Raw genomic sequence first — 57,671 nt, 5'->3', positions numbered from 1 at the left:
CCGGCGCCGCCGAGCGCCTCGGGCACCCAGCTGAACGAGCCGGGGGCCCGGTCGGGGAAGACCTCCGGGATCGTCGCGTCGTAGGCGTCGGGCATCTCCCGGTCGGGGAAGGCGGTGTAGAAGCCGGCGTACGCGGGGTCGCCGGCCAGCCAGCCCTGCGCCCAGGGGTGCTCGCGGGCGGTGTGGTTGAGCACGAGGTCGATGCACAGCGCCATCTCCCGCTCGTGCAGCGCGGCCGCGACCGCCTCGAGGTCGGCCATGGTGCCCAGCCGCGGGTCGACCGCGCGGTAGTCGGCCACCGCGTAGCCACCGTCGTTCTCGCCCTCGCGCGGGCGCAGCAGCGGCATCAGGTGCAGGTAGGTGGTGCCCAGCTCGGCGAGGTGGCCGAGCCGGCCGGGCAGCTCGGCGAGGGTGCCGCAGAACCGGTCGACGTAGCAGACGTAGCCCTGCACCCGGGCCCGCTGGAACCACGCCGGGTCGATCTCCCGCCGCCGGTCGATCCGCCGCAGCGGCTCCGGGCGCTCGGCCGCCGCGGCCAGCGCGGCGCGCAGCCCGCGGGCGAACAGGTCGTCGGCGGCGTCCCCGTACAGGACGGCCAGCGGCTCGTGGACGTCGTGCAGCGCCAGGTCGGCCCGGGCCAGGAAGGCGTCCGCCTCCGCCTCGCCCAGGACGGCGACCGCCTCGTCGGCGAGCTGCGGCCGCAGCGCCGCCCACGCCCGCCGGGCCCCGGCCCGCAGCTGTTCGGCTCCCGGCTGCTCGGCTCCTGGCTGCCCGGCCCCCGCGCTCATGGACCCTGCGTAGCGTGTCCGGGCCGCACGTGCACCCGGGCGACCCGGGTGGAGGGGGGGCGGGTCGACCGTGCGCCGCCGGCGACGCCAGACTGGCGCCCGTGATCCCCTCCCTCCCCCCGCTCCGTGACTGCCCGACGGACGGCCGTCGGCGCCGGCGTCCCGGAGTCCTGAGGTGAGCCGCGCACTGGTCCTCGGCGGCGGTGGCATCGCCGGGATCGCCTGGGAGATCGGGCTGCTGTCCGGGCTGGCCGAGGCCGGGGTCGACGTCCGGGACGCCGACCTGGTGGTGGGCACCTCGGCCGGCTCGATCGTCGGCACGCTGCTGCGCACCGGCCACGACCTCGAGCAGCTCCACGCCGCGCAGCTCGGCCCGGTGCCGGCGACCGAGCGGGCGGTGCAGTTCGACGGGGCGGCCTTCTTCGCCTCGTTCGCCGCCGCGCTGGCCGGTGCGACCGGCGAGCAGGACGCGCGCGCCCGGATCGGCGCACTCGCGCTGCGCGCGCAGACCGTGCCCGAGTCCGAGCGGCGCGCGGTCATCGGCGCGCGGATCGGCGCACCGGAGTGGCCCGCGCAGCGGCTCGTGGTGACCGCCGTCGACACCGCGGACGGGGAGTTCCTCGCCGTCGACCGCGACACCGGGTTCCCGCTGCTCGACGCCGTCGCCGCGTCCTGCGCGGTTCCGGGCGTCTACCCGCCGATCACGATCGGGGAGCGGCGGTTCATGGACGGCGGGATGCGCTCGGCGACCAACGCCGACCTCGCGGCCGGCTGCGACACGGTGCTCGTGGTCGCGCCGATGGCGGGGATCGCGGGCAGCCCGCTGGGTCCGTCGCTGGACGACGAGCTGGCGACGCTGCGGCGGGAGGGGAAGGCGCACCTGGTGCTCGCCGACGAGGCCGCGGTGCGCGCCTTCGGCACCAACCCGCTCGACCCCGCCACCCGCGAGCCCTGCGCCCGCGCCGGCCGCGCCCAGGCCGCGCGCGTCGCCGACGAGGTCCGCGCCTTCTGGGGCTGACGCCGTCCCGCGTCGGGTGGTCACCTGCCGGGGTCACCGCAGGCCGGTGACCCCGGCAGGTGACCACCCGGTGGGCGGTGAGCGGCCTCAGCCGGGCAGGACGCGGACGGCGAGCACGGCGACGTCGTCGTCGGTGCGGCCGGGCAGGGCGCGGGTGAGCAGCCGGTCGCACAGGGCGTCCGCGGCCAGCCCGGACAGCCCGGACAGCGCCTCGGCGGCGGCCGCGAGACCCTCGTCGATGCCCTGCCGGCCGACCTCGACCAGCCCGTCGGTGACCAGCACCAGCGTCTCGCCGGGTGCGATCGCCGCCTCGTGGTCGCGGCGCAGGCCGGGCTCGTCGGTGCCGAGCAGCCGCTCGGGCGGGGTCTCGAGCAGCCGCACCGCGTCGTCGGCACCGAGCACCAGCGGCGGCAGGTGACCGGCCGACGACCAGCGCAGCAGCCGGCCGGAACCACCGGGCGCGGGCGCCAGGTGGGCGACCAGCGCGGTGGCCAGCGTGCCGACGTGCAGGCCGGCCAGCACCCGGTCGACGCGGTCGAGGGTCCGCGCCGGCCCGTCGGGGGAGTCGTAGGCGAGCGTGCGCACCGCGCTGCGCAGCTGCGCCATCGCCGCGGCGGCCTCGACGCCGTGCCCGGCGACGTCGCCGATGACCAGCACCGTGGTCCCGTCGGGACGGGGGAACGCGTCGTACCAGTCACCGCCGACCAGGTGCTGCGACACCGCGGGCCGGTAGCGGACGGCGACCTCGAGGCCGGGCGGCTGCGGCGGCGGGGTGAGCAGGCTGTGCTGCAGCGTCTCGGCCGCCCGCAGCTGGCGGCCGTAGAGCCGGGCGTTGTCCAGCGCCAGCGCCCCGCGGCGGGCGACCTCGACGGCGAGCGCGACGTCGGCGGGCCCGGCCGGCGGCCGGTCGCCGCACCGGACGAGGGACAGGACGCCGAAGCCCGAGCCGCGCGCCTGCAGCGGGACGAACAGGCTCGACCGGGGGTCCAGCCGCTCCCACGCCGCGCGCACCGGACCCTGGGGCAGGGACTCCGGGCCGAGGTCCGCCTCGATGCGCTCCAGCTGCACGGGCTCGCCGGACGCGAGCGCCGAGGCGAGCGCGGCCTGGTCGCGCGGGGCGGTGACCCGCCCGGCGAGGTAGGTGTCGACGTCGTCGAGGCGCCGGGGGTCCCGGTGCGCGCGGGCGGAGCGGCCGGGGGCGCCGTCCCCGGCGAGCAGGGTGACGGTGGCCCAGTCGGCGAGGACCGGCACGACGAGGCGGGCGAGCTGGTCGGCCGTGGTGCCGGTGTCCAGGCTCTGCGTCAGGGACTCGGTGACCTCGGCGAGGTAGCGGTAGCGCTCGACGTCACCGGTCCCGTCGTCGCTGCTCACCCCGGCTCCGTCCCGGCTCCCCGTCCGCAGGCGCCGGGTACGGAGCGTACGGCAGCGGTCACCAGCCGAGCCCGCGCCGGCGCCGCACCCGAGACGCCGGCGAGGGGTGCCGCGGCTGTGCGGCGGGGGGCCGGGGGCCACACTGGGGGAGGAGACGGGAGGGGACATGACGACGGCGACCATCGGCGCGGCCGACTTCCCGGCGGCGGTGTCCGCGCCGGGCATCGTGCTGGTCGACTTCCGGACGTCGCGGTCGGGCAGCAGCCGCGCGTTCACCGCGGTGTTCGACCAGGCCGCGGCGCGGCACCCGGACCTGCGCTTCACCGCCGTCGACACCGAGGCCGAGGCCGCGCTGGCGGCCGAGCTGGGCGTGCGGTCGGCGCCGACGCTGCGGGTCTACCGCGACGGCGTGCTGGTCTTCGCCGAGCCGGGGTGGATCCCCGCGGACTCCCTCGACCTGCTGGTCGAGACGATCCGCGCGCTCGACATGCCCGCCGTCCGGGCGCTGTACCCGGAGCCGATCGACTGAGCGCGGACGCCGCCGCCCGCGAGCGGTGGCGGCGGAGGTCAGGCCCGGCGACCGACGGGGCAGGGCGTGCCCGCCACCGGGGCGGCGGCGACGGGGGACCGCCCGCCCGCCCTGCGCCGGTGCCCTGCCATGCGTGCGGGAGCGTCCGCGGCGCCGTAGCCGTCGTAGCGTCCCAGTCGCTGGACCACCAGGAAGAAGACCCGGTCGCCGACCAGCTCGGTGGCCACGTGCAGGTAGCCGCCGTCCCCGTCCTCGTCGTACATCAGGCCGTGCTCGCGGACGACCGCCAGCAGGTCCGGGTCCGGGTCGAGCCGGGTCTCCAGGTCGTCGGCGTAGTTGACCGGTGGGGGCAGCAACGGGGCACCGGCCGCGCGCAGCGCCCGGACCGTGGCGACGACGTCGTCGGTGGCGAACGCGACGTACTGCGGTTCCGGGACCTCGGACGCCCACTCACCGCGGCGCAGGACCGGCACGGTGAGCGCCAGCCGCACGGCCCGGTCCGGGCCGGCGATCCCGCGGGTGCGCAGGAGGCCCGACGGGCCGGGGACGTCGGCCTCGCCGTGCGCCTCCAGCCCCAGGACCGCGCGGTGGAACAGGGTGGTCCTCTCGACGTCGTCGGGCGTCACGGTGAGGCCGACGTGGTCGATGCGGGTCAACCCGCTGCCGGCCCCCGGCCGTTCACCCGTCGGGACGAAGCCCTCCGACGCGGGAGGCGTGCACCGGATCTCCGTGCCGTCGGGTGCGGCCACCGCCCAGGACCCGGTCCCGGCGGCGCCGGAGCCGCGCTCCGCCACCGGGGCGCCCATCGCCCGCGCCCGGTGGGCCGACCGGACGGGATCGGTGCTCGCGACCCCGAGGGACGTGAGGGCGACGGCGCCCCGCCGGGACGGCTGGCTCCGCCGGGAGTCGACGAGCAACCGGGCCCCGCCCTGCTCCCACACGGCGACGGGCTCGGTCCGGGAACGGGCGGTGCGGGTGAAACCGAGCGAGGTGAGGACCTCCGAGAGCCGGGACGCGGAGGTCCCGTCGGCGGTCAGCCCGGCGAACGACCAGCCGGTCAGGTCCGGTGCCGGAGGGGGCAGGAGCGCGCCACTGCCCGGGTGGTCGCGCGCCACCACCTCCTCCAGCCACCGCAGCGAGCGCATGGCGTCGGCCGCCGTGCAGGTGGGTGCGGACGAGCGGTGGACGTCGTTGAAGGTCTCGAGCGACAGCGGCCCGGTGTAGCCGGCGGCGAGGACGGCCCCGAGGAACCCCGGCAGGTCGAAGGCCCCCTGCCCCGGGAAGAGCCGGTGGTGGCGGCTCCACTGCAGCACGTCCATCCGCAGGTCGGGCGCGTCGGCCAGCTGCACGGAGAAGATCTTGTCGCCGGGGACCGCGGTGATGCCGGCGAGGTCCCCGTCCCGCGCGAAGACGTGGAAGCTGTCCAGGCACAGTCCCAGCGCCGGGTGACCGGCCCGGCGGACCACCTCCCAGCTGCGCTCCCACGTGGAGACGTGGGTGCCCCACGCCAGGGCCTCGTAGGCGACCCGGAGCCCACGCCGCTGCGCCCGGTCGGCCGCCTCGGCCAGCTGGGCGGCCAGCCGGTCGAGGTCCTGCACCGCGTCGGCCGCGACGGACGAGACGACCAGGAGCGTCTCGGTGCCGAGGGCGGCCACCACGTCGAGGGTGCGCTCGACGCGGCGCAGGTTGCGCGCGAAGCGGTCCGGATCGGTGGAGTCCAGGTCGCGGAACGGCTGGAGGAGGTCGATCGACAGGCCGAGGTCCGCACAGCGGCCGGCCACCTCCGCCGGTGTCCACGCCGCGGACACCAGGTCCGGCTCGCACAGCTCCACGCCGTCGAAGCCCGCCGACGCGGCCGCGTCGAGTTTGTCCTCGAGCAGTCCGGACAGACAGACCGTCGCGATCGACCGGCGGCGCCGGGTGATCGACTGCACTGGAGCGGTCACTCAGGACCGCGGGCCGGGGAGGTGGTCGAGGGACGGCGCACCGTCGGAGGATGACCGCTGGTCCTCCGCGCAGCAAGGCGGTGCCACACCGGACCGCCCGCTCGGGGGACGTGCCAGGCGCCCGGTCAGCCGGCGAGGACGACCACGAGGGTGCGCGGGCCGTGCACGCCCTCGACCCGCTGCAGCTCGATGTCGCTGGTCGCCGACGGGCCGCTGACCATCGTCAGCGGGGCGACCGGGTCCAGCCGGGCCAGGGCGTCGGGCACGTCGGGCACCACCTGCGCGGCCTCGACCACGCAGACCAGGACGTCGGGCAGCAGGGACAGCGCCCGGCGTCCCGACAGCGGCGCCCCGTCGAGCACCAGCGTGCCGGTCTCGGCGACCGCCGTCGCCACGCCGGTGAGCGTCGCGGCGAACGCGGCGAGCTCCACCGCGGGCCGGCCGTCGTCCTCGGCCGAGCCGGAGGGCCGCCAGGCGGCCGGCACCCCGGGGGCGACGACGACACCGGCCGGGTCCCAGCCGGTGCCCAGTGCCGTGTCGAGCGCGCGGACGACGGTCGCCGGGACGTCGGCCGGCGCGCACCGGAGCACCGTGGCGCGGTAGTCCTCCACCCGTTCGGCGAGCAGGTCCAGCAGCTCGGCCGCCGGCAGCTCGCGCGGCGCCGGCACCGGCGGGACGGCGACCGACGGCCGGTCGGTCCCGAGCGCCGTCCGGATCCGGCCGAGCACCTCCTCGCGCGCGCTCACCGGCCGTGCTCCTCGTTCCACTGCTGCACGAACGTCCTCCCCGGCGGGGTGGGCAGGTCGCGGGTGCGGGTCCAGGCGCTCGCCGGCGGCGGCAGCGCGGCCGGCAGCGTCGGCCTCCCCCGGGCGAACAGCCGTGCGAGCCCGGCCGCGCGCTGCGCGAGGTGCCACAGCCGCGGGTTGCTCATCACCCGCGACAGCCCGCGGAAGGCGACCGCCTCGGCGGTGGGCCGCTCCCCGTCCCTGGCGACCGCCTCGACGTGCTCGGCGCGCAGGTGCACGAGGATCGACGGGATGTCGATCGCCACCGGGCACACGTCGTAGCAGGCGCCGCACAGCGACGACGCGTACGGCAGCGAGGCGTTGTCCTCGACGCCGGTGAGCTGCGGGGACAGCACCGCGCCGATCGGGCCGGGGTACACCGAGCCGTAGGCGTGCCCGCCGGTGCGCTCGTACACCGGGCACACGTTCAGGCAGGCCGAGCAGCGGATGCAGTGCAGCGCCTCGCGGCCCACCTCGTCGGCGAGCACCGCCGTCCGGCCGTTGTCGAGCAGGACGAGGTGGAACTCCTGCGGCCCGTCGCCGGGGGTCACGCCGGCCCACAGCGAGGTGTAGGGGTTCATCCGCTCGCCGGTGGAGGAGCGGGGGAGCAGCTGCAGGAAGACCCCGAGGTCCTCCCACCGCGGCACGACCTTCTCGATGCCCATGACGGTGATCAGCGTCTGCGGGAGGGTCAGGCACATCCGGCCGTTGCCCTCGCTCTCGACGACGGCGAGCGTGCCGGTCTCGGCGACGGCGAAGTTGGCCCCGCTGACGGCGACCCGGGCGCGCAGGAACCGCTCGCGCAGGTGGGCGCGGGCGGCCATCGCCAGCTGCCGCGGCTCGTCGGTCAGGCCGGGGTCGACGCCGGGGATGGTGCGGCTGAAGATCTCGCGGATCTCCGAGCGGTTCTTGTGGATCGCCGGCACGAGGATGTGCGACGGCGTGTCCTCGCCCAGCTGGACGATCAGCTCGGCCAGGTCGGTCTCGACCGCGCTGATCCCCGCGGTCTCCAGCGCCTCGTTGAGGCCGATCTCCTGGGTGGCCATCGACTTGACCTTGACCACCTCGTCGCTGCCGGTGGCCCGCACCAGGTCGGTGACGATGCGGTTGGCCTCGGCGGCGTCGCGGGCCCAGTGCACCGTGCCGCCGCGCGCGGTCACCTGCCGCTCGAGCTCCTCGAGGTGCTCGTCGAGCCGGGCCATGGTGGCGGCCTTGAGCGCCCTGCCGGCCTGGCGCAGCTACTCCCAGTGCGGCACCTCCGAGACGACGGCGGCGCGCTTGCCGCGGATCGTCGTCGTGGCCCGGCCGAGGTTGGCGCGCAGCTGCCCGTCGCGCAGGGCCGTGCGGGCGGCGTCGGGGAACGGCTGCGTGCCGCGCAGGTGGCCGACGCCGCGAGGGGCGGTCGGCAGGCCGAGGAACGTCGTCCCGGATCGGGGGGCGCCCGGGGCGAGCGGCGTCGCGCTCACGCCGGGACCGCGGGGGCGGTGGTCTGGTCGGGGCTCACGTTCTCCTCCGTCGAGGCGAGGATCTCGGCCAGGTGCACCGTCCGGGTGCCCGAGCGCAGCCGGGACAGCCCGCCGCCGATGTGCATCAGGCAGGAGGCGTCGCCGGCGGTGCACACCTCGGCGTGCGTGGACAGCACGTTCGCCATCTTGTCGGTGAGCATCGCCGTCGAGGTGTCGGCGTTCTTCACCGCGAAGGTGCCGCCGAACCCGCAGCAGGACTCCGCGCCGGGCAGCTCCACCAGCTCCAGCCCGCGGACGGCGCGCAGCAGCCGCAGCGGCCGGTCGCCCACCCGCAGCAGGCGCAGCGAGTGGCAGGTCGGGTGGTAGGTGACGCGGTGCGGGTAGTAGGCGCCGACGTCGGTCACGCCGAGCACGTCGACGAGGAACTGCGACAGCTCGTGGGTGCGCGCGGCCAGGGCCTCCGCCTCGGCGGCCAGCCCCTCCTCGCCCGCGCGGCGGGCGACGGCGGCCTGCTGGTGGTGGATCGAGGCCACGCACGACCCCGACGGCGCCACGACCGCCTCCGCCCCGGCGAACGCCCGCACGTGGTTGGCCACGATCGGCACCGCCTCGCGCCGGTAGCCGGTGTTGACGTGCATCTGCCCGCAGCAGGCCTGCGTCGGCGGCACGACCACCTCGTGGCCCAGCCGCTCCAGCAGCCGCGCGGTGGCCAGGGCGACCTGCGGCACCACCGTGTCCACCAGGCAGGTGGCGAACAGCGCGACCCTCACGGGGTCCCCTCTCTGTCGCGGAAGACCATGCTCGACTCGCGGACCACGAGCGTCGGCTCGAAGACCTCCTGCACGTGCACGTGCCCCTCGCCGCGCGCCTCGTCCAGCAGCAGCTCGGCGGCCCGCGACCCCAGCGCCGCCCGCGGCTTGCGCACCGAGGTCAGCGGGACCGCGGCGGCCGCGGCGAAGTCGATGTCGTCGTAGCCGACGATCGCGAAGTCGTCGGGCACCCGCACGCCCTGGCGGACCATCTCCTGCAGCACGCCGAGGGCCAGCAGGTCGTTGGCGCACACCGCGGCGGTGGGCCGGCGGGCGGCGGGCAGCCCGACGATGCGGGCGGCGGCCTCGCGGCCGCCGTCGACGGTGAGGTGCTCGGGGGAGAGGACCAGCAGCGCGTCGTCGTCCCCGGTGGCCTCCCGGACGGCGACCACGACGCCGGCGTGCCGCTCCTGCACCTGCGGCAGCCCGGAGGCACCGCCGATGAAGGCGATCCGCCGGTGCCCGCGCTCGAGCAGGTGCTCGGCGGCCAGCCGGCCCCCGAGGACGTCGTCGACGGCGACCGCGCACTGGTCGGGGCCGGGCGCGCGCCGGTCGACCAGCACCACCGGCACCCCGCGGCGGCGCAGCGAGTCCAGGTGCGGCGACAGCTCCGCGGTCGGGGTGATGAGGACGCCCTGCACCCGCTGCTCGGCGAGCACGTCGAGGTGGGCGGCCTCCTTCTCCGGGCGGTCGTCGGAGTTGCACAGGATCACCGCGAGGCCGGCCGGGTCGACGACGTCGTCCACGCCGCGCGCGACGTCGGTGAAGAACGGGTTGGCGATGTCGAGGACGACCAGGCCGATGGTCCGGCTGTGCCCGGCGCGCAGGTGGCGGGCCGACTCGTTGCGGACGAAGCCGAGCGCGGCGATCGCGTCGAGCACCCGCTCGCGGGTCGGCCCGCTCACCACCTCGGGGCGGTTGAGCACGTTGCTCACCGTCCCGACCGAGACGCCGGCCTGCTCGGCGACGTCGCGGATGCTCACCGGCACGGCGTCTCCTCAGGGGGTCGGGGCGGGTGACGGGGGACACCGTCCGGCAGCGATGGTCGCCCGTGTACTGAAACGTGTCAAACACCGGTCACGGGCCGGACACGCGGTGTTGACACGTCTCGAAACGCCTCCCTATGGTCTGCGCCACAGCACGCCTGAATCGTTTCACAAACGGAGGTGGTCGTCGTGGACCACGCCTCGGCGCCACCCGCGCCGCCGGCGGCCGGTCGGGCACAGGACGGCACCGTGGTCCTGGCCCTCGAGGACGTGGGCAAGAGCTTCGGCGCGGTCGCGGCGCTGCGCGGCGCGCAGCTGGAGCTGCGCGCGGGGGAGGCCCACGCGCTCGTCGGCGAGAACGGTGCCGGCAAGTCGACGCTGGTCAAGATCCTCGCCGGCGTGCACGGCCCGGACACCGGCCGCGTGCTGCTCGACGGGCGGCCGGTGACCCTCGCCGACCCCGCCGCCGCGCGGGCCGCCGGCATCGCGGTCATCTACCAGGAGCCCACGCTGTTCCCCGACCTGTCGGTCGCGGAGAACATCTTCATGGGCCGCCAGCCGCTGCTGTCGGGCCGGCGCATCGACCGCCGCGAGCTCGGCCGCCGCTGCCGGGCGCTGTTCGACCGCCTCGGCGTCGCGCTCGACCCCGACCGCCCGGCGCGCGGCCTGTCCATCGCCGACCAGCAGATGGTCGAGATCGCCAAGGCGCTGTCGTTCGACGCGCGGGTGCTCGTCATGGACGAGCCCACCGCCGCGCTGTCCGGCGTCGAGGTCGAGCGGCTGTTCGCCGTCGCCCGGTCGCTGCGCGACTCCGGCGCCGCGGTGCTGTTCATCTCGCACCGGTTCGACGAGGTGTTCGACCTCTGCGACCGGATCACCGTCATGCGCGACGGGCAGTGGGTCTCCACCGACCCCACCCGCGACCTCACCGTCGACCAGGTGGTCCGCCGGATGGTCGGCCGCGAGGTCTCCTCGCTGTTCCCGAAGGTCGACGTCGAGCCCGGCGACGTCGTGCTCGAGGTGCGCGGCCTGACCACCCGCGGCGTGTTCTCCGACGTCTCCTTCGACGTGCGGGCGGGCGAGATCGTCGCGCTGGCCGGCCTGGTCGGCGCCGGCCGCAGCGAGATCGTGCGCGCGGTCTTCGGCGTCGACACCTACGACGCCGGCTCGGTCCGGGTCTCCGGCAAGGCGCTGAGGAAGGGCGACCCGGCCGCGGCCATGGCCGCCGGCATCGCGCTCGTCCCCGAGGACCGCCGCCAGCAGGGCCTGGTCATGGAGCTGTCGGTGGAGAGGAACGCCACCCTCACCCGGCGCTGGAAGCTGGCGAGGGCGGGCCTGCTCAGCTCCCGCGCCGAGCGCGCCCAGGCCGCCGAGTGGTCCGAGCGCCTGCAGGTCAAGGCAGGGAAGCTGTCCGACCCGGTGTCCACGCTGTCGGGCGGCAACCAGCAGAAGGTCGTCCTCGCCAAGTGGCTGTCGACCGAGCCGCGCGTGCTGATCGTCGACGAGCCCACCCGCGGCATCGACGTCGGCACCAAGTCCGAGGTGCACCGGCTGTTGTCGGAGCTGGCCGCCGAGGGGCTGGCCGTCGTCATGGTGTCCAGCGAACTGCCGGAGGTGCTCGGCATGGCCGACCGCGTCCTCGTCGTCTCCGAGGGCCGCCTCGTCGACGACATCCCCCGCGCCCGCGCCGACGAGGACAGCGTCATGCTGGCCGCGACCGGCCAGGGCTCCTCGACCGCGGGGGCCGCCCGGTGAGCGCGCCCCTGACGAAGACCCCCGCGGCGCTGCCGGAGGAGCTGGCCGCGCCCGAGCGCACCGGCCGCCGCGGGTCGGCGCTGGTCCACCGGCTGTTCGTGGTGCGCGAGCTCGGCATCCTCGCCGCGCTCGTGCTGCTCGTCGTCGTGACGGTGATCGCCAACCCGCGGTTCCTGTCGGGGCAGAACGTCCGCGACCTGCTGCTGTCCGCGGCGATCCTCACCGTCCTGGCCGCCGGCCAGACGATGGTGGTCATCACGCGCAACGTCGACCTGTCGGTCGGCTCGGTGCTCGGCCTGTCGGCCTACGCCACCGGCACGCTGCTGGTGGTCGCCCCCGGCACGCCGGTGGTGGTCGCGATCCTGGCCGGCACGGCCGTCGGCGCGGTCTGCGGCCTGCTCAACGGCCTGATCGTCGCGGCCGCCGGGGTGCCCTCCCTGGTGGTCACCCTCGGCACGCTCTACGCCTTCCGCGGGCTGGACTCGCTGTGGGCCTCCAGCGCCGACCGGCTGCAGATCAACGCCGCCGACCTGCCCGCCGGCTTCAAGTCCCTGGGCGGCGCCCGGCTGCTGGGCGTCCCGGTGCTGTTCCTCATCGCCGTCGCCGTCGTCCTGCTCGTCGGCTACTACCTGCGGACCTTCCGCAGCGGCCGCGAGCTGTACGGCATCGGCTCGGCGCCCGAGGCCGCGCGGCTGTCGGGCATCCCGGTCGGCCGGCGGGTGCTCACCGCCTTCGTCGTCAACGGGGCCCTCGCCGGGCTCGCCGGCGTCCTCTACGCCGCGCGGTTCCAGACGCTGGACACCACCGCCGGCACCGGCCAGGAGCTGTTCGTCGTCGCCGCCGCGGTCGTCGGCGGGGTCGCCATCTTCGGCGGCAGCGGCTCGGTCTACGGCGCCGCGCTCGGCGCGCTGCTGCTCACCACGATCGGCACCGCGCTCCCGCAGCTGGGCCTGGACCCGTTCTGGCGGGACGCCGCCGTCGGCGCGCTGATCCTCGCCGCCATCGCACTGGACCGGGCGCTGCAGCTGCGCCTGGCCGCCCGCCTCCGGGGGAGGAACGCCCGCCGTGACCGTTGAGACCGCCCCCGCCCCGGCCGCGCCGGCCGCCGCGCCGGCCCGCCGCGGGCCGACCCTGCCCAGCGGCAGCGTCATCACCACGTTCCTCGTGCTGTTCCTCGTGATCGCCGCGTTCTCGGTCGAGGGCTTCGCCAGCACCCGCAACGCCGGCTTCCTGCTGCTCGACGTCGTCGTCATCGCGCTCATCGCGCTGCCGCTGACGCTGGTCGTGGTCACCGGCGAGATCGACCTGTCGGTGGCCAGCACCGTCGGCCTGTCCAGCGCGGTCATGGGCCAGCTGTGGGTGGCCGGGCTGCCGCTGGAGGCGATCATCCCGCTGGTCCTCGTGCTGGGCGCGGTGCTCGGCGCGGTCAACGGGTTCCTCGTGACCAGGCTGGGGCTGCCCTCGCTGGCGGTCACCATCGGCACGCTGGCGCTCTACCGCGGGCTCGCGTTCGTCGTCCTGGGCGACCAGGCCGTGGCCGACTTCCCGCGCGCCTGGACGACGTGGGCGATCAGCTCGATCGGCTCGACCGGCATCCCCACCGTCGTGCTCCCGCTGCTGGTGCTGGTCGCGGTCACCGCGGTCGTCCTGCACGCCACCCCGGTCGGCCGCTCGCTGTACGCCATGGGCAACAGCGAGGACGCCGCCCGCTTCAGCGGCATCGACGTCGCCCGCACCAAGCTGTGGCTGTTCGTCGCCACCGGCGTGGTCAGCGCGCTCGGCGGCGTCTACTGGACCCTCCGCTACGGCAGCGCCCGCGCCGACAACGCCACGGGCCTGGAGCTGCAGGTCATCGCGGCGATCCTGCTCGGCGGCGTCTCCATCTTCGGCGGCAGCGGCGGCCTGCTCGGCGTCATGGCCGGCGCCCTGCTGCTCGCCTCGGTCCGCAACGCGCTGCAGCTGGTCAACGTGCCCTCGGACGTCCTGAACATCGTCACCGGCGTCCTGCTGATCACCGCCGTCGTCGCGCCGCAGGTCGCCGCCCGGGTCAAGGGCCGGCGACGCCGGGCCCCCGCCTGACCCGCCGCCGCTCCCCACCCACAGCCGCACCACCGCACCACCAGACCCCACCCACCCGAAGAGAGGGACCCCGATGTCGCTGTTCCTGACCAGCCGCCGCCTGCGCGGTGGCCTGACCGGCGTGGCGGTGGCCGCCGTCGTGCTCACCACCGCCGCCTGCGGCGGGACCACCCGCGGCGAGGACGAGGGGAGCAGCGGCGGCAACGACGCCGCCGGCGCCTCCGCGAACCCCGACGCCGAGATCCCCGCGGACCTCGCGATCGCCTTCCTCCCCAAGCAGCTGAACAACCCCTACTTCGACGTCGCCGCCACCGGCGCCGAGCGCGCCGTCGGCGAGGTCGAGGGCGAGTTCAGCCAGGTCGGCCCGTCGGAGGCCAGCGCCTCCTCCCAGGTCAGCTACATCAACACGCTGACCCAGCAGGGCGCCGACGTCATCCTCACCTCGGCCAACGACCCGAACGCCATCTGCAGCGCCCTGGACCAGGCCCGCAGCGGCGGCGCCAGCGTCGTCACGTTCGACTCGGACACGAACCCCGAGTGCCGCGACCTGTTCATCAACCAGGCCACGGCCGAGGGCATCGCGCAGACGCAGATCGACCTCATGGCCGAGCAGATCGGCGGCGCCGGCCAGGTGGCGATCCTGTCGGCGACGGCGAACGCCACGAACCAGAACACCTGGATCGAGCTCATGACCGAGTACGCCGCCCAGGAGTACCCGGACATGGAGATCGTGACGACGGTCTACGGCGACGACGAGGACGAGAAGTCCTTCCAGGAGACCCAGGGTCTGCTGCAGACCTACCCGGACCTCAAGGGCATCATCTCGCCGACCACCGTGGGCATCTCCGCGGCGGCGCGCTACCTGTCCGGCTCGGAGTACAAGGGCCGGGTCGCGCTGACGGGCCTGGGTACCCCGAACCAGATGCGCGAGTTCGTGCAGGACGGCACGGTGACCGCCTTCGCCCTGTGGAACCCCGAGGACCTGGGCTACCTGGCCGCCTACGCCGGCGCCGCGCTGGCCGCCGGCCAGATCACCGGCGAGGAGGGCGAGACCTTCGAGGCCGGTGACCTCGGCGAGTACGAGGTCGGCGCCGACGGCGTCGTCGTGCTCGGCGAGCCCACCGTGTTCAACGCCGACAACATCGACGACTTCGACTTCTGAGTCGTCGCGCCCGGTCCCGCCGCCGGCTCCCCGGCGGCGGGACCGGGACCCCCCGCAAGGAGACCCCCGTGCCCCGCGCCTGCTTCACCCTCCAGGTCCGCCCGGACCGGCTCGCCGAGTACCGCGAGCGGCACGCCGCCGTCTGGCCGGAGATGCTGCGCGCCCTGCGCGACGCCGGCTGGCGCGACTACCGGCTCTACCTGCGCGAGGACGGCCTGCTCGTCGGGATCGTGGAGACCGACGACGGTGTCGGCGGCTTGGCCGCCGCGCAGGCCGCCGTGGACGCCACCGAGGTGAGCGCCCGGTGGGAGGCCTCGATGGCTCCCTTCTTCGTGACCGGCGACGGCTCCGGCAAGGCCGAGTTGCCGCTCGTCTTCGACCTCGACGCCCAGCTGACGGCGCTCGGGGAGACCACCACCGCACCGACGGGAGACCCCTCGTGACCGACCTCGGCACCCCTGACCGCAGGGCCGCCGCGCTCGCCGCGCTGGCCGAGCAGACCATCGAGCTGCCCTCGTGGGCGTTCGGCAACTCCGGCACCCGCTTCAAGGTCTTCGGCCAGCCGGGCGTCGCCCGCGACCCGTTCGAGAAGATCGAGGACGCAGCGGTGGTGCACCGCCACACCGGCGCCGCGCCGCGGGTGTCGCTGCACATCCCGTGGGACCTCGTCGACGACTTCTCCAAGCTCGCCGCGCACGCCGCCGACCTCGGCGTCTCGATCGGCGCGATCAACTCCAACCTGTTCCAGGACGACGACTACCGGCTCGGGTCGCTGACCCACCCGGACAAGGCGGTCCGGGACAAGGCGATCGCCCACCACGCGCAGTGCGTCGACGTCATGCGCGCCACCGGGTCGACCGACCTCAAGCTGTGGCTGCCCGACGGCACGAACTACGCCGGCCAGGACGACCTGCGCGGCCGCCAGGACCGGCTGGCCGACTCCCTGCAGCAGGTCTACGCGCTGCTCGACCCGGGCCACCGGCTGCTGCTCGAGTACAAGTTCTACGAGCCCTACTTCTACGCGATGGACATCCCCGACTGGGGCACCTCGCTGCTGCACTGCCTGGCCCTGGGCGACCGGGCCACCGTCGTGCTCGACACCGGCCACCACGCGCCGGGCACCAACATCGAGTTCATCGTCATGCAGCTGCTGCGGGTCGGCCGGCTCGGCGCGTTCGACTTCAACTCCCGGTACTACGGCGACGACGACCTGATCGTCGGCTCGGCCGACCCGTTCCAGCTGTTCCGGATCATGAACGAGATCGTGGCCGCGGACGCGCTGCGCCCGGAGTCGCAGGTCAACTTCATGCTCGACCAGTGCCACAACATCGAGCCGAAGATCCCCGGCCAGATCCGCTCGGTGATGAACGTGCAGGAGGCCACGGCCAAGGCGCTGCTGGTCGACCGCGAGGCGCTGGCCGCCGCGCAGTCCTCCGGTGACGTGCTGGCCGCGCACGGCGCGCTGACCGACGCCTTCTCCACCGACGTCCGCCCGCTGCTGGCGGAGCTGCGCGAGTCGAAGGGCCTCGCCGCCGACCCGTACGCCGCCTACGCCCGCTCCGGCCACCAGGAGCGCATCGCCCGCGAGCGCATCGGCGGCACCCAGGCCTCCTGGGGCGCCTGAGCTCTTCGCCTTTCGCGCGCGAAAGGCACTCCCTCCCATCGCCTTTCGCGCGCGAAAGGCGGTCCCCGGACTCCCGGAAGGAAGCACCCCTCGTGACCAACCCCGTCGTCCGTGAGCTGCTCGAGCGCAGCAACCGGCTGGGCTCCGACCCGCGCAACACCAACTACGCCGGCGGCAACACCTCCGCCAAGGGCACCGAGACCGACCCGGTGACCGGTCAGCCGGTCGAGCTGCTGTGGGTCAAGGGCTCCGGCGGCGACCTCGGCACCCTGCAGGAGTCCGGCCTGGCCGTGCTGCGGCTGGACCGGCTGCGCTCGCTGGTCGACGTCTACCCCGGCGTCGACCGCGAGGACGAGATGGTCGCCGCGTTCGACTTCTGCCTGCACGGCCGCGGTGGCGCCGCCCCCTCGATCGACACCGCGATGCACGGGCTCGTCGACGCCGCGCACGTGGACCACCTGCACCCCGACTCCGGCATCGCCCTGGCGACGGCGGCCGACGGCGAGGCGCTGACCCGCGAGTGCTTCGGCGACCGCGTCGTCTGGGTGCCGTGGCGCCGTCCCGGCTTCCAGCTCGGCCTGGACATCGCCGCGATCAAGGAGAAGAACCCGCAGGCGATCGGCTGCGTCCTCGGCGGCCACGGCATCACCGCGTGGGGCGCCACCGCCGCGGAGGCCGAGGCCAACTCCCTCGACGTCATCCGGACCGCCGAGCGCTTCCTCGCCGAGCGCGGGGAGGCCGAGCCGTTCGGCGCCGTCGTCCCCGGCTTCGAGGCGCTGCCCGAGGACGAGCGCCGGGCGAGGGCGGCCGCGCTGGCGCCGGTCATCCGCGGGCTCGCGAGCACCGACCGGCCCCAGGTCGGCCACTTCACCGACTCCGACGTCGTCCTGGACTTCCTGTCGCGGGAGAAGCTGCAGCCCCTCGCCGCGCTGGGCACCTCCTGCCCGGACCACTTCCTGCGCACCAAGGTGCGGCCGATGGTCGTCGACCTGCCGGCCACCGCGACCACCGACGAGGTGGTGCGGCGGCTGAAGGAGCTCCACGAGGAGTACCGCACCGAGTACGCGGCCTACTACGAGCGGCACGCGACGCCCGACTCGCCGGCGATGCGCGGCGCCGACCCGGCGATCGTGCTGGTGCCCGGCGTGGGCATGTTCAGCTTCGGCGCCAACAAGCAGACCGCGCGGGTGGCCGGCGAGTTCTACGTCAACGCCATCAACGTCATGCGCGGCGCCGAGGCGGTCTCCACCTACGCGCCGATCGACGAGAGCGAGAAGTTCCGCATCGAGTACTGGGCGCTGGAGGAGGCCAAGCTCCAGCGGATGCCGAAGCCCAAGCCGCTGGCCACCCGGGTCGCGCTGGTCACCGGCGCGGCGAGCGGCATCGGCAAGGCCATCGCCGAGCGGCTCGCCGCCGAGGGCGCCTGCGTCGTCGTCGCCGACCTGGACCTGCAGAAGGCCACCGACGCCGCGGCCGGGATCGGCGGCCCCGACGTCGCGATCGGCGTGGCCGCCGACGTGTCCGACGCCGAGGCCGTGGCCGCCGCGTTCCGCGAGGCGGTGCTCGCCTTCGGCGGCGTGGACCTCGTGGTCAACAACGCCGGCCTGTCGATCTCCAAGCCGCTGCTGGAGACCACCGAGCGGGACTGGGACCTGCAGCACGACGTCATGGCCAAGGGCAGCTTCCTCGTCTCCCGCGAGGCGGCCCGGATCATGATCGAGCAGGGGATGGGCGGCGACGTCGTCTACATCTCCTCGAAGAACTCCGTGTTCGCCGGCCCGAGCAATATCGCCTACTCCTCGACCAAGGCCGACCAGGCCCACCAGGTCCGGCTGCTGGCCGCCGAGCTCGGCGAGCACCAGATCCGGGTCAACGGCATCAACCCCGACGGCGTCGTCCGCGGATCGGGCATCTTCGCCGGCGGCTGGGGCGCCAAGCGCGCCGCGGTCTACGGGGTGCCGGAGGAGGAGCTCGGGCAGTTCTACGCCCAGCGCACGCTGCTCAAGCGCGAGGTGCTGCCCGAGCACGTCGCCGACGCCGTCTTCGCCCTCACCGGCGGGGAGCTCACCCGGACCACCGGCCTGCACGTCCCGGTCGACTCCGGGGTCGCCGCGGCCTTCCTCCGGTGACCCGCGAGCTGTCCCTCGCGGCCGTCGACCTGGGCGCCTCCAGCGGCCGGGTCATGGCCGCGAGGGTCGGCCCGGGACGGCTGGACCTCACCGAGCTGCACCGGTTCCCCAACCGGCCGGTGCGCACGGCGGGCACGCTGCACTGGGACGTCCTGGGCCTCTACGCCGGCGTGCTCGACGGGCTGCGCGCGGCCGGCCGCGAGGCCGACGGGCTCGACGGCATCGGCATCGACAGCTGGGCGGTCGACGTCGGCCTGCTCGACGCCGACGGCGCGCTGCTGGGCAACCCGGTGCACTACCGCGACGCCCGGCACGAGACCGCGGTGCCGGCGGTGCACGCCGTCGTCCCGCCCGACGAGCTGTACCGGGTCAACGGGCTGCAGCACCTGCCGTTCAACACGGTGTTCCAGCTCGCCGCGATGCGCGGGACGGCGCGGTTCGCCGCCGCCCGGCAGGCGCTGCTCGTCCCGGACCTGCTCGCGTACTGGCTGACCGGCGCGCGGGTCGCGGAGGTCACCAACGCCTCCACGACCGGACTGCTCGACGCGACGACGCGGCAGTGGGCGACCGGCCTGCTCGACCGGCTCGAGCTGCCGCGCGACCTGCTCGCGGACCTCGTGCAGCCCGGCGACGAGATCGGCCGGCTCACCGCGGAGGTCCGCGCCGAGACCGGGCTGGGCGAGGTGCCGGTGGTCGCGGTCGGGTCGCACGACACCGCGTCGGCGGTGGCCGGGGTCCCGGCGCGCGGCGACCGGTTCGCCTACGTCTCCTGCGGCACGTGGTCGCTGGTCGGGGTGGAGCTGGAGAAGCCGGTGCTCACCGAGGCCGGCCGGACGGCGGGCTTCACCAACGAGCTCGGCGTCGACGGCACCGTGCGGTACCTGCACAACGTCATGGGGCTGTGGCTGCTGCAGGAGTCGCTGCGCACCTGGGCGGCGGCCGGGTTGCCGGCCGACCTGCCCGAGCTGCTCGCCGCGGCCGCGCGGGTGCCGGCCTTCACGGCGGTGGTCGACGTCGACGACCCGCGGTTCCTGCCGCCCGGCGACGTGCCCGCGCGCATCGCGCAGGTGTGCACCGAGACGGGGCAGACGCCGCCGCAGAGCCAGGCCGAGACGGTGCGCTGCGTCGTCGACAGCCTGGCCCTGGCCTACCGGCGCACGGTCCGGGCGGCGGTCGAGCTGTCCGGCCGCGACGTCGACGTCGTCCACCTGGTCGGCGGGGGAGCGCGCAACGCGCTGCTGTGCCAGCTCACCGCCGACGCCTGCCAGCGGCCGGTGCTCGCCGGCCCGGTGGAGGCCGCGGCGCTGGGCAACGCGCTGGTGCAGGCTCGGGCGCTCGGGGCCCTCGAGGGCGGGCTGGGGGAGATGCGCCGGCTGCTGCGCACCACGCAGGCGCTGGTGGAGTACCGGCCCTCGGGGTCCGACGCCGGCTGGGCGGCCGCCGAGGCGCGCGTCGCCCGCTGACCGCGGCGGCGGCCCTTGCCCGCGTCCCGGCCGGGCGCGGACCATCGGCCGCACGTGCACGACGGGCGTCGAGGAGGGGCCGTGACCCAGCCGGCTGAGCGTTCCGACGGCGACTACGGCTACGACATGGCCCACGGGGCCGCTGCCGGGGCGGCGCGCGCGCCGGTGCCCCCGGTGGGCGCGGAGCCGGCCGACCGGACCGGGCACGACCCCGGCGGCGACTACGGCTACGACGAGGTGCACCGCTCCTGACGTCCGGCCGGCGGTCGTGCCCTGCCCCGACGGCGGGGCGGAGCACGACCGCCGGGGGGTCACCTGACCGGGTGGCTCCGGACGCCGGCGTGTCCCGCGAGTGAGTCAGGTCACCGAGCGGGTAGGGAGCGCCAATGCGCCTGCCCGACCCCGCGGACCTGTTCGACCTCCCCCGGACCCTCGTCGAGTCGGTCCGCACGCTCGGCGCCGCCCTGCCGCGCGCGGAGAACCTGCTGCCGATGGCCGACGACGTGCTCCGGAGCACCCGCACGCTGCTCGACGGGGTCGCCCCCGCGGTGGCGCGGGCGGCCGCGGTCGCGCCCGAGGTGGTCGACACGGCCACCGGCGTCGTGCAGCGGCTCGCGGGCGTCCTGACCCCCGAGCGGACGGCCGCGGTGGCCGCGCTGACAGACCGGCTGGTCGCCGTCCTCACCCCCGACCGGATCGCGGGCATGTCCCGGGTGGCGGACTCGGTCCGGGCGCGGGCGGACGTCGTGCCGCGGGCCCTCGACGCGCTCGACGGGCTGCTCTCCTCCGGCCGGCTGCAGCGCCTGGGCGCCGGGATCGACCGCCTGGCCTCCCCGGACCGGGTCGACCGGCTCGACGCGCTGCTCGAGCTCGTCACCGGCGACCGCGTCGCGAAGGCGCTGGACCTGGCCGGCGACGAGCGCATCGGCCGGCTGCTGGACCTCGCGGCCGACGAGCGCATCGGCCGGCTGCTGGACCTCCCCGCCGACGAGCGCTTCGGCCGGCTGCTCGCCCGGCTCGACCTGCTCCTCGCCGACGACCGCCTGCCGCACGTGGTCGACCGTGCCGGCGAGGTCCTCGACGACGGCCGGGTGGAGCGGGTGGCCGCCGGCCTGGACCGGGTGCTGGCCGAGGAGAACCTCGACCAGGCCGGCGAGCTGCTCGGCAACGGGCGCGGCGCCGCCGCGGTCCGGGCGCTGCTGCGCGTCGGCCGGGCGCTCACCGGCCAGGGGCCGCAGGCGGTCGCCACGCTGCTCGAGCGCCTGCCCGACCTCCTCACCGAGGAGCGCGTGGAGTCCCTCGGGGCGCTCGCCGACCGCGCGCCGGAGGACATCGACACCGCGCTCGACGTCCTCGAGGACCTCTACGCCGTCATGGCCGGCGCGGACGGGTACGACGACGAGGCGGGCGACGACGGGCAGCAGGACGACGACGGGCAGCAGGACGACGGGCCGGCTCAGGACGCCCAGCAGGCCGACCAGCAGGACGACGAGGACGAGGAGGACGAGGAGGGCGAGGAGGAGGACGAGGAGGACGAGGAGGACGAGGACGAGGAGGAAGCGGCCGGCTGAGGCCGCTCAGCCGCCGGCGCGCTCCCGCCACTGCCGCACCCAGGCGCGGCCGTAGTCGTTGCCGTGCGGGGTGCGCAGCACCGTGTGCACGTGGAAGGGCTGCGGGGTGTCGTAGTCGAGGAAGACACCGCAGTGGTGGTCGAGCTCGGCGACGACGACCGGCGACTGCACCCGGTAGTAGAAGACGTCGCCGGGCTCGTGCCCGCCGATCCAGGAGAACCAGGTCTCGTCCAGGTGCGCCTCGACCTCGCGCAGCCGCGCGGCCCGGGGGCCGGCGGGCAGCAGCGCGACGAAGGTGGCCACGACGTCGAGCACCCGCTGCCGGGCGTCCTGGGGCAGGTCGGCGACCCGGACCCCCTCGACCGGGATGACCCGGTTGTCCTGGAACGCGCCGGCCAGGTGCCGCTCGTCGCCGGGGTGCACCCGGCCGGGCGGCATCGCCGGGTCGACCATCCGCTCGTAGACCGTCGCGGCGGTCCGCTGCTCCGGCGTCAGCGCCGCCATGACGGCCAGCCCGGCGGCGATCCGGTCGGCGAACAGGCCGGAGATCCCGGCGTGCGGGCCGTCGTCGATCTCGTCGGGCTCGGCGCCCACGAACACCGGCGAGACCACCATCCGGCCCTCGACCACCAGCACGTCGACCGCGCAGTGGTGGCCGTAGAGCTGCCAGCCCCACGGCGCGCGCAGGTCCGGGGTGCCGTAGAGGGCGAGGTTGTAGCTCCACTCGCCGAGCAGCGCGGGCAGGTCGACGACGTCGCCGAGGAAGCCGTTGACCAGCATCGCGGCGTGCACGAGGTCGGCGCCCTCGGGCGACAGGGACGCGCGGACCAGCTCCAGCGCCGCCTCGCGCACCTGGGGCGGCTGGAACTCCAGCCGCAGGCCGGTGTCGAACTGCAGGAACTCCGGGTTGGCCCAGGTCTGCCACTCCGGGGCGTCGACGGCGTGCGACACCCGCTCCCGGTCCTCCGGTGACAGCAGCGACAGCAGCGCCTCCGCGGCCTCGACCATCGCCGCGACCGGCGCCTCCTCGCCGGGTCGCGCGGGCTCCCAGCGGTGCACCTCCGGACGCAGCGTGCCGTCCTCGGTGACCCCGCGGAACGGCGCCAGGTACAGCGGCGTCCAGCCCTCGACCAGCCCGCCGGTGAACGTGCCCGGCTTCCGCGCGAACTCCCCGTAGGCGTACGCGTCGAGCCCACGCACCTCGGCCAGCCGCGGGTGGTCGTGCGGGAACAGGTACTGCCGGAACTCACCGGCCACGGCCGGCCACCTCCCGGGCCTCGTTCCCGACGATGCGGTTGGTCAGGACGCCCAGCCGCTCGACCTCGACCTCGACGACGTCGCCGGGCCGCATCAGCCACGGGGGCGTGCGGGCGTAGCCGACGCCGGACGGCGTGCCGGTGGCCAGCAGGTCCCCGGGGTGCAGCGTGAAGGTGCGGCTGATCAGCGCGAGGGTGTCGCCGACGGTGTAGACCATCTCGTCGGTGCGCCCGTCCTGGACGGTCTCGCCGTTGACCCGGGTCCGCACGCGCAGCCCGTCGCGCAGGTCGCCGACCTCGGCGGCGGGGACGATCGGCCCGAGCGGTCCGGACCGGTCGCCGTTCTTGCCGAGGATCCACTGCGAGGTGAGCTTCTGCGCCCGCCGCGAGGTGACGTCGTTGAACGTCGAGTAGCCGACGACGGCGGCCAGCGCCTCGTCCGGCGTGGCGTCGACCAGCGTCGACCCGACGTAGGCGACGACCTCGCCCTCCCAGTCGAGGCCGTCCTCGTCGGCGGGCACCGGGATCTCCGCCCCGCCGACGGTCAGCGACCGGGTCCAGCGGGCGAACAGCGTCGGGTGCGGCGGCACGCCCTCGCCGGCGAAGGAGCCCTCGGCGACGTGCTTGAGGTAGTTGAGCCCGATGCAGACCACGCGGGCGCCGGGCAGCACCGGCGGCACCACCTCGACGCCGGCGACCGGGACGGGGTCCCCGGCCGGCTCCGCGGCCAGGAACCGGGCCGCGTCGGCCCAGAACCCCGCCAGCGGCGCCAGCACGGTCACCGTCGCGCCGTCGTCGGACAGCGCCGCCGCCTCGACCGGTCCGCCGTCCCGGCGGATGCCCACGACGCGCATCAGGCGAGCCCGTTCCGGCGAGCGACGTCGCCGAGCCAGGCGAGGCTCGGCTTGGGCGTGCGGGCGAAGGTCTGCCGGTCGACGGCGACCAGGCCGAAGGTCGGGCGGTAGCCGAGCATCCACTCGAAGTTGTCCAGCAGCGACCAGTGCACGTAGCCGCGCACGTCCGCGCCGCCGTCGACCGCCGCGGCCAGGGACGCGAGCGCGTCGCGGGTGAAGGCGATGCGGTCGGTGTCGTCGGCCGTGGCGATGCCGTTCTCGGTGACCAGCAGCGGCGTGCCGGGCAGCACCTCGGCGGCCCGCGCGACGGCGGCACCGAGCGCCTCCGGCCGGCGCTCCATGCCGTGGGCGAGCGTCTGCAGCTCCGGGGCGGGGGCGACCAGGCCGTCGGCGTCGAAGCGGGCGCAGGTGTACACCTGCAGGCCGACGAAGTCGTCGCCGCGGGCGGCCTCGAGGAACTGGTCCTCGAAGGCGGCGCGCTCGGCGCGCATCCGCTCCTCGCCGCCGGGCTCGGCGAGGTGCTCGCGGCCGACCAGCGTCATGCCGGCGCGGGCGACGTTCCCGCGGAGCACGTCCATCGAGCGGGCGTGCAGGCCGAGCAGCGCCTCGGCGACCTCCTGGTCGGGGCGGGGCAACCCCCTGATCGGCTCGCCGCGCATCGCCATCGCGCCCATCACCGGCTGGGCGGCCACCAGGTTGGGCTCGTTGACGGTGCACACGTACTCGGCGTCGGCCAGCACCGGCAGCACGGCCTCGGTGTAGCGGGCGATCCGGTCGCCGGCCTTCGGGCCGGTCCAGCCGCCGTCGTGGGACAGCCAGCGGGGCTGGGTGAAGTGCACGAGCGTGACCACCGGCGCCAGCCCGCGGTCGCGGCAGCCGTCGACGATCCGCCGGTAGTGGTCGAGCGCGGCGCGCGAGACCTCGCCCTCCTCGGGCTCGATCCGGCTCCACTCCAGGCTGAACCGGTAGGCGGAGAGCCCGGCACCCGCGACGAGGTCGAGGTCCTCGGGCCAGCGGTGGAAGGAGTCGCACGCGTCGCCGCTGGGCTCGGCGAACGGCGAGTGCTCGGCGTGCTCCATCTCCCAGTGGTCGTTGTTCACGTTGCCGCCCTCGACCTGGTGGGCGGCGGTGGCGGCACCCCAGAGGAAGCCCTCCGGGAACTGGGCGGCGGTCATGGGGCGGGTCTCCTCGGATCGGGGGTCAGCGGAGGGCGGAGGCGGGGACGGCGGCCCCGAGGACGCGGGCGAGCAGCGTGTCGGCGTCGGGCACCGCGTCCCCGCGCCAGGCCACGTGCTGGTCGGGGCGGACGAGGACGAGGTCGGCGCCGAGCAGGTCGCGCAGCCCCGGCACGCCGGACAGGTCGGCGTCGGTCAGCGGCACCCCGCGGGCGGCCGCGGCGCTCGCCAGCGACCCGGCGTCGGCGGCCGGGTCCAGCCGCAGCACGGTGAAGCCGTCGCCGAGGCGGTCGAACAGCGAGTCGCCGTCGCCCAGCCAGGCGTGCGGCAGCCGGGCGCCGGGGTGCGCCGAGGGGGTGAAGGTGGCCAGGGCCGGCGCGGGGACCGGCCGGCCGTCGGGGACCACGACGGGGGAGTCCGGGTAGTCGTAGCCGAGCACCAGCCCGAGGCTGTGGAACTCCGGGTCCTTCACCTGCAGCGCCTCGGCCAGCGCCGCCCGCAGCTCGACGCCGGTGGGGCCGTCGTCGTCGAGGTCGCGGCCGGTGAACGCGGGGGCGAGGAACGCCTCCTGGCTGCCGGCGGCGTCGATGGTGCGCCGCGCGACCGGGCGCCGCTCGGGTTCGTAGCTGTCGAGCAGCGCGGCCGGCGCCCAGCCCTGCAGGACGGCGGCGAGCTTCCACCCGACGTTCACGGCGTCGCCGACGCAGGTGTTGAACCCGTGCCCGCCCCACGGCGGGTTCAGGTGCGCGGCGTCGCCGACGAGGAACACGCGCTCGCCGCGGTAGCGGTCGGCCAGCAGCATCCGGGCCTGCCACGGGTCGGTGGCCAGCACCTCGACGTCGATGTCGTCCCCGACCATCGCCCGCACCAGGGCCTCCGGGTCGGCGTCCTCGGCCACCGTGTCGACGCCCTGCACGATCGCCCACCACGTGCCGTCGAGGTCGAGCCGGCCCATGAGCCCGCCGCGCTCGGTGCCGATCACCCAGTGGTGCACGCCGAGCGCGCACAGCGGCCGCTCCTCCAGCGCGCGGGAGCGGAAGGTGACGCTGAGGTTGGGCATCGCGCCGGAGGAGCCCTCGTACCGGGCGCCGATCGCGCGCCGCGAGATGCCGGCGCTGCCGTCGCAGCCGAGCAGGTACCCGGCGACGACGTCGGTGCCCGTGCCGTCCGGGCCCTCGACGGTCGCGCGGACCCCGTCCGGCCCGTCGGTGATCGCGGTGACCCGCGAGCCGACCAGCAGGGTGACCGTGGGCAGGGCCGCGGCGGCCTCGCGCAGCAGCCGCTCGACCTGCGACTGGGGCGCCTGCTGGCCGGCCTCGGCGGCGACCTGGCGGGGCTCGGTCCACAACCCGAACGCCTCGGGGAAGCGGGTGATCTCGTGCCCGAACAACCCGGTGCAGAAGACGACGTCCTGGGCGTAGGACACCGGGAGCGGGGCGGCGGCGCGCAGCCGGTCGGCCAGGCCCCAGCGGCGCAGGTGCTCCATCGTGCGGACGCTGGTGGTCTTGGCGCGCGGGCGCAGCGGGTCCAGCTCGGTGCGCGGCTCGACGACGAGCACCTCGACGCCACGGCGGCCCAGCTCGATCGCGGCGGCCAGCCCGCTGGGGCCGCCGCCGGCGACGAGGACCGGGACCCGGGACGGGACGTGCGCTTCGGTCACGGGGACTCCTGTCGGACTGCGGTGCCGCCCTCGGTCGCCTTTCGCGCGCGGAAGGCGGGGGAGGGGCGGGGAGATCTGGGGGCCGGGGGGCTCGGGGGCCGCGCCCGGACACGTCGAGGATGGGTGGCCGGGGTCACTCTGCCGAGGGGCGATTCCATTGACCGGCAAGCGGTCCCGGACAGTTCCGGATCACGTCCCGAGCAGCCGGGCGCGCAGGAACGCGGTCGTCCGGTCGAGCGCGTCCGCGGCCGCGTCCGGGGCGCCCAGCCACATGTGGTCCGCGCCGTCGTAGGTGTGCAGCTCGACCTCGGCCCCGGCTCTCCGCAGCGCCTCCGCCAGCCGCTCGCTCTGCACGCACGGCACGAACCGGTCGCCGGTGCCGTGCAGCAGCAGGAACGGCGGCGCGTCCGCCCGGACGTGGGTGACCGGGCTCGCCTGGGTCGCGGCGTCGGGCACGCTCGCCGGCGGGGCGCCGAGCAGCTGCGCCTCCCGGGTGCCGGCGTCGGCCGGGTCCGCGCCGGCGTCCCCGGCGAAGCCGGCGAGGTCGGCCGGCGCGTACCAGGCGGCGACCGCGACGACGGCGCTCGACGGGCCGGTCACGCCGACGTCGCCCTCCAGGTCCGCGTCGGTGACCAGGCCGAGCAGCCCGGCGAGGTGGCCGCCCGCGGACTCGCCCCACGCGGCCACCCGGTCCGGGTCGACGCCGAGCTCGTCCGCCCGCGCGCGCAGCCAGCGGACGGCGGCCTTCGCGTCGGACAGCTGCGCCGGCCAGACCGCCTCGCCGGAGAGCCGGTAGTCGGCGCTGGCCACCGCGATCCCGGCGGCCGCGACCCGCTCGAACAGCGTGCGGCCGGGGAACGCGGGACCGCCGGAGTGCCGGCTGCCCAGCCGCCACCCGCCGCCGTGCAGGAACAGCGCGACCGGGTGCGGCCCGTCGCCGGGCGGGAGGTACAGGTCGAGCTCCAGCGGCCGGACGCCGGGGAGCGCCGCGTAGGCGACCCCGGACAGGACGCGGGTGCCGTCCGGGCCCGGCGCGGACGCGGGCAGGGGAGCGGCGTGCGCCGGCGGGGGCAGCGGCAGGGCGGGCGTGGGCACGGGGCCTCCTCGGAACGGACGCCGGGCGCGGCCCCTGGTCAGGGACCGCGCCCGGGGAGGGAGGTGCGGGACTCAGGCCTGCTCGGGCCACTCGTAGTCGCGCATGAACTGCATGTCGTGCTGCTGCGCCGCCGCCTGCATGCGCGGGAAGTCCGGGATGAACGGCGGCTGGTCCTTGGTCGGGTGGTCGGTCGGCTGGCCCATGTGCTGGAAGAACCGCTCGAAGCCGCCGGAGAGGGTGCCCATCATCCGGGCGTCCTCGACGATCTGGTACGCGTGCGCGAACCCGGCCGGCACGAAGCCGAAGTCGCCGGGGGTGAGCAGCTGCGACTGCTTGCCGCCCTCGGCGTCCTCGAAGAACAGCCGCACCTTCCCGTCGAGCACGAAGAACGTCTCGTGGGTGGCGTTGTGCGAGTGCGTGGGGATGACGTCGCCGGCGGGGGAGTCGCTGACGACGATCCCGAACTGGTTCTCGGTCTCGTCGCCGGACAGCAGCACGCTGAACAGGTCGCCGAACAGCATCGCGTGCTCGCCCTCGCCGCGCTTGAGCACGTAGGGGACCGGCTTGCCGGGCAGCACCCCCTGCCACTGCGGGCCCTTCTCCGGGTCGATCAGGTACTCGAAGCTCATCTGCACTCCCGGGTCGGGTCGACACTGACCGTCCGAGCATCCGTGACCCGGGTCACCCGACCAACGCCCGTGCCATTGACCGGCACGGTCACGCGGACACCGGGACGGCGACGGGCTGCCCGGCGACGACCTCGGCCACCAGCGCGAGCGCCCGGTCCACCGGCTCGACGTCGGCCGCGGGCGTGCTGAGGAAGCCGTGCAGCATCCCGGGGACGAGCACCTGCCGGACGTCGACGCCGGCCAGCGCGAGCGCCGCGGTGAACGCCTCGGCGGAGGCGCGCAGGTCGTCGTACTCGGAGTTCAGCAGCAGCACGGGGCAGAGCCCGTCGAGGACGGCGTTCGCCGGCATCGCGTACCCGTCCGCGCGGCTCTCCGGCCCGCCCAGGTAGTTGTGGGTGATCGACGCACGGTCCTCCGGCAGGAAGCGCAGCAGCCGGGGGACCTCGGTCATGAGCGCCGCGAGCGCGGCCGACGGCGCGGGGACGACGGCGTGCAGGGTCGTGTAGGCGAGGACCAGCGCCGCGGGGACCCAGCCGTCGTCGTCGCGCAGCCGCAGCACGGCCCCGGTGGCCAGGTTGCCGCCGGCGCTGGCGCCACCGACGGAGATGCGCGCGGGGTCGACGCCCAGGACCGCGGCGGAGTCGCGCACCCACCGGACGGCGGCGACGGCGTCGTCGTGCGGCACGGGGTAGGTCACCCCGCCGGCGCAGAGCCGGTAGTCGACGCTCACCACGACGGCACCGGCCGGCTCGCAGACCTGCCGCGCGGTCCAGTCGGCCTCGGGCATGTCCAGGTCACCCATCCGGAACGCGCCGCCGTGCAGCCAGACGAGGCAGGGGCGGTCGGTGCCGCCGCCGTCGGGCTCGTAGACCCGGACCGGGACGTCGCCGTGCGGACCGGGCGCGGACGCCGGCCGGGCGGCGACGGCGGGCGGCGGGGGAGCGCCCTCGATCGACAGGAACGCGTCGAGGCGGGCGCGCTGCTCCGGGTCGGCGAGACCCTGCTCGAAGGACTCGATGCCCTCCAGCAGGTGCAGGTTCGCGGCGATGGCGGGGTGGATCGGCACGGGTCCTCCGGTGCTCGGCGGTGGTCCGCGTCACCCTCCTCAGCGAGGGGCCGGTCCGGCCATCCCCGTGCCATTGACCGGCAGGTCGAGGCGTCTGGGGGTCCCTGTCAACGGCTACCGGAGACCTGTGGACGAGCCGCTGGCCTGCGGATTCGCGTCGCGGACGGGTGCCTGATCGGCTAGGCTTCGTACATGTGTTCGGGTGAGCCGGGGAACGGTGACGTCCTCGACGACGTCGCCGCGCTGGTCGCCGAGCGCAACCGGATCGACGCCCGCCTCGCCCGCGCGGTGCGCGCCGCGGAGCTGTCCCAGGCGCCGGAGCGGGACGGCCTGGCGTCGATGGCCTCGTGGCTGCGCGGGCACTGCCGGCTCTCCGGTGCCGCCGCTGCCCGGCTGGTGCGCACCGGGCGGGCGCTGGAGCACCTGCCCGCGCTGGCCGAGGCGCACGACGCCGGACTGGCGACCTCGGAGCAGATGGCGAAGGCTGCTGAGGCGGTGACCCCGGAGCGGCTGGCCTCCGCTGTCGAGCAGGGCGTGGACCTGGCGGTGGTCGACGCGGCGTTCACCGGCGTGGCGGTCGAGCAGCCGCACGCCGACCTCGTCGCGGTGGTGCAGCACTACCTCGACGACCTCGACCCGGACGGCCCGGAACCCGACCCGACCGAGGGGCGGTCGCTGACGCTGGCCCGGCACGCCGACGGGTCGCTGTCCTTCCGCGGGCACCTCGATCCCGTGGGCGGGGAGAGGCTGCAGGCCGCCCTGGAGGCGCACGTGCAGGCCGACCGGCCCGCCGGGGACGGGCGCACCCGCGCCCAGCGGCTCGGGGACGCCCTCGTCCAGGTCGCGGACAACGTCCTGGCCGTCGGGTCGCTGCCGACGCTGCGCGGGCACAGGCCGCAGATCGCCGTCGTCATCGACGTGGAGGACCTAGTCGATCCGGCCGGCGGGCCGAACGCCGGGCGGATGGGCTTCGGCGCCACCATCTCCGCCGCGAGGGCCCGCTGGCTGGCCTGCGACGGGGCGGTGTCCCGGGTGGTGTTCGGCCCCGACGGCGCACCGCTGGACCTCGGCCGGGAGCGGCGGCTGATGAGCCGCCACATCCGCAAGGCGGCCGAGCTGCGCGACGGCGGGTGCGTGTTCGCCGGCTGCGGCGCACCGACGTGGTGGTGCGACGTCCACCACCTGGTCCACTGGATCGACGGCGGCGACACCTCCCTGGAGAACTCGGCGCTGCTGTGCGAGCGCCACCACACCAAGGTCCACCACGGCTTCCGCGTGGAACGACAACCCACCGGGACCTGGCGCACCTGGCGGCCCGACGGCACCGAGATCACCACCCCGGCACCCCTGGCGCCGGCGCCGCGCGCACCCGCTGCCTGAACCCACCCGCACCGGCCCGCTCGGCCGCCCGTCGCACGACCGCGGACGGTCGCGCGGGCCTGCCGGCATCGGGCGGCCTCAGCGGCCGGGGCCGAGCGGGCGCCGGGCGCCGAGGCCGCGGGAGATCGCGCGGGCGGCGGTGCGCACCGCGGGACCGAGGACGCGGGCGTCGGCGCCCTCCTGCGGCACGACGACGGAGACCGCGGCGGCCAGCCGGTCGGCGGCGTCGAAGACCGGCGCGGCCACCGAGACGATCGGCCGGGGGACGCGGCGGCGGAAGTGGGCGAGGCCCTCCCGGCGGACCTCGGCCAGCGTCCGTCGCAGCGCCGCCTCCGACACCGGCGTGCGCTCGGGCTCGTGCACCAGCGGCCGGGCCAGGTACTCCTCCTGCACGTCGGGGTCGGCGTAGGCCAGCAGCACCAGGCCGACGCCGGTGGAGTGCAGCGGCAGCCGCCCGCCCACCTGGTACAGCACCGGGATCGCCGCGTGCGCCGAGAGCCGCTCGAGCAGCACGGCGTCCCCGCCCTCCCGGACGGCGAGCAGCACGTGCTGGCGGGTGACCTCCTCCAGGTCGCCGAGGAAGGGCATCGCCACCTGCCGCAGGCCGCGGGCGCGGGGCGCCAGGGAGGCCACCTCCCACAGCCGCAGCCCGACGGTGAACCGCCCCTCGGCGTCGCGCTCCAGCGCGCCCCAGGCGACCAGCCGGCCGGCCAGCCGGAGCGTGGAGCTGGTCGGGATGCCACTGCGGCGGGCCAGCTCGCCCAGCGTCAGCGACGGACGCGTGGCGTCGAAGGCGGCGAGCAGGGCGAGCGCGCGGTCGACCACCGGGTCGCCCTGCGGCGGCCGCTTGCCACGGACGCGCGGCGCCGGGCCCGGTCCGTCGGTCACGTCGGCCACGGGGTCCTCGTTCACCGGGAGGACGTCCGTCCGTCACCGGTGAGGTGCGCACCACACTCGTTTTCCATTGACCGGCATTGTGCCTGACGCCACAGCGCAGTCGTCCTCATCGTCTTGGAGCAGTCGGGCGGAGCAGCCCGCACGGCCGCCGGTCGGCCGTCCAGACCCCTCGCGTCCGTCGAGGATGAGGAGCCAGGACACGATGAATCGATCCACCCTGCTGACCAGCCGGCGCACCCGGCCGACGACCGTGCGGATCGGTGCCGCGGTGCTGGCCACCGCGACCGCCGCGACGCTGGCCGCCTGCGGCGGCAACGGCGGTGGCGGTGGCGGCGGCAGCCAGAGCGCCACGGGCACCCTGACCTTCGCCTACGACGCCGATGCCGCGCCCACCGGCTACGACCCGCTGCGGTACTCGCAGGGGCAGTTCACCTTCTTCAGCGCGCTGTACGACGCGCTGTTCGTCACCACCTCCGACGGCACGGTCGAGCCGAGCCTGGTCACCGAGTTCTCCAACAACCCGGAGAACACCCAGACCACGCTCACCCTGCGCGAGGGGGTGACCTTCACCGACGGGTCGACCCTGGACGCCGAGCTGGTCAAGGCCAACCTCGACCGGCGCAGCGACCCGGACCTCGAGGCCTACGGCGCGCTGGCCCCCGGGCAGGCGTCCGAGATCACCGACGTGACGGTGCAGGACCCGCGGACCGTGGTCATCACCTGGGCACAGCCCCAGGCGACGCCGGAGAACAACCTCGTCGACACCGCGGGCATCATCGTCGGCCGCGACGGCGTCGCCGACCCGAGCACCCTCGAGACGGCGCCGAACGGCTCAGGGGCCTACACCCTCGACACCGGCGAGACGACGCGCGCGAGCACCTACACCCTCGACAAGAACGACGAGGCCTGGGGCGCCGACGAGTGGGCCTACGACTCCATCGTCTTCAACGTCATCACCGACCCGCAGGCGCTGGCCAACGCGGTCGTCTCGGGCCAGGCCGACGTCGCGACCGTCCTCGACCCGACGACGATCGACATGGTCGAGGAGCGGCAGAGCGTCGTCAGCGTCGGTGGCACGATCGTCGGCTTCCCGGTCATCGACAAGACCGGCGCGAGCAACCCGGCCTTCGCCAGCGAGCAGGCCCGGCTGGCGATGACCTACGCCACCGACCGCGAGGCGCTCGTCAGCGACCTGCACGACGGCTCCCGGCCGACCTCCCAGCTCTTCCCCGAGGAGGCCCCCGGCTTCGACCCGGCGCTGGACGAGGAGTTCGGCTACGACCCGGACCGCGCCCGGGAGCTGCTCGCCGAGGCCGGGTTCCCGGACGGCTTCGACGTCGACCTGACCGTCCTCGGCCAGCCCGACGAGGACGCCGTCGCCATCCAGAGCCAGTGGGCCGAGGTCGGCATCCGGCTCAACTTCGTCACCGCCACCTCGACCGACCAGGTCTTCGCGGCGGTGCGGACCGACCCGGTGATCTTCGGCCCCTTCACCGTGGGCGCCCAGCCCGCGGGCTTCGTCGCCGGTGCCCTCTACGGCGGCTTCATGAACATGCAGGACGCCACCGAGCCGGAGATCGAGGGCCCGCTCGGCGCTGCCCTCGGTGCGACCGGCGACGCCCAGGAGCAGGCCCTGACCGACCTGAACCGGGCCATCACCGAGAACGGCTGGTTCGTCCCGGTGTACGAGGACTTCGTCTACGCCGGCTACAACGCCGAGTCGGTCGCCGAGCCGTCCTTCGCCGGGACCAACGCCTACCTCGTGCTCTCCGACATCGAGCCGGCGAGCTGACCGCTCCCTGATCGGCCGGTGGCCGCCGGCACGCCCGGCGGCCACCGGCCCGGCCCCAGACCACTCCTCATCGAGGGACCCCCAGATGCTCGCCTACGTCGCCCGGCGACTCGCCCTGGCGATCGGCACCCTGCTGGCCGCGGTGCTGATCACCTTCCTGCTCGTCCACGCCAGCGACAGCACCCCCGGCGCGGTCCGGCTCGGTGCCGGTGCCACCCCGGAGGCCGTGGCCGCGGAGAACGAGGCGCTCGGCTGGAACCGCCCGCTGTACGTCCAGTTCTTCGACTACCTCGGGTCCCTGTTCCGGCTCGACCTGGGGAGCTCGCTCGTCGACGGCCGGGACGTCGCCGCCGACCTGGCCGACCGTCTGCCGGTCACCGCCTCCATCGCCTTCTTCGCCACGCTGCTGTCCGGGATCGTGGGAGTGCTGCTGGGCGTGACCGCCGCGGTGCGCGGCGGCCGTCTGGGGAAGGGGATCACCACCGGCAGCGGCGTCGCCCTGTCGCTGCCGGCGTTCTGGGTCGGGATCCTCCTCGTCTACCTCCTGTCGCTGCAGCTGGGCTGGCTGCCGGCGACCGGCTACGTCGAGTTCTCCGCGGACCCGGCCGCCTGGTTCCAGAGCCTGCTGCTGCCGGTGCTCACGCTCACCGTCGGTGGGGCGGCGATCGTCGCCCGGACCGCCAACGCCGGCATGCGCGAGGCGCTGACCCAGGAGCACGTCCGCACCCTGCGGGCGATGGGGACGCCGCCGTGGCGGATCCGGTACGTGCACGCCCTGCGCTACGCCAGCGTGCCGGTGGTCTCCACGCTCGGCATCCAGTTCATCGCGCTGTTCGGCGGCTCGGTGATCATCGAGAACCTCTTCGCGCTGCCCGGTCTCGGCCAGGCCAGCCAGGCCGCCGCGTCGTCGAGCGACTTCCCCGCGCTGGTCGGGGTGGTGGTCGTCGCCACGGCGGTGGTCGTCGTCATCAACCTGCTGCTCGACCTGCTGGTCGCGGCGCTCGACCCGAAGGTGCGTACCGCATGAGCGTGCTGCCCCTCGACGCGGCCGACGAGGTCGCCACCGAGCCGGTCCCGCCGGCCCGCCGCCGCCGCGGCCTGCCGTCCTCCCTGCGCCGCCCCGGCGGGGTCTTTGGCGCCACCTGGCTGCTCCTCGTCGTGGTCGCCTCGCTCACCGCCCCGCTGTGGCGGCCCTTCGAGCCGGGGCAGCAGGACACCGCGAACCGGCTGGCGCTGCCCTCGGCCGAGCACTGGCTGGGCACCGACCCGCTGGGGCGGGACCTGCTCTCCCGCATCTTCACCGCCGGGGCACTGCCGCTGCTCGCCTCGGCACTGATGCTGGTCGTCGCGTTCGGGATCGGCCTGCCGCTGGCCCTGGTCGCCGCCGAGCGCGGGCGCCGGGTCGAGCGGGCGATCAGCCGGGTGACCGAGGTGTTCCTCGCCCTGCCGGCGACGATCCTGCTGCTCGCCGTCATCGGGGTGATCGGCAACCGGCTGTACCCGGTCATGGCGATCATGGGCGTGCTGATCTCCGCCGCCGTCTACCGGGTGCTCCTCGGTGTGGCGCAGTCGGTGCGCCAGCGGCTGTACGTCGACGCCGCGCGCGTCAACGGCCTGGGCTCGCTGCGGGTCAACCTCGTGCACGTGCTGCCGTCCATGGCCACGGTGGTCGCCGTGCAGGCCGCGCAGCTGTTCGGCATCGGCCTGCTGATCGTCGCCGGCCTGGCGTTCCTCGGCTTCGGGCCCGGGGAGCCGGAGCCCAGCTGGGGCTTCATGATCCAGGACGCCTCGGGCTACATCTACAACGCGCCGTGGCTGATGGTCCCCACCGGCCTGGTGCTGGCGCTCACCGTCGTGGCGGCCAACGAGCTCGCCGACGCCCTCGCCGGGAGGGCCGCCGGCCCCGGCACGGCCCGCCGTCGCCGGCCGCTGCGCCGCGCCGTGGCCGCGGCCACCGCGGTGCCCGCCGCCCCGGCCGACCCGGAGGCGGTGCTCGACGTCCGCGACCTCACCGTCTCCGTCGACGACGGCCCCGACCTGGTCACCGGCGTCTCCTTCTCCCTGCGGCAGGGGCAGGTCCTCGGCCTGGTCGGCGAGTCCGGCTGCGGCAAGACGATGACCGCCCGCTCGCTCATGGGGCTGCTGCCCGACGGCGTCTCGGTCACCGGCGGCTCGATCCGCTGGCAGGGCCGGGAGCTGGCCGGGCTGTCCGAGGCCGAGCTCAACCGCGTCCGCGGCCGGGAGATCGCGATGATCTCGCAGGAGCCGATGGTCGCGCTGGACCCGGTGTTCTCCATCGCCTCCCAGCTCACCGGCCCCATCCGCCGGTTCCGCCGGGTCGACCGGAGGCAGGCGAAGCGGATCGCCGCGGAGCTGCTGCGCAACGTCGGCATCGTCGACGCCGAGCGGGTGCTCAGGAGCTACCCGCACCAGCTCTCGGGCGGCATGGCGCAGCGGGTCTGCATCGCGCTCGCGCTCACCGGCGAGCCGCGGCTGCTCATCGCCGACGAGCCGACGACGGCCCTCGACGTCACCGTGCAGGCGGAGATCCTGTCGCTGCTGCGGGCGCTGGTGCGCGACACCGGCCTGTCGGTCGTCGTCGTCAGCCACGACCTCGGCGTCGTCGCCGACATCTGCGACACCGTCGCCGTCATGTACGCCGGCGAGGTCGTCGAGTCCGGCACCGCCGCGGCCGTGCTGGACGGGCCGGCGCACCCGTACACGATGGCGCTGCTGGGGGCGAACCCGCACGTGCCCGAGGGCGAGCCGGTGCCCCAGCGGCTGGCCTCCATCGCCGGCACCGTCCCGCCGCCGGGCTCCTGGCCGACCGGCTGCCGGTTCGCCACCCGATGCCGGTTCGCGGAGGAGGCGTGCACGGTGCCGTTCCCGGTGCTGCCCGCGCACGGTGAGGGAGCCGTCCGCTGCGTCCGCGTCGACGAGCTGTCCCGCGAGCACGCCGTGTGGCAGCCCGAGTCCGCCGGCGACGAGACGTCCGTCCAGAAGCCCGCCCCGACCGCCGGAGTCCCCGCATGACCGCCCCCGCCGGGACCGCGCCCGTCGCGGCCACCACCACGCCCGCCCTGGAGATCCGCGACCTCGTCGTCCGCTACGGCTCCGGCCGCAGGGCGCGGCAGGCCCCGCCGGCCATCGACCGGGTCAGCCTCGACATCGCCCCCGGCGAGACCGTCGGCCTGGTCGGCGAGTCCGGCTCGGGCAAGTCGACGATCGGCAAGGCGGTCCTCGGGCTGCAGCCGGCGACGTCCGGGACGATCCGGGTCAACGGCCAGGACGTCACCCGGATGTCGCTCAAGCAGCGCAGCCGCCAGGTCGCCGACCTGCGCGTGGTCTTCCAGGACCCGTACTCCTCGCTCAACCCGGCGCGCACCATCGGCCAGACGCTGGTCGAGCCGCTCCGGCTGATGGGCGTGAAGGGCGCCGAGGCGACGGCGCGGGCGCGGCAGGGGCTGGAGTCGGTGGGCCTGCCCGGCGACGCCGTCGACCGCTACCCGTCGCAGTTCTCCGGCGGCCAGCGCCAGCGCATCGCCATCGCCCGCGCGCTGGTCTGCGACCCGAAGGTCGTCGTCCTCGACGAGCCGGTCAGCGCGCTGGACCTGTCCACCCAGGCGCAGGTGCTCAACCTGCTCGCCGACCTGCGCGACCAGCACGGCCTGGCGTTCCTCTTCATCGCCCACGACCTCGGCGTCGTGCGGTTCCTCGCCCAGCGGACGGTGGTCCTCTACCGCGGGCAGGTCATGGAGACCGGGCCGGTCGAGGCGGTCAGCCAGGCGCCGCGGCACCCGTACACGGTGGCGCTGACCGCCGCCGCGCCCGTGCCGCGCCCGGCCGAGCTGGCCGCCCGCCGCGACGCCCGCGAGGCCGCCGGGTTCGGCACCGCCGGCGCGGCGCAGCCCGCGGCCACCGGCTGCCCCTTCGTGCCGCGCTGCCCGCTGGCCAGCGACGTCTGCGTCGAGCAGCGCCCGCCGCTGCGGCTGGTCGAGGGCACGGAGGCCGCCTGCCACCACGCCGAGTCCGTCCCCGTCCTGTGACGGCCGCACCGTCGGGTCTCCGGGTCGAGCACCTCGACGAGCCGCTCGGCACCGGGACGACGTCGCCGCGGCTGTCCTGGCGGCTGCCCGGCGGCGCCCGCGTGCAGCACGCGTACCGGCTGACCACCGACGACGGCTGGGACTCCGGCTGGGTCGACGACGACCGGCACGTGCTCGTCCCGTGGCCCGGCCCGGCGCTGCGCTCCGCCCAGCGGGTCACCTGGCGGGTGCGGGTGCGCACCGACCTCGGCGAGAGCCCGGTGTCCGGGCCCGCGTGGTTCGAGACGGGCCTGCTCGAGGCGCACGACTGGCAGGTCGAGTGGATCGAGCCGGGGACCGTCCCGGCCGGCCCGGCGGGGGAGCGGGCGGCCGCCCTGCTGCGGTGGGAGTTCGCCGTCGACCGGCCCGTCGCCTCCGCCCGGCTGCACGCCACCGCGCAGGGGCTCTACGAGGCGTTCCTCGACGGCGCCCGGATCGGCGACGCCGAGCTCACCCCCGGGTACACCCAGTACGACCAGCGGCTGCAGGTGCAGACGCACGACGTCGGCCCGGTGGGCGAGGGCCGGCACGCGCTGGCCGTCGTCCTCGCCGACGGCTGGTTCCGCGGCCAGACCGGCGTCACCCGCTCCGCCGACCAGTGGGGCGACCGGACGGCGTTCCTCGCCCAGCTGCACCTGACCCACGACGACGGCACGGTCACCGTGCTCGGCACCGGCCCGGACTGGCGCAGCGCGACCGGGCACGTCCTCGCCGCCGACCTCGTCGCCGGCGAGCGCTGGGACCTGCGCGCCCTGCCCCGCGGCTGGGACGTCCCCGGCTTCGACGACGCCGGCTGGGACCCCGTCACCGTGGTGCAGCACGGTTTCGCCGGCCTCGTGGACTCGCCGGCCCCGCCGGTGCGCCGGGTGGAGGAGCTCGTGCCCGTCTCGGTCACCCGGCTGCCGGGCGGCGCCCAGGTGGTCGACCTCGGGCAGAACGTCAACGGCTGGGTGCGGCTGACCGACCTCGGCCCGGCCGGGACGACGCTCACGCTGACCCACGGCGAGTGGCTCGCCCCCGACGGCGACGTCACGGTGGCCAACCTCGAGCCCGACCTGCCGTTCCTGCCCCACCGGCTGCCCGCCGGCCAGGTCGACGTCGTCGTCTCCGCGGGCGTGCCCGGCGAGGTCTTCGAGCCGCGCCGCACCACGCACGGCTTCCGCTACGTGCGGGTCGAGGGCCACCCGCGCGACCTCACCCCCGACGACGTCCGCGGCGTCGTCGTGCACACCGACCTGCGGCGCACCGGCTGGTTCTCCTCCAGCGACGAGCGGCTCGACCGGTTCCACGAGGCGGCGGTGTGGAGCTTCCGGGACAACGCCTGCGACATCCCGACCGACTGCCCGCACCGCGAGCGGCACGGCTGGACCGGCGACTGGCAGCTCTACGTCCCGACCGCGGCGTTCCTCTACGACGTCGCCGGGTTCTCCACGAAGTGGCTGCGCGACGTCGTCGCCGACCAGTGGCCCGACGGGACGGTCGCCAACGTCAGCCCGTGCCCGCGCGGTGAGGGCCGGGACAGCCCGGTGTCGTTCCTCAACGGCTCGGCCGGCTGGGGCGACGCGGTCGTGGTCGTGCCGTGGGAGCTGTACCGCGCCTACGGCGACACCCGCGTGCTCGAGGAGACCTGGCCGGCGGTGGTCCGCTGGCTGGACCGCACCGAGCGCGCGGCCCGCGAGCGGCGCCACCCGGAGCGCGCCGCCCGCCGGCCCGAGCCCGCGCCACACGAGCGGTGGCTGTGGGACACCGGCTTCCACTGGGGCGAGTGGCTGGTCCCCGGCGAGGAGGTCGGCGACTTCGGCGCGTTCGTCGCCGCGGACGAGGGCGTCGTCGCCACCGCCTGGTACGCCCACAGCGCGGAGCTGGCGGGCCGGATCGCCGCGGTGCTCGGCCGGGACGGCGACGCCGCCCGCTACGCCGGGCTCGCCGCGCGGGTGCGCGCCGCCTGGCAGGCCGAGTACCTCGACGACGACGGGCGGCTGGTCTCCGACACCCAGGCCGACCACGTGCGTGCGCTCGCCTTCGGCCTGGTGCCCGACGGGCTGCGCCCGGCCGTCGCCGAGCGGCTGGTCGAGCTGGTCCGCAAGGCCGGCACCCACCTGGGCACCGGGTTCCTCGCCACCCCGCACCTGCTGCCGGTGCTCGCCGACGCCGGGCACCTCGACGTGGCCTACGAGCTGCTGCTGCAGGACACCGAGCCCGGGTGGCTGGTCATGGTCGACCGCGGCTCGACGACGGTGTGGGAGCGGTGGGACGGCGTCGACGCCGACGGCGTCCCGCACGAGTCGCTCAACCACTACTCCAAGGGCGCGGTGATCTCGTTCCTGCACCGGTACACCGCGGGCATCGAGCCGGTGGAGCCCGCGTACCGCCGCTTCCGCGTCCGGCCCCGCCCCGGCGGCGGGCTCACGCGCGCCGCGGCCGCGCACGAGTCGCCGTACGGCCGGATCGGGTCGGCCTGGCGGCTCGACGGCCACCGGTTCTCGCTGACCGTCGAGGTGCCCGCGGGCACCGAGGCCGAGGTGGTCCTGCCCGACGGGACCGCCACGACGGCCGGCCCCGGCACGCACACGTTCACCAGCACCGCAGAGGAGACGCGATGAGCACCACCGAGACGACCGAGTGGGCCGGCCCGGCCCGGTTCCTGCCACCGCCGCCGCCCGTCCGGCGCGAGGACGGCGCCCGGCACTTCTCCGGCGTCACCTACGCCGTCGCCTTCGGCTACCGGCCGCTGCAGCTCGACGTCTGGGTGCCCGACACCCCCGCGCCCGCGCCGCTGGTCGTCTGGGTGCACGGCGGCGCGTTCATGATGGGCGACCGCCGCTACCTGCCCGAGACGCTGCGCGAGAACCAGGTCTTCGACGCGCTGCTCGACGCCGGCCTCGCCGTCGCCACCATCGACTACCGGCACGCGCTGGAGGCGCCGTTCCCCGCGCTGCTGCACGACGCCAAGGCCGCCGTCCGGTACCTGCGGCGGTTCGCCGGCGAGCTGGGCGTCGACACCACCCGGATCGGCGCGTGGGGCGAGTCGGCCGGCGGGCACGTCGCGGCGCTGCTCGGCCTGACCGGGCACCGGCCCGACCTCGAGGGCACGCACGGCGTCGTCGGGGAGTCCAGCGCGGTCGACGTCGTCGTCGACTGGTACGGCGTCTCCGACCTCGCCACCATGCCGCGGCAGGCACCGCCGCCGCAGATCGCGGCGCTGCTGCCCGAGGAGCTGCGGGGACCGCCGGAGGAGCACCTGGTCGCCGGCCTCACGGACGCCACGCGCGCCGACGCCAGCCCGGTCACCCACGCGACCGCGGACGCGCCGCCGTTCCTGCTCCTGCACGGCACCGCCGACTGGCTCGTCCCCTACGCGCAGAGCGAGCGGCTGCACGCGGCCCTGCAGGCCGCCGGGGCCCGGTCGGAGCTGGTGCCGGTCGAGGGCGCCGGGCACGTCTGGCTCGGGCACGACGACGTCGACGGGATCGTCGACCGCTCCGTCCGCCACCTCGCCCACCACCTGGGCACCGCGCTGCTCGGGGACCGGGTCCGATGAGCGACGTGACCGTCGCCCCCGTCACCGTCGAGCACCACCGCGAGCCGCTCGGCATCGGCGAGACCGCCCCGCGGCTGTCCTGGGTGACCCTCACCGAGCTGCCCGGCTGGCGGCAGGCCGCCTACGAGCTGGAGATCGGCGACTGGTCCTCCGGACGGGTCCCCTCCGCCGACTCGGTGCTCGTCCCGTGGGGCGCGCCCCCGCTGACCAGCCGCGAGCGACGGGTCGTCCGGGTCCGCGTCTGGGGTGAGGGCGACGCCGAGCCGTCGGCGTGGAGCGAGGAGGTCGCCGTCGAGGCCGGCCTGCTCGACCCGGCGGACTGGACGGCGGAGCTGGTCGAGCCGGTGCTGCCCGAGCCCGGCGGCACCGGCGAGCCGGTGGCGCTGCTGCGCCGCGAGTTCACCCTCGGGAAGCCGGTGACGCGGGCGCGGCTGTACGCCACCGCGCGGGGGCTGTACGAGGCCGAGATCGACGGCACGACCGTCGGCGACGACGTCCTGGCGCCGGGCTGGACCAGCTACCGGCACCGGCTGCGCTACCGGACGTACGACGTCACCGCGCTGCTCGCCGAGGGCCGGCACGCGCTCGGCGTCACGCTCGCCGACGGCTGGTACCGGGGCCACCTCGGCTTCACCGGCGGCCGGCACCTCTACGGCGACCGCACCGGCGCGTTCCTCCAGCTGGAGGTCGAGCACCCGGACGGGTCGCGCACGGTCGTGACCACCGACGGCTCCTGGCGCTCGACGCTCGGCGCCGAGACCCGCGCCGACATCTACAAGGGCGAGACGGCCGACCTCCGCCGCGAGCTCCCCGGCTGGTCCGCCCCGGGCTTCGACGACGCCGGCTGGACGCCGGTCGAGGTCGGGTCGCTGGACGTCGCGACGCTGGTCGCCCCGACCGGCCCGCCGGTGCGCCGCACCCAGGTGCTGCCGGTCCGGGAGGTCACCACCTCACCGTCGGGGAGGACGCTCGTCGACTTCGGCCAGAACCTCGTCGGCCGCATCCGGTTCGCCCTGCCCGACGCCCCGGCCGGCACGGAGGTCACCGTCCGGCACGCCGAGGTGCTCGAGCACGGCGAGCTCGGCACCCGCCCGCTGCGCGGCGCGGACGCCACCGACGTGGTCGTCCTCGACGGCCGCGGCCCGCGGACGTGGGAGCCGCGGTTCACCTTCCACGGCTTCCGCTACGCCGAGGTGACCGGCTGGCCGGGCGAGCTGCGGCCGGAGGACCTCGAGGCCGTCGTCGTGCACACCGACATGCGGCCCACCGGCACGTTCACCTGCTCCGACCCGGACGTCACCCGGCTGCACGAGAACGTCGTGTGGGGCATGCGCGGCAACTTCGTCGACCTGCCCACCGACTGCCCGCAGCGCGACGAGCGGCTGGGCTGGACCGGCGACCTCGAGGCGTTCGCGCCGACCGCGGCGTTCCTCCACGACACCGCCGGGATGCTGCGCTCCTGGCTGGCCGACCTCGCCGTCGAGCAGCTCGAGGAGCACGGCGGCGTCGTCCCGCTGTACGTGCCGTTCGTCCCGCTGCTGCCGTTCCCCGTCGGCGCCGAGGCCGGGTGGGGCGACGCCGCCGTCGTCGTCCCGTGGGTCCTGTACGAGCGGCACGGCGACGCCGGGGTGCTCGCCGACCAGTGGCCGTCGATGACCGCCTGGATCGACGCCTTCGCGGGCGCGGCCGGGGAGGAGCTCGACTTCGCCGGGGTCCCGCTCATGCTCGGCGACTGGCTCGACCCCACCGCGCCGCCGGAGAACCCGGCCGCCGCCCGCACGCCGTGGCCGCTGGTCGCCACCGCCTACCTGGCCCGCTCGGCGCGCATCGTGGCGCAGGCGGCCGAGGTGCTCGGGGAGGACGGCACCCGGTTCACCGCGCTGGCCGAGCGGGCGGCCGGGCGCTTCCGTGCCGAGTACGTCAGCCCGAACGGCCGCGTCGCCTACCCGGCGCAGACGGCGTACGCGCTCGCCATCGCCTGCGACCTGCTCACCCCGGACCAGCGGGAGCACGCCGGCCGGCTGCTCGCCCGCCAGGTGCTCGACGACGGCTTCCACATCGGCAGCGGCTTCCTCGGCACGCCGTTCGTCACCGACGCGCTCACCGAGGTGGGCGAGGTGGCGACCGCGTACGAGCTGCTGCTGCAGCGGGAGTGCCCGTCGTGGCTGTACCCGGTGACCATGGGCGCGACGACGGTGTGGGAGCGCTGGGACTCGATGCTCCCCGACGGCAGCATCAACCCCGGCGAGATGACCTCGTTCAACCACTACGCCTACGGCGCGGTCGCCGACTGGCTGCACCGCACGGTCGCGGGCCTCGCCCCGGCCGCGCCCGGCTACCGGCGGATCCGCTTCGCGCCCCGCCCCGGCCCGGGCATCACCTCGGCGGCGGCCACCCACGAGACGCCGTACGGCACCGCGGCGGTGTCCTGGACGCTGACCGGCGGGACGGCGTTCGCGCTCGAGGTCACCGTGCCGCCGAACACGACCGCCGAGGTGGTGCTGCCCGACGGCAGCGCGCCGGTGACGGTCGGCTCGGGCCGGCACACCCTCGGCTGCGCGATCGAGGAGCCGCGGCCGGTCGAGCGGCCGAAGCCGTTCTTCGACCCGTCCGCCTCCTCGTGAGCGGCCCCCGTCCCGTCGTCCCCGGCTTCCACCCCGACCCCAGCGTCGTCCGGGTCGGGGACACGTACTGGATGGTGCACTCGTCCTTCGAGTACGCCCCGGGCGTCCCGCTGTACCGCTCGGCCGACCTCGTGTCGTGGGAGCAGGCGGGCCACGTGCTGGCCCGCCCGTCCCAGCTCGACGTGTCGGCCGCTCCGGGCTCCGGCGGGATCACCGCGCCGACCATCCGCTTCCACGACGGCCGGTTCTGGATGGTCACCACCAACCTCGCCGACGGCGGGTGGCAGACCCTCGTCTCCGCCGAGGACCCGCTGGGGGAGTGGTCCGAGCCGGTGCGGATGCCGGAGGTGCGCGGCATCGACCCCGACCTGGCCTGGGACGACGACGGCACGCTGCTGGTCAGCCACGCCGGCTTCGGCGCCGGCGGCCCGGCCGGCCTGGTGCAGCAGGCGGTCGACCCGGCCACCGGGGCCGTGCTCACCGCGCGGCGGCGGCTGTGGCAGGGCACCGGCGGGAGGTTCCCGGAGGGGCCGCACCTGTACCGGGTGGGCGACCTCTGGTACCTGCTGATCGCCGAGGGCGGCACCGAGCGCGGGCACGCGGTGACCACCGCCCGCGGTCCCTCGCCGTCCGGGCCGTGGGAGCCCTGCCCGCACAACCCGCTGCTCACCCACCGCGGCGTCGAGTCACCGGTGCAGAACACCGGCCACGCCGACCTGGTGCAGCGGTCCGACGGGAGCTGGGCGGTCGTCTTCCACGGCGTGCGGCCCCGCGGCACCAGCCCGGAGTTCCACGTCCTCGGCCGCGAGACGTTCGCCGCCGAGGTGGAGTGGGCCGACGGCTGGCCGCGGCTGGGGGAGTGGCTGTCCCCGCCGGGCGGCGCGGTCGCCGTCGAGGAGGACCTCGGCGGCCCCGCCTGGGTCGCGCCCCGGCGGTTCCCCGGGGAGCTGCTGAGCCGGGTCGAGGGCGGCCGGCGGCTGACCGCGGCCGACCCGGACCCGGCGTCGGAGGACCTCGCCTTCGTGGGCCGGCGGCAGGAGCACCTGCACGCCCGGTACCGCGCGGCGGTGCGGGTGGACGGCGTCGGCGGGCTGACGGTGCGGATCGACGCCCGGCACCACCTCGACGTCGAGGTCGCCGGCGACCGGGTGCGGGCGGTGGCGCAGGTCGGGCCGCTGCGCTCGGTCCTGGGCGAGGCGGCCGCGGGTCCGGAGGCGGTGCTGGAGATCCGCACCGAGCCCGCCACCGGCCACTTCTCCTCGACCACGCTCGGCCCGGACGTCGTCGTCGCGGGCGTCGTCGGGCCCGGCGGCTTCACCGAGCTCGGCCGGCTGGACGGGCGCTACCTGTCCACCGAGGTCGCCGGCGGGATGACCGGCCGGCTGGGCGGCGTCTGGTGCGCCCGCGGCTCGCTCGTGGTGCGCTCGTTCGCGTACGCCGGCGCCGACGACCCGCAGGAGCTCCCGTGACCGACCTCGACGGCCTGCCCCTCGAGCGGAGGGCGGCCCTGCTCTCCGGTCAGGACTTCTGGTCCACCCCGCCGGTCGAGGAGGCGGGGCTGCCCTCGCTCGTCCTCACCGACGGCCCGCACGGCGTCCGCCGCCAGGAGGGCGACTTCGGCGGGCCCGGCATCACCCGCAACCTGCCGGCCACCTGCTTCCCGCCCGCGGTGGCGGTGGGCAACAGCTGGGACCCGGCGGTCGCCGAGCGGATCGGCGCGGCGATCGGCCGGGAGGCCCGGGCGCTCGGGGTGCACGTGGTGCTCGGGCCGGGCGTGAACATCAAGCGGTCCCCGCTGGGCGGGCGGAACTTCGAGTACTACTCGGAGGACCCGCTGCTGTCCGGCGTCCTCGGTGCGGCGCACGTGCGCGGGCAGCAGGCCGCCGGCGCGGGCGCCTCGGTCAAGCACTTCGCGGCCAACAACCAGGAGACCGAGCGCATGCGGATCAGCGCCGAGGTCGACGAGCGGACCCTGCGCGAGATCTACCTGCCGGCCTTCGAGCGGGTGGTCACCGAGGCGGCGCCGGCCACGGTCATGTGCGCCTACAACAAGGTCAACGGCGTCTACGCGTCGCAGAACCGGTGGCTGCTCACCGAGGTGCTGCGCGAGCAGTGGGGCTTCGACGGCGTCGTCGTCTCCGACTGGGGAGCCGTCGACGACCGCGTCGCCGCGCTCGCCGCCGGGCTGGACCTGCAGATGCCCGGTGACCGCGGCGCCGGCAACCGGCGGGTGGTCGAGGCGGTGCGGGCCGGGGAGCTCGACGAGGCGTACGTCGACGCGAGCGCCGCCCGGGTGGCCGCCCTCGCCCGGTACGCCGGCGGGCCCGCCGGGGAGGTCGACGTCGAGGCGCACTGCGCGCTGGCGCGCGAGCTGGCGGCGGAGTGCGCGGTGCTGCTGCGCAACGAGCGGGGCACCCTGCCGCTGTCCCCGGGCGCCCGCGTGGCCGTCGTCGGGGAGTTCGCCCGCACGCCGCGCTTCCAGGGCGGGGGCAGCTCGAACGTCACCGCGACGCGGGTCGAGTCCGCGCTCGACGCGATGCGGGAGCTGGCCGGCCGGGAGCTCCCGTTCGCGCCCGGCTCCGCCTCCGACGGTCCTGGCGACGACGCCGCGGCGCTCCGTGAGGAGGCCGTGGCGCTGGCCCGCGACGCCGAGGTCGCCGTGGTCTTCCTCGGCCTGGCCGACGCCGACGAGTCCGAGGGCTTCGACCGGACGACGATCGACCTCCCCGCCGCCCAGGTCGAGCTGGTCCGCGCGGTGGCCGCCGCGGCGCCGCGCACGGTCGTCGTCCTGTCCCACGGCGGGGTGGTGTCGCTGGAGGGCTGGCACGACGACGTCGACGCGGTCCTCGACGGCGCGCTGCTCGGGCAGGCCGGCGGCGGCGCGCTGGCCGACCTGCTCTACGGCGTCGCGAACCCGTCGGGCCGGCTGGCCGAGACCGTCCCGCTGCGGCTGGAGGACTCCCCGAGCTCCCTCTCCTTCCCCGGCGAGCAGGGGCGGGTCGTCTACGGCGAGGGCGTGCTGGTCGGCTACCGCGGGCTGGTCACGCAGGGCCGGGCGGTGCGGTACCCGTTCGGGCACGGGCTCTCGTACACGGCGTTCGCGACGTCGGACCTGCGGGTCGAGCTCACCGGCGCCGACACCGCCACCGTCTCGGTGACCGTGACCAACACCGGCGACCGGGCCGGCAGGCACGTCGTCCAGGTGTACGTGTCGACGACGGCCGGGCCGGTGCGCCGCCCGCTGCGGGAGCTGCGGGCGTTCACCAAGGTGGCGCTCGGGCCGGGGGAGAGCCGCGAGGTGGTGCTGGAGCTCGGCCGGCGGGCGTTCGCCTACTGGGACGTCGTCGAGTCCGGCTGGGTGGTGGCGCCGGGGGAGTACGCGGTGCAGGTCTGCGACGACGCGGAGACCGTGCTCGCCGCGGAGACCGTGACCCTGGCCGGGGACGACCTGGTGCGGGTGCTGACGATGGACTCCTCGGTCGCCGAGTGGTTCACCCACCCGGCCGCCGGCCCGGCGCTGGTGGAGGCGCTCACCGCGACCATGCCCGCCGACGCCGCCTCCCCCGCCGATCAGGCGGTGATGTTGCAGATGATCGGCTCGATGCCGATGCGCCGGTTCGCCACCGACTTCGGCGCCGCCCTGCCGCGGGACCTGCTCGACCGGCTGATGGCCGAGACCGCCGCCGCCCGCTCCGCCCGCTGAACGCCGGTGGCCCGGGACCGCGCGGGTCCCGGGCCACCGGGGTACAGCGCTCGCCGGGGTGCCGCCCCGGCACGGTCAGACGGGCAGCGCGTCGTCGTCCCGCTTCTGCGGCGTCGGCCCGGGCGCCGGGACGGCGGCCTGCGCGCCGGACCGCAGCAGGGTCGCGAGCTCCTCCTCGGACTCCACCGCCTCGCCGCGGGCCACCATGCCGGCGTGCTCGGCGAGCGGGATCTCCCTGAGCACGAAGGACAGCAGCAGGGCGACGGCGAGGATCGGCACCAGGTACCAGAACACCGGCGCGAGCGAGTCCGCGTAGGCGTCGACGATCGCCGTCCGCAGCGGGTCGCCGGCCGCGTCGACCGCCGACGGCACGAGGGTGTCCGGTGAGGTGATGCCCGCGGCGGCCGCCTGCTCGGCGTTGCCGGTCAGCGCGCCGGTGAGGTTCTCGGCCAGCCGGCTGGTGAACAGCGTCCCGAACACGGCGACGCCGAGGGTGGCGCCCACCTCGCGGAAGTAGTTGTTCGTCGAGGTGGCGGTGCCGATCTGGGTGGCCGGGACGGCGTTCTGGGCGGCCAGGACGACGTTCTGCATGATCAGCCCGAGCCCGCAGCCGAGCGCGAGGAACATCGCGCCGATCGTCCACAGCGACGTGTCCCCGGCCAGCGTGGTCATCCAGACCATCGTGGCGAGGATGACCGCGACGCCGGCGGTGGTGAACCGCTTGTAGCGGCCGGTGCGCAGGATGACCCCCGCCGAGCTCTGGATCGTGAGGATGATCCCCGCGGTCATCGGCAGCATGAGCAGCCCGGAGTTCGCGGCCGACAGCCCGGAGCTCATCTGCAGGAACGTCGGCATGAACGCGATCGCGGAGAACATGCCGAGGCCCACGGCCATGCCCATCGCGGTGGCGACGACGAAGGTCGGGTTGCGGAAGAGCGACAGCGGCACGATCGGCTCGACCGCGCGCCGCTCGACGAGCACGAACGCGACCGCGCAGACGACGAAGGCCGCGGCCAGCGCCAGCGTCCACGGGTCGGTCCAGCCGTCGCTGCCGCCGAGGTCGGTGAAGAGCACCAGCGACGTCGTGGTCGCCGACAGCGCGACGATCCCGGCGACGTCGAGCGGGGTGGTGCTGCGCCGGCGCGGCAGCGACAGCGCGAACCAGCCGATGAGGAAGGCGCCCACGCCGACCGGCACGTTGATCCAGAAGCACCACTCCCAGCCCAGGGCCGCGGTGTCGGTGAAGAAGCCGCCGACGAGCGGCCCGGCGACGGCCGACAGGCCGAACAGGGCGCCGATCGGGCCCATGTACCTCGCGCGCTCCCGGGCCGGGACGATGTCGGCGATGATCGCCTGCGACAGGATCATCAGCCCGCCGCCGCCGAGGCCCTGGACCCCGCGCCAGACGACGAACCAGGTGAAGTCGGGCGCGAGCGCGGCGCCGATGCTGGCGACGGTGAACAGGCCGATCGCGACGAGGAACAGCGTGCGCCGGCCCCACAGGTCGCCGAACTTGCCGTACACGGGCATGACCAGGGTGGTGGCCAGCAGGTAGGCGGTGGTCACCCACGCCATGTGCGAGACGCCGCCGAGCTCGCCGACGATGGTCGGCATCGACGTCGAGACGATCGTCTGGTCGAGGGCGGCGACGAGCATCCCGGCGAGCAGCGCCGAGAAGATCAGGTTGATGCGGCGGCGGGTCAGGACGATGGGCGGGGCGGTGCCGTCGGGCGGCGGGTTCACGTCGTTCTCCACGGGTCGTGCGACGGTGCCGCGGGCGCGCGGCACCGAGGGGGCGAGCGGACGGCGCCGGCCGCTCGGGGGATCAGGGGCGCGGGGCGGGCAGCCCGGCGGCGAGCGCGTCCCAGGCCTCGTCGACGAGGCGGGGCAGCGGAACGGTGAAGTCGGCGGCCAGCCAGCGGTGCAGCGCGGTGCGCAGGGCGACCCCGGCGACGGCAGCCAGCAGGGTGGGGTAGGCGTCGACGCCGACCCGGGTGCCGGTGCGGGCGGCGACGGCGTCGGCCAGTGCCCGCTCGGAGGCGCCGAAGGCGGCGTGCAGGCGGGCCAGCAGGACGGGGTGCTCGTCGATGACGCGCAGCCGCAGCGGCCACACGCCCTCGGGCTCCTCGGCCATCGCGGCGGCCTGCCCGGCCTGCACGGCGCGCAGCGCGGTGACCGGGTCCTCGCCGGCCGGGCGCGCCGTGAACCGCTCGGCGACGAGCGCGGAGTCGGCGGGGTCCAGGCCCAGGACGGCGTCGTCCTTGGTGGGGAAGTAGTTGAAGAACGTCCGCGGGCTGACCCCGGCGCGCTCGGCGACGTCGTCGACCGAGACGGCGTCGAGCCCGCGCTCGGCGACCAGGTGCAGCGCGGCGGCGTGCAGCGCCGAGCGGGTGGCGAGCTTCTTGCGCTCGCGCAGGCCGGAGGTCACCCGGACATGATCCCGGGAAACGTGCAGTCCGTGCAAGCTTGCGCGGACTGCACGGCGTGTCGCTCAGTCGCGGTCGCGCTGCCGCTCGATCGCCTCCAGCACCGTCCTGCGGCCCCTGCCGAGATCGCGCTCGGCCCGCTCGGCGCGGTCGAGCTGGGAGTCGCCGTGCATCTCCGCCACCTTCTCGCGGGCCTCGGTCGCCTTCGCGTCGACCAGCTCGGCGGCCCTCCGGGCCTCCTTCGCGGCGTCGGTGTTCGCCACGTGCTGCTCGTCGGAGCCGCGCTTGCGTGCGTCGGTGGCGCGCTCCTCCTCCTCCTCGGACAGCAGCTCCCAGGCGGCGTCGGGCAGGTACCGCTTCGTCCCGCCCTCACCGCGGGCGCGGTCGTCGCCGTCGGCGGTGTGCCAGTCCTGCCGGGTCCACTCCTGCAGGTGTCGCTGCGACGCGCTGCGCTCGCCCTCGTGCCGGTAGCCGCCGCCGGCCTCCTCGTACTCGGAGGCCAGCAGCTGGCTCTTGCGGGCGCTCCACTGGCCGGGCCGCCCGCCCCGGTCCCCGGCCTTGATCTCCTCCTTGAGCCGCGCGCGCAGCTCCGGGTCGGTGTAGTCCTCCTCGTAGTCCTCTGCCGACTTCCCGCTCATAGGACGGGGACTACCCATCCGGTCGCCCCTCATCCGCCGCGTCCCACCCGGCCGTGTCTCATCCGACCGTGTCTCATCCGACAGAGCGGGAGCGGTCCACCTCCACGTGCGGGCGCGACTGCCAGCGCGCCCAGTCCGCGCTCACCTCGCCGGCGGTGCGCAGCAGCGCGGGCAGGTGCTCGGCCAGCAGCCGCTCGGTCGAGGTCTCGGCGGCGTGCACGGTCACGTTCATCGCCGCGCGCACCGCGCCGGTGCTGTCGCGCACCGGGACGGCGACCGACCGCACGCCGGGCGCGAGCTCCTCGTCGGCCAGTGCCCAGCCGCGGGCGCGCACCTCGGTCAGCTCCTCACCCAGCTGCTCGGCCGTGCGCCCGATGTAGGGCGGCAGCCCCGAGCGGCTGGGCTCGGCGAGGGTGGCCTCGAGCCGGTCGGGCGGCAGGGCGGCGAGCAGCACCTTGCCCTGCGAGGTCTGGAGGGCGGGGAACCGCGTGCCGATCTCGACCCGCAGGGTGATCAGCTTGGGCACCGACACCCGGGCCACGTAGACGATGTCGGACCCGTCGAGCTGCGCCATCGACGACGACTCGCCGGTCCGCGCGACCAGCGCCTCCATGTGCGGCCGGGCGAGGTCCCACAGCCCGAGCGCGCCGACGTAGGCCATCCCGAGCGACAGCACCCGCGGGGTCAGCGAGAACGTCCCGCCGGCCGACCGCACGAAGCCCAGCTCCTCGAGCGTGAGCAGCAGCCGCCGCGCGGTCGGCCGGGCCAGCCCCGCGGCGGCCGCCACCTCCGACAGCGTCATGGCCGGCCGGTCGGCGCCGAAGCAGGTGAGCACGTCGAGCCCGCGCGCCAGCGCCTCGACGAAGTCCGGCCCCTCACCGCGTCCGGCCACGACCGCACCCCCTCCTCCGGGATCGGGATCCCACGTACCCGGGCCGGGTCGTCACCGTTCCCAAGAGAGGTGGCGCTCGAAGGCCTCCTCCCGGGCTGCGTGCGTGGTCTCGGAGCGGTAGTCGGTGTACTGGTACGGGTTGTCCAGGACCTCGGCCGACGGGAGCTCCGGGTCCATGCCCACCTGCCAGACGTCCTCGCCCATGTCGGCGCGCAGGTGCTCGACGGTGGCCTCGACCTCGCGCCGGACCGCGGCCAGGTCGACGCCGACCAGCCGGTGCTGCGACTTCACGACCCGCCCGTCGACGAGCACGGTGTGCACGTCGCCCCGCTGCGCCTGGAACGCGACGTGGCCGTACGGGTTGAGCAGGGGGAAGGACGCCGGCGAGGCGTCGTTCTTGACCAGCACGACGTCGGCCTTCGCGCCGGGGGTGAGCCGGCCGAGGTCGTCGCGGCCCAGTGCCGCCGCCCCGCCGCGGGTGGCCCAGGAGACGACGTGCTGTGCGCGCAGCGCCAGCTGGGTCACCGTGTCGCCCTTGAGGTGGGCCTCGAAGTGCTCGCGCGAGCGGTCGGCGCCCAGCGTGGCGCGCATCGCCGAGAACAGGTCACCGCTCCACCACACGCTGGTGTCCATCGACAGGGACACCGGGATGCCGTGGGCGCGCACCTGCCAGGTGGGCGGGTAGCCCTGGCCGGCGCTCTGCTCGGACTCCGTCGACACCGAGACCGACCCGCCGGTGGCGGCGATGCGGTGGTAGCTGTCGGGGGAGAGGGACGCGGCGTGCACGTACACCGTCTCCGGCGTCGCGAAGCCGTGCTCGTGCATGAGCCGGATGCCGTCGTCGTTGGTGGCGCCCCAGACGCCGGCGTGCGTGGTCACCGGCAGGCCGAGCTCGCGGGCCACCTCGAACGCGGCCTTCTCCGGGAACGCCGGGTCGCCGGTGACGTCGAAGGCGATCTGGAAGCCGAGCAGGTCGCCGGCGCCGGTGCGGCGGCGCTCGAGGAACGCCTGCACGGCCTTGTCCGCGGTCCACTCCCACGGCGCGGCCTGGATGTTGCCGTAGGCGAGCACGTACCGGCCGGGCACCGACTGCAGCGCGTCGACGGCGGCCTCGGCGTGGTCGACCGTCTGCAGCCCGTGCGACCAGTCGACGACGGTGGTGACCCCGGCCTCGAGTGCCTCGAGCGCGGCCAGCCGGTTGCCCGCGGCGACGTCCTCGGGGCGGAAGCGGCGGCCGTGCTCGAGGTAGTACCAGACGAAGTACTGGGTGAGGGACCAGTCGGCGCCGTAGCCGCGCATCGCCGTCTGCCACATGTGCCGGTGGGTGTCGATCATCCCCGGCATCACGATCCCGTCGGTGGCGTCGACCTCCTGGGCGCCCTCGGGCGCCTCCAGCGCCGGGCCCACGGCCGCGATCCGGTCGCCGACGACGAGGACGTCGGCGTCGCGCAGCACCGTGCCGGCGTCGTCCATCGTCAGCACCGTGCCGCCGCGGAACACGACGGGGCGACCGGCCTGCGGCGCCGGGGTCTGGGGCTCGGTCATCGTGCTCTCCTCGGACGTCGCTGGCTCGACGGACACCTGTCCGCTGGGCGGACACGCCGTGCGGACCGGGCCACCCTGCTCGTGACCTGCCGCACATGTCAAGACGACGCCCGTGCGGTTGACACGGCTCGGTAGGGGTGCCGAGACTCGGCGCGACCGGCGGACGACTGTCCGCTGGTGCCAGCCCCGATGCCGAGGAGCGCGACGCGACGATGACGGCAGCACCCGGCGCGCCGAACCCCGAGGGCCCCCTCGCCGGCCTGCTCGTGGCCGACTTCTCCCGGATCCTCGCCGGCCCCTACGCCACGATGCTCATGGCCGACCTCGGCGCCGAGGTGGTCAAGGTCGAGGGCCCGCGCGGCGACGACACCCGCACCTGGGCACCGCCGGTCCGGGACGTGGGCGGCGAGGGGGTGTCCACCTACTACCTGGGCGTCAACCGCAACAAGCGGTCCGTGGCGCTGGACCTCGCCGACGACGCCGACCTGGCCGCGGCCCGCGAGCTCGCCCGCCGCGCCGACGTCCTGGTGGAGAACTTCAAGCCCGGCGGCCTGGCCCGCTTCGGCCTCGACTACGACACGGTGGCCGCCACCAACCCCGCCGTCGTCTACGCCTCCATCAGCGGCTTCGGCAGCGGCCCCGGCGGGCGGTCGCTGCCCGGCTACGACCTCATCGTGCAGGCCATCTCCGGGCTGATGAGCCTCACCGGCGACCCGGGCGGCGACCCCTACCGGGCCGGCGTCGCCGTCTTCGACGTCATGGCCGGCCTGCACGCCACCATCGGTGTGCTGTCCGCGCTCAACCAGCGGCACGCCACCGGCCGCGGCCAGCACGTCGAGGTGAACCTGCTCTCCAGCGCACTGTCCGGGCTGGTCAACCAGACCTCGGCGTACGTCGCCGGCGACGTCGTCCCGTTCCGGATGGGCAACAGCCACCCCAGCCTGTTCCCCTACGAGCCGCTGCCCTGCGCCGACGGCGACCTGATCGTCACTGCCGGCAACGACGGCCAGTTCCGCAAGCTGTGCGAGGTGCTCGGCGTGCCCGAGCTGGTGGAGGACCCGCGGTTCCTGCACAACGAGGACCGCACGGCCAACCGCGAGGAGCTGCGGCCGCTGCTGGTCGAGCGGCTGAGGACCCGCACCAAGATGGAGTGGTTCCGCGACATCATCGCCGCCGGTGTGCCGTGCGGGCCGATCAACACCGTCGACCAGGGCGTCGCCTTCGCCGAGGAGGTCGGACTGGACCCCGTGGTCACGGCGGGGGAGGGCGGCGCCGCCGTCCCCTCCATCCGCAACCCCATCCGGTTCTCCGAGACGGCGGCGCGGTACCGCTTGCCACCGCCCGCGCTCGACGAGCACGGTGCGGAGATCCGCCGCTGGCTGGCCGAGGGCGAGGAGACGCCGTGACCGAGGACGGGTACCCGACCGCGCTGGGCGCCTCGAGCCGCGAGTCGATCACCCTGCTCGGCACCGACCTCGCGCGCGACGTCATGGGCACGGTCGGCTTCGGCGAGCTGGCGTTCTGGCTGGCCACCCAGCGCCGGCCCACGCCGGGGGAGACCCGGGTGTTCGAGGCGGTGCTCGCCGCGCTCGCCGACCACGGCTTCACCCCGACGGCGATCGTCACCCGGCTGACCTGGCTGTCCGCGCCGGACTCGGTGCAGGGCGCGCTCGCCGCCGGGCTGCTCGGCGGCGGCTCCCGCTTCCTCGGCGTCACCGAGGACTGCGGCCGGTTCCTGCACGACGTCCTGGTGTCGGCGGGCGAGCTCCCGGCCGACGACGCCGGCTGGGACGCCCTCGCCCTGGAGACGGTCACCGCGCAGCGCGCGGCCGGCCGGTTCGTCCCGGGTCTGGGCCACCACGTGCACAAGGACGGCGACCCGCGCACGCCGCGGCTGTTCGAGATCGCGGGCGAGGAGGGCCTGGTCGGCCCGCACCTGTCGCTGTTCGCCGCGATCGGCCGGGTGCACCCGCAGGTGCTCGGGAGGACGCTGCCGCTCAACGGCGCCGGCGTCTGCGGCGCCGCGCTGGCCGACCTCGGCCTGCCGCTGGAGCTGCTGCGCGGCTTCGCGCTGCTGGCCCGCACCGCCGGGCTGATCGGCCAGCTCGCCGAGGAGCTGCGCCACCCCGTGGCCAACCGGGTCTTCCTGTCGGTCGACCTGGACAACCGCTCCGTCCCGCCGGACCCCTACGAGCCCGAGACCCTGGGAGGCAGTCATGGCTGAGGTGGCCGCGGTCATCGCGTCGACCCACCACCCCTTCTACTACCGCGCGAGCACCTCGACCGGCGCGGACCGGCCGCCGTTCGCCGACGAGTGGGTGGCCAAGATCGAGCGCTTCCGCGAGACGCTCACCCGGGCCGAGCCCGACGTGCTGGTGATGGTCGGCAGCGACCACTTCCACCAGCTGTGGCTGGACAACATGCCGCAGTTCCTCGTCGGCAAGGCGCCCTTCTTCGACGCCAACTGGTACAACGAGGAACGCGAGTTCGGCCTGCCGCGGATGACGCTGCGCGGCGAGGAGGACCTGGCCGCGCACCTCCTGCGGGACGGCCTCGACCGCGACTTCGACCTGGCCTTCTCCAACGAGCTGCGGATCGACCACAGCATCACGTGCCCGATCATCACGCTGCGCCCGCAGGCCGACCTGCCGATCGTGCCGGTCTACACGAACATCTTCGCCCCGCCGCTGCCGCAGCCCCGGCGCTTCGTGCAGCTCGGGAAGGCGATCCGGGAGATGGTCGAGTCCTGGGAGTCGGACGAGCGGGTGGCGATCATCGGCACCGGCCACCTGTCGCTGGAGCTCGGCGGCCCGCGCCAGTTCGGCGAGCACGGGCCCGACCCGGAGTTCGACCGCAAGGCCGTCGAGTGGATCGCCTCCGGCGACGTCGAGGGCTGCCTGGCCGAGGTGTCGCTGGACTCGCTGCACGCCCCGGGCAACGCCACCCACGGCTTCATGGACTTCATGCTGATGATGGGCGCCGCCGGCGAGGGGCAGAAGGCCGACCACGTCGACACCCTCGACCTGTTCCACACGATGGAGGCCTACTTCACCTGGTACCCGAACGGCGTCCCGGCGGAGGTGCGGCGGTGAGCAGGTACCTGCTCGACAAGTTCCTCTTCACCGTCGACCGCGACCCCGCCCTCGTCGAGCGCTACCGCGAGGACCCGGCCGGCACGGTCGAGTGGTGGGAGGCCGAGATGGCCAACAAGATCCTCAACTGCACCGACGACGAGCGGTCGACCTGGCTGGAGTTCACCGAGGACGAGCGGCGGGCGCTGCGCGAGCACGACCACGTGACGCTGTTCCAGATGGGCGCCCACCCGTTCCTCACGCTCACGCTGTTCATCGCGATGTTCGAGCGCGACCACGGGCCGCTGGAGTACCAGAAGGCCTACGGGAAGGCGATGGAGCACATCACGCTGCCCTATCCCGACATCACCACCTGACGTGCGGGTCACCTGACGTGCGCGCCGCCGTCGTCCGCGCGCCCGGGACGCCGCCCGAGCACGCCGAGCACCCCGACCCCGCCGCCGGGCCGGGCCGCACGCTGGTGCGGGTCACCGCCGCGCCGATCGTGCCGCTGGACCTGCTGTGCGCGTCGGGCACGTCGTACTTCGGCGCGCCGGCGGTGCCCTACGTGCCGGGCGTGCAGGGCGTCGGCGTCGTCGAGGAGTCCGGCCGGCTGCCGGCCGGCACCCGCGTCTGGTTCGCGACGTCGGCCGGCATGGCGCCCGGCGACGGCAGCCTGGCGCAGCGGTGCGCCGTCGACGACGAGGACCTCGTGCCGCTGACCGCCGGCCTGCCCGACGCGGCGGTCGCGGCGATCGGCCTGTCCGGCGTCGCCGCGTGGATGTGCCTGACCTGGCGCGGGCGGCTGCAGCCGGAGGAGACCGTCGTCGTCCTCGGGGCCGGCGGCGCGGTGGGCCAGGCGGCGGTCGGCGCGGCGCGGGTGCCCGGCGCCGGGCGGGTGGTGGCGGTCTGCCGCTCGACCACGGCGCGGGAGCGGGCCCGCGACGCCGGCGCCGACGCCGTGGTGCCGCTGACCGGCGACGCCGACGGGCTGGCCGCCGCGCTGGCGCAGGCGTGCCCCCGCGGCGCGCACCTCGTCGTCGACCCGGTGTTCGGCGTCGCGGCGACCACGGCGTCGCGGGTGCTGGCGCCGGGCGGGCGGCTGGTCAACCTGGGCGGGGCGTCCGGCGACGAGGCGGTGTTCTCCTCGGCGGTGCTGCGCGGCCGCTCGGCCGAGGTGCTCGGCTACACCAACAACGCGCTCACCCCGCGGCAGCGCCGCGACGCGCTCGGCGCGGTCCTCACCGCGGCCGCCGCCGGCCGGGTCGCCGTCGCGCACGAGACGGTGCCGCTGGCCGACGTCGCCGGCGCCTGGGCGCGGCAGGCCGCGGGCGACGCGGGCGTCCGGCTGGTCGTCGTCCCCTGAGGTCCGCCCGCGAGTGGCGCGGAGCGGGCCGTCACGTCGGCTCCCCTCTTCGGGTGGCACCTCCGCCCCTCGGGGAGACACGAAGCGCAGTGATCCCGCTACTGGGAGTGCCACCCCGACCGGGGCGGTCTCACGGATGAGATGGGCACACCACATGCAGTCACCACGCACACCCGGACCCCGGCGATGAGCCGCGGTCGGGGGCGTCGAGCCGGACGCGGGATCGCCGCGCTCGCCGCGACCACCGCGGCGCTGGGCGGGTTCGTCGCGACCGCCGGGCCGGCCGGCGCCGCCCCGCTCGGCTACGACGTCAGCGCCAAGGGATCGCTGTACCACATCGCCCAGGCGGTCGGGGCGCACGACTCCTACCGGGCCGGCTTCACCGGCCGGGGCATCGGCGTCGCGCTGATCGACACCGGCGTCACCGAGGTGCCCGGGCTGGACACCGGCAACGTCGTCAACGGGCCCGACCTGTCCTTCGACAGCCAGGACCC

Annotated in this window: 49 protein-coding genes (2 of these 49 cut by a window edge); 28 read left to right on the top strand and 21 right to left on the bottom strand. The window is 75.5% G+C overall.

Annotation, left to right across the window (positions count from 1 at the left end):
- On the bottom strand, positions 1-788 hold the 5' portion of the coding sequence (locus ACFO3M_RS00795) for an alpha-amylase family protein (protein WP_387985102.1). The gene continues 1,216 nt to the left of window position 1, outside the view; only the first 788 of its 2,004 coding nucleotides appear in the window; the start codon lies at positions 786-788; its stop codon lies off the left edge, out of view.
- Between the two features lie 175 nt (positions 789-963).
- On the opposite strand from ACFO3M_RS00795, the gene ACFO3M_RS00790 reads away from it, so the two are divergent.
- The gene (locus tag ACFO3M_RS00790) at positions 964-1,806 is read left to right on the top strand and encodes a patatin-like phospholipase family protein (RefSeq protein ID WP_387985100.1); all 843 of its coding nucleotides are present in this window, start codon (positions 964-966) and stop codon (positions 1,804-1,806) included.
- Between the two features lie 87 nt (positions 1,807-1,893).
- Here ACFO3M_RS00790 and ACFO3M_RS00785 read toward each other — a convergent pair whose 3' ends face one another.
- The gene (locus tag ACFO3M_RS00785) at positions 1,894-3,177 is read right to left on the bottom strand and encodes a PP2C family protein-serine/threonine phosphatase (protein ID WP_387985097.1); all 1,284 of its coding nucleotides are present in this window, start codon (positions 3,175-3,177) and stop codon (positions 1,894-1,896) included.
- A 166-nt stretch (positions 3,178-3,343) separates the two neighbouring features.
- Between ACFO3M_RS00785 and ACFO3M_RS00780 the strand changes: the two genes are divergently transcribed.
- Entirely contained in the window at positions 3,344-3,706 is a 363-nt protein-coding gene (locus tag ACFO3M_RS00780; protein WP_387985094.1) for a thioredoxin family protein, read from the top strand.
- Between the two features lie 38 nt (positions 3,707-3,744).
- On the opposite strand, the gene ACFO3M_RS00775 is transcribed toward ACFO3M_RS00780, so the two are convergent.
- The 6 genes from ACFO3M_RS00775 to ACFO3M_RS00750 form a co-directional block, all read right to left on the bottom strand.
- Entirely contained in the window at positions 3,745-5,652 is a 1,908-nt protein-coding gene (locus ACFO3M_RS00775) for a sugar phosphate isomerase/epimerase and 4-hydroxyphenylpyruvate domain-containing protein (protein WP_387985092.1), read from the bottom strand.
- Positions 5,653-5,777: 125 nt separating this feature from the next.
- Positions 5,778-6,398 (bottom strand): LutC/YkgG family protein, encoded by a 621-nt coding sequence (locus ACFO3M_RS00770; protein ID WP_387985089.1) that lies wholly within the window; start codon positions 6,396-6,398, stop codon positions 5,778-5,780.
- The gene (locus tag ACFO3M_RS00765) at positions 6,395-7,639 is read right to left on the bottom strand and encodes a lactate utilization protein B (protein ID WP_387985086.1); all 1,245 of its coding nucleotides are present in this window, start codon (positions 7,637-7,639) and stop codon (positions 6,395-6,397) included. The genes ACFO3M_RS00770 and ACFO3M_RS00765 overlap by 4 nt, the downstream gene beginning before the upstream one ends.
- A 36-nt stretch (positions 7,640-7,675) precedes the next feature.
- Positions 7,676-7,903, bottom strand: coding sequence for a hypothetical protein (locus ACFO3M_RS00760; protein ID WP_387985083.1), 228 nt, complete (start codon positions 7,901-7,903; stop codon positions 7,676-7,678).
- Complete coding sequence (locus ACFO3M_RS00755) at positions 7,900-8,673, bottom strand: (Fe-S)-binding protein (RefSeq protein ID WP_387985081.1); 774 nt, start codon at positions 8,671-8,673, stop codon at positions 7,900-7,902. The genes ACFO3M_RS00760 and ACFO3M_RS00755 overlap by 4 nt, the downstream gene beginning before the upstream one ends.
- The gene (locus ACFO3M_RS00750) at positions 8,670-9,695 is read right to left on the bottom strand and encodes a LacI family DNA-binding transcriptional regulator (protein ID WP_387985078.1); all 1,026 of its coding nucleotides are present in this window, start codon (positions 9,693-9,695) and stop codon (positions 8,670-8,672) included. Before ACFO3M_RS00750 ends, ACFO3M_RS00755 begins: the two co-directional genes overlap by 4 nt.
- 252 nt (positions 9,696-9,947) lie before the next feature.
- Between ACFO3M_RS00750 and ACFO3M_RS00745 the strand changes: the two genes are divergently transcribed.
- The 10 genes from ACFO3M_RS00745 to ACFO3M_RS00700 all read left to right on the top strand — a co-directional run bounded on the left by ACFO3M_RS00745 (position 9,948) and on the right by ACFO3M_RS00700 (position 21,481).
- On the top strand, positions 9,948-11,453 hold the full coding sequence (locus ACFO3M_RS00745) for a sugar ABC transporter ATP-binding protein (protein WP_387985076.1): 1,506 nt from the start codon (positions 9,948-9,950) through the stop codon (positions 11,451-11,453).
- Entirely contained in the window at positions 11,450-12,529 is a 1,080-nt protein-coding gene (locus tag ACFO3M_RS00740; RefSeq protein WP_387985073.1) for an ABC transporter permease, read from the top strand. The genes ACFO3M_RS00745 and ACFO3M_RS00740 overlap by 4 nt, the downstream gene beginning before the upstream one ends.
- The gene (locus ACFO3M_RS00735) at positions 12,519-13,532 is read left to right on the top strand and encodes an ABC transporter permease (protein WP_387985070.1); all 1,014 of its coding nucleotides are present in this window, start codon (positions 12,519-12,521) and stop codon (positions 13,530-13,532) included. The genes ACFO3M_RS00740 and ACFO3M_RS00735 overlap by 11 nt, the downstream gene beginning before the upstream one ends.
- 73 nt (positions 13,533-13,605) lie before the next feature.
- A complete protein-coding gene (rhaS, locus tag ACFO3M_RS00730) occupies positions 13,606-14,694 on the top strand; it encodes a rhamnose ABC transporter substrate-binding protein (protein WP_387985067.1) in 1,089 nt (362 codons plus the stop codon).
- 68 nt (positions 14,695-14,762) lie between these two features.
- Entirely contained in the window at positions 14,763-15,137 is a 375-nt protein-coding gene (locus ACFO3M_RS00725) for an L-rhamnose mutarotase (RefSeq protein WP_387985065.1), read from the top strand.
- Positions 15,134-16,318: an L-rhamnose isomerase gene (gene rhaI, locus ACFO3M_RS00720; protein WP_387985062.1), complete on the top strand. Its 1,185-nt coding sequence runs from the start codon at positions 15,134-15,136 to the stop codon at positions 16,316-16,318. The genes ACFO3M_RS00725 and rhaI overlap by 4 nt, the downstream gene beginning before the upstream one ends.
- Positions 16,319-16,410: 92 nt before the next feature.
- Positions 16,411-18,447, top strand: a complete 2,037-nt coding sequence (locus ACFO3M_RS00715; RefSeq protein WP_387985059.1) for a bifunctional aldolase/short-chain dehydrogenase — start codon at positions 16,411-16,413, stop codon at positions 18,445-18,447.
- The gene (locus tag ACFO3M_RS00710) at positions 18,444-19,910 is read left to right on the top strand and encodes a rhamnulokinase (protein WP_387985056.1); all 1,467 of its coding nucleotides are present in this window, start codon (positions 18,444-18,446) and stop codon (positions 19,908-19,910) included. The genes ACFO3M_RS00715 and ACFO3M_RS00710 overlap by 4 nt, the downstream gene beginning before the upstream one ends.
- 81 nt (positions 19,911-19,991) lie before the next feature.
- Positions 19,992-20,162: a hypothetical protein gene (locus ACFO3M_RS00705; protein WP_387985054.1), complete on the top strand. Its 171-nt coding sequence runs from the start codon at positions 19,992-19,994 to the stop codon at positions 20,160-20,162.
- Between the two features lie 134 nt (positions 20,163-20,296).
- Positions 20,297-21,481 carry a hypothetical protein gene (locus ACFO3M_RS00700; RefSeq protein WP_387985051.1) on the top strand — a complete coding sequence of 395 codons (1,185 nt, stop codon included), beginning with the start codon at positions 20,297-20,299 and terminating at the stop codon, positions 21,479-21,481.
- A gap of 6 nt (positions 21,482-21,487) precedes the next feature.
- On the opposite strand, the gene ACFO3M_RS00695 is transcribed toward ACFO3M_RS00700, so the two are convergent.
- The 7 genes from ACFO3M_RS00695 to ACFO3M_RS00665 all read right to left on the bottom strand — a co-directional run bounded on the left by ACFO3M_RS00695 (position 21,488) and on the right by ACFO3M_RS00665 (position 29,217).
- Positions 21,488-22,738, bottom strand: a complete 1,251-nt coding sequence (locus ACFO3M_RS00695) for a DUF3500 domain-containing protein (protein ID WP_387985048.1) — start codon at positions 22,736-22,738, stop codon at positions 21,488-21,490.
- On the bottom strand, positions 22,728-23,591 hold the full coding sequence (locus tag ACFO3M_RS00690; protein WP_387985045.1) for a fumarylacetoacetate hydrolase family protein: 864 nt from the start codon (positions 23,589-23,591) through the stop codon (positions 22,728-22,730). Before ACFO3M_RS00690 ends, ACFO3M_RS00695 begins: the two co-directional genes overlap by 11 nt.
- Positions 23,591-24,766 (bottom strand): glycoside hydrolase family 1 protein, encoded by a 1,176-nt coding sequence (locus ACFO3M_RS00685; RefSeq protein WP_387985042.1) that lies wholly within the window; start codon positions 24,764-24,766, stop codon positions 23,591-23,593. The genes ACFO3M_RS00690 and ACFO3M_RS00685 overlap by 1 nt, the downstream gene beginning before the upstream one ends.
- A 25-nt stretch (positions 24,767-24,791) precedes the next feature.
- Positions 24,792-26,426 carry an FAD-dependent monooxygenase gene (locus tag ACFO3M_RS00680; RefSeq protein WP_387985039.1) on the bottom strand — a complete coding sequence of 545 codons (1,635 nt, stop codon included), beginning with the start codon at positions 26,424-26,426 and terminating at the stop codon, positions 24,792-24,794.
- Positions 26,427-26,615: 189 nt separating this feature from the next.
- Positions 26,616-27,521 carry an alpha/beta hydrolase fold domain-containing protein gene (locus tag ACFO3M_RS00675; RefSeq protein ID WP_387985036.1) on the bottom strand — a complete coding sequence of 302 codons (906 nt, stop codon included), beginning with the start codon at positions 27,519-27,521 and terminating at the stop codon, positions 26,616-26,618.
- Positions 27,522-27,593: 72 nt separating this feature from the next.
- On the bottom strand, positions 27,594-28,151 hold the full coding sequence (locus tag ACFO3M_RS00670; RefSeq protein WP_387985033.1) for a quercetin 2,3-dioxygenase: 558 nt from the start codon (positions 28,149-28,151) through the stop codon (positions 27,594-27,596).
- 88 nt (positions 28,152-28,239) lie between these two features.
- The gene (locus tag ACFO3M_RS00665) at positions 28,240-29,217 is read right to left on the bottom strand and encodes an alpha/beta hydrolase (RefSeq protein ID WP_387985031.1); all 978 of its coding nucleotides are present in this window, start codon (positions 29,215-29,217) and stop codon (positions 28,240-28,242) included.
- Positions 29,218-29,409: 192 nt separating this feature from the next.
- On the opposite strand from ACFO3M_RS00665, the gene ACFO3M_RS00660 reads away from it, so the two are divergent.
- Positions 29,410-30,597 carry an HNH endonuclease signature motif containing protein gene (locus ACFO3M_RS00660; RefSeq protein ID WP_387985028.1) on the top strand — a complete coding sequence of 396 codons (1,188 nt, stop codon included), beginning with the start codon at positions 29,410-29,412 and terminating at the stop codon, positions 30,595-30,597.
- A gap of 78 nt (positions 30,598-30,675) precedes the next feature.
- On the opposite strand, the gene ACFO3M_RS00655 is transcribed toward ACFO3M_RS00660, so the two are convergent.
- Entirely contained in the window at positions 30,676-31,494 is an 819-nt protein-coding gene (locus tag ACFO3M_RS00655) for an IclR family transcriptional regulator (protein ID WP_387985026.1), read from the bottom strand.
- Between the two features lie 202 nt (positions 31,495-31,696).
- Between ACFO3M_RS00655 and ACFO3M_RS00650 the strand changes: the two genes are divergently transcribed.
- The 9 genes from ACFO3M_RS00650 (at position 31,697) to ACFO3M_RS00610 (ending at position 47,239) form a co-directional block, all read left to right on the top strand.
- Entirely contained in the window at positions 31,697-33,286 is a 1,590-nt protein-coding gene (locus tag ACFO3M_RS00650) for an ABC transporter substrate-binding protein (RefSeq protein WP_387985024.1), read from the top strand.
- 85 nt (positions 33,287-33,371) lie between these two features.
- The gene (locus ACFO3M_RS00645; protein ID WP_387985022.1) at positions 33,372-34,313 is read left to right on the top strand and encodes an ABC transporter permease; all 942 of its coding nucleotides are present in this window, start codon (positions 33,372-33,374) and stop codon (positions 34,311-34,313) included.
- Positions 34,310-36,319, top strand: a complete 2,010-nt coding sequence (locus ACFO3M_RS00640) for a dipeptide/oligopeptide/nickel ABC transporter permease/ATP-binding protein (protein WP_387985019.1) — start codon at positions 34,310-34,312, stop codon at positions 36,317-36,319. The genes ACFO3M_RS00645 and ACFO3M_RS00640 overlap by 4 nt, the downstream gene beginning before the upstream one ends.
- Positions 36,316-37,332, top strand: coding sequence for an ABC transporter ATP-binding protein (locus ACFO3M_RS00635; protein ID WP_387985016.1), 1,017 nt, complete (start codon positions 36,316-36,318; stop codon positions 37,330-37,332). The genes ACFO3M_RS00640 and ACFO3M_RS00635 overlap by 4 nt, the downstream gene beginning before the upstream one ends.
- The gene (locus tag ACFO3M_RS00630) at positions 37,329-39,974 is read left to right on the top strand and encodes a family 78 glycoside hydrolase catalytic domain (protein ID WP_387985013.1); all 2,646 of its coding nucleotides are present in this window, start codon (positions 37,329-37,331) and stop codon (positions 39,972-39,974) included. Before ACFO3M_RS00635 ends, ACFO3M_RS00630 begins: the two co-directional genes overlap by 4 nt.
- The gene (locus ACFO3M_RS00625; RefSeq protein WP_387985010.1) at positions 39,971-40,912 is read left to right on the top strand and encodes an alpha/beta hydrolase fold domain-containing protein; all 942 of its coding nucleotides are present in this window, start codon (positions 39,971-39,973) and stop codon (positions 40,910-40,912) included. The genes ACFO3M_RS00630 and ACFO3M_RS00625 overlap by 4 nt, the downstream gene beginning before the upstream one ends.
- Positions 40,909-43,536, top strand: coding sequence for a family 78 glycoside hydrolase catalytic domain (locus tag ACFO3M_RS00620; RefSeq protein ID WP_387985007.1), 2,628 nt, complete (start codon positions 40,909-40,911; stop codon positions 43,534-43,536). Before ACFO3M_RS00625 ends, ACFO3M_RS00620 begins: the two co-directional genes overlap by 4 nt.
- Positions 43,533-45,005, top strand: a complete 1,473-nt coding sequence (locus tag ACFO3M_RS00615) for a glycoside hydrolase family 43 protein (RefSeq protein WP_387985005.1) — start codon at positions 43,533-43,535, stop codon at positions 45,003-45,005. Before ACFO3M_RS00620 ends, ACFO3M_RS00615 begins: the two co-directional genes overlap by 4 nt.
- Positions 45,002-47,239 carry a glycoside hydrolase family 3 C-terminal domain-containing protein gene (locus tag ACFO3M_RS00610; protein ID WP_387985002.1) on the top strand — a complete coding sequence of 746 codons (2,238 nt, stop codon included), beginning with the start codon at positions 45,002-45,004 and terminating at the stop codon, positions 47,237-47,239. Before ACFO3M_RS00615 ends, ACFO3M_RS00610 begins: the two co-directional genes overlap by 4 nt.
- 75 nt (positions 47,240-47,314) lie before the next feature.
- Here ACFO3M_RS00610 and ACFO3M_RS00605 read toward each other — a convergent pair whose 3' ends face one another.
- The 5 genes from ACFO3M_RS00605 to ACFO3M_RS00585 all read right to left on the bottom strand — a co-directional run bounded on the left by ACFO3M_RS00605 (position 47,315) and on the right by ACFO3M_RS00585 (position 52,740).
- Complete coding sequence (locus ACFO3M_RS00605; protein ID WP_387984999.1) at positions 47,315-48,994, bottom strand: MDR family MFS transporter; 1,680 nt, start codon at positions 48,992-48,994, stop codon at positions 47,315-47,317.
- 70 nt (positions 48,995-49,064) lie between these two features.
- Positions 49,065-49,667, bottom strand: coding sequence for a TetR family transcriptional regulator (locus ACFO3M_RS00600; RefSeq protein WP_387984997.1), 603 nt, complete (start codon positions 49,665-49,667; stop codon positions 49,065-49,067).
- Positions 49,668-49,730: 63 nt separating this feature from the next.
- Positions 49,731-50,303 (bottom strand): hypothetical protein, encoded by a 573-nt coding sequence (locus ACFO3M_RS00595; RefSeq protein WP_387984994.1) that lies wholly within the window; start codon positions 50,301-50,303, stop codon positions 49,731-49,733.
- Positions 50,304-50,376: 73 nt separating this feature from the next.
- Positions 50,377-51,195, bottom strand: a complete 819-nt coding sequence (locus ACFO3M_RS00590; protein WP_387984991.1) for an IclR family transcriptional regulator domain-containing protein — start codon at positions 51,193-51,195, stop codon at positions 50,377-50,379.
- A 51-nt stretch (positions 51,196-51,246) separates the two neighbouring features.
- Positions 51,247-52,740 carry an amidohydrolase family protein gene (locus ACFO3M_RS00585; protein ID WP_387984989.1) on the bottom strand — a complete coding sequence of 498 codons (1,494 nt, stop codon included), beginning with the start codon at positions 52,738-52,740 and terminating at the stop codon, positions 51,247-51,249.
- A gap of 212 nt (positions 52,741-52,952) precedes the next feature.
- Here ACFO3M_RS00585 and ACFO3M_RS00580 point away from each other — a divergent pair, with 212 nt between their 5' ends.
- From ACFO3M_RS00580 to ACFO3M_RS00555, 6 genes are all read left to right on the top strand, one after another.
- The gene (locus ACFO3M_RS00580; RefSeq protein WP_387984986.1) at positions 52,953-54,146 is read left to right on the top strand and encodes a CaiB/BaiF CoA transferase family protein; all 1,194 of its coding nucleotides are present in this window, start codon (positions 52,953-52,955) and stop codon (positions 54,144-54,146) included.
- The gene (locus ACFO3M_RS00575) at positions 54,143-54,964 is read left to right on the top strand and encodes a citryl-CoA lyase (RefSeq protein ID WP_387984983.1); all 822 of its coding nucleotides are present in this window, start codon (positions 54,143-54,145) and stop codon (positions 54,962-54,964) included. The genes ACFO3M_RS00580 and ACFO3M_RS00575 overlap by 4 nt, the downstream gene beginning before the upstream one ends.
- On the top strand, positions 54,957-55,832 hold the full coding sequence (locus tag ACFO3M_RS00570) for a DODA-type extradiol aromatic ring-opening family dioxygenase (protein ID WP_387984980.1): 876 nt from the start codon (positions 54,957-54,959) through the stop codon (positions 55,830-55,832). Before ACFO3M_RS00575 ends, ACFO3M_RS00570 begins: the two co-directional genes overlap by 8 nt.
- Positions 55,829-56,188, top strand: coding sequence for a hypothetical protein (locus tag ACFO3M_RS00565; RefSeq protein WP_387984977.1), 360 nt, complete (start codon positions 55,829-55,831; stop codon positions 56,186-56,188). The genes ACFO3M_RS00570 and ACFO3M_RS00565 overlap by 4 nt, the downstream gene beginning before the upstream one ends.
- A gap of 17 nt (positions 56,189-56,205) precedes the next feature.
- Positions 56,206-57,177, top strand: a complete 972-nt coding sequence (locus ACFO3M_RS00560) for a zinc-binding dehydrogenase (RefSeq protein WP_387984974.1) — start codon at positions 56,206-56,208, stop codon at positions 57,175-57,177.
- A 186-nt stretch (positions 57,178-57,363) separates the two neighbouring features.
- Positions 57,364-57,671: the start of a S8 family serine peptidase gene (locus tag ACFO3M_RS00555; RefSeq protein ID WP_387984971.1), read on the top strand. Its footprint extends 1,225 nt past the window's final position; 308 of the gene's 1,533 nt are visible here — the first part of the coding sequence; the start codon lies at positions 57,364-57,366; the stop codon falls past the right edge of the window.

Source organism: Geodermatophilus arenarius (genome assembly GCF_042654585.1).
In the GTDB taxonomy this organism is placed as follows: Bacteria; Actinomycetota; Actinomycetes; order Mycobacteriales; family Geodermatophilaceae; genus Geodermatophilus; species Geodermatophilus arenarius.
Note: the sequence above shows the minus strand (reverse complement) of the source record. Positions and strands in the feature narration are given on the sequence as shown.

Coding starts and splice junctions, on each gene's coding strand:
- ACFO3M_RS00780 (WP_387985094.1), top strand. CDS start 3,344: ATGACGACGGCGACCATCGGCGCGGCCGACTTCCCGGCGGCGGTGTCC.
- ACFO3M_RS00765 (WP_387985086.1), bottom strand. CDS start 7,639: ATGGCCCGGCTCGACGAGCACCTCGAGGAGCTCGAGCGGCAGGTGACC.
- rhaS (WP_387985067.1), top strand. CDS start 13,606: ATGTCGCTGTTCCTGACCAGCCGCCGCCTGCGCGGTGGCCTGACCGGC.
- ACFO3M_RS00700 (WP_387985051.1), top strand. CDS start 20,297: ATGCGCCTGCCCGACCCCGCGGACCTGTTCGACCTCCCCCGGACCCTC.
- ACFO3M_RS00690 (WP_387985045.1), bottom strand. CDS start 23,591: ATGCGCGTCGTGGGCATCCGCCGGGACGGCGGACCGGTCGAGGCGGCG.
- ACFO3M_RS00685 (WP_387985042.1), bottom strand. CDS start 24,766: ATGACCGCCGCCCAGTTCCCGGAGGGCTTCCTCTGGGGTGCCGCCACC.
- ACFO3M_RS00670 (WP_387985033.1), bottom strand. CDS start 28,151: ATGAGCTTCGAGTACCTGATCGACCCGGAGAAGGGCCCGCAGTGGCAG.
- ACFO3M_RS00660 (WP_387985028.1), top strand. CDS start 29,410: ATGTGTTCGGGTGAGCCGGGGAACGGTGACGTCCTCGACGACGTCGCC.
- ACFO3M_RS00650 (WP_387985024.1), top strand. CDS start 31,697: ATGAATCGATCCACCCTGCTGACCAGCCGGCGCACCCGGCCGACGACC.
- ACFO3M_RS00645 (WP_387985022.1), top strand. CDS start 33,372: ATGCTCGCCTACGTCGCCCGGCGACTCGCCCTGGCGATCGGCACCCTG.
- ACFO3M_RS00640 (WP_387985019.1), top strand. CDS start 34,310: ATGAGCGTGCTGCCCCTCGACGCGGCCGACGAGGTCGCCACCGAGCCG.
- ACFO3M_RS00635 (WP_387985016.1), top strand. CDS start 36,316: ATGACCGCCCCCGCCGGGACCGCGCCCGTCGCGGCCACCACCACGCCC.
- ACFO3M_RS00625 (WP_387985010.1), top strand. CDS start 39,971: ATGAGCACCACCGAGACGACCGAGTGGGCCGGCCCGGCCCGGTTCCTG.
- ACFO3M_RS00620 (WP_387985007.1), top strand. CDS start 40,909: ATGAGCGACGTGACCGTCGCCCCCGTCACCGTCGAGCACCACCGCGAG.
- ACFO3M_RS00595 (WP_387984994.1), bottom strand. CDS start 50,303: ATGAGCGGGAAGTCGGCAGAGGACTACGAGGAGGACTACACCGACCCG.
- ACFO3M_RS00585 (WP_387984989.1), bottom strand. CDS start 52,740: ATGACCGAGCCCCAGACCCCGGCGCCGCAGGCCGGTCGCCCCGTCGTG.
- ACFO3M_RS00580 (WP_387984986.1), top strand. CDS start 52,953: ATGACGGCAGCACCCGGCGCGCCGAACCCCGAGGGCCCCCTCGCCGGC.
- ACFO3M_RS00570 (WP_387984980.1), top strand. CDS start 54,957: ATGGCTGAGGTGGCCGCGGTCATCGCGTCGACCCACCACCCCTTCTAC.